The 54468-nt window shown below is 72.9% G+C and carries 57 protein-coding genes and 2 pseudogenes (2 of these 59 cut by a window edge); 30 read left to right on the top strand and 29 right to left on the bottom strand.

What is annotated here, in order from left to right:
* The 4 genes from QP089_RS29295 to QP089_RS29310 all read left to right on the top strand — a co-directional run.
* Positions 1-599, top strand: partial view of an acyl-CoA dehydrogenase family protein gene (locus QP089_RS29295; RefSeq protein ID WP_285915769.1) — the final stretch only. Its footprint begins 1204 nt before the window's first position; only the last 599 of its 1803 coding nucleotides appear in the window; the start codon falls outside the window, past its left edge; it ends in the stop codon at positions 597-599.
* Position 600: 1 nt separating this feature from the next.
* Positions 601-1416 carry a crotonase/enoyl-CoA hydratase family protein gene (locus QP089_RS29300; RefSeq protein WP_285915771.1) on the top strand — a complete coding sequence of 272 codons (816 nt, stop codon included), beginning with the start codon at positions 601-603 and terminating at the stop codon, positions 1414-1416.
* 212 nt (positions 1417-1628) lie between these two features.
* The gene (locus QP089_RS29305) at positions 1629-2876 is read left to right on the top strand and encodes a cytochrome P450 (RefSeq protein ID WP_285915772.1); all 1248 of its coding nucleotides are present in this window, start codon (positions 1629-1631) and stop codon (positions 2874-2876) included.
* An 11-nt stretch (positions 2877-2887) separates the two neighbouring features.
* A complete protein-coding gene (locus tag QP089_RS29310; RefSeq protein ID WP_285915773.1) occupies positions 2888-3982 on the top strand; it encodes an NAD(P)-dependent alcohol dehydrogenase in 1095 nt (364 codons plus the stop codon).
* On the opposite strand, the gene QP089_RS29315 is transcribed toward QP089_RS29310, so the two are convergent.
* The gene (locus tag QP089_RS29315; RefSeq protein ID WP_285915774.1) at positions 3979-4887 is read right to left on the bottom strand and encodes an NAD(P)-dependent oxidoreductase; all 909 of its coding nucleotides are present in this window, start codon (positions 4885-4887) and stop codon (positions 3979-3981) included. The genes QP089_RS29310 and QP089_RS29315 overlap by 4 nt on opposite strands.
* 76 nt (positions 4888-4963) lie before the next feature.
* On the opposite strand from QP089_RS29315, the gene QP089_RS29320 reads away from it, so the two are divergent.
* Complete coding sequence (locus tag QP089_RS29320; RefSeq protein WP_285915776.1) at positions 4964-5359, top strand: hypothetical protein; 396 nt, start codon at positions 4964-4966, stop codon at positions 5357-5359.
* Entirely contained in the window at positions 5356-6366 is a 1011-nt protein-coding gene (locus tag QP089_RS29325) for a nitronate monooxygenase (RefSeq protein ID WP_285915778.1), read from the top strand. Before QP089_RS29320 ends, QP089_RS29325 begins: the two co-directional genes overlap by 4 nt.
* A gap of 25 nt (positions 6367-6391) precedes the next feature.
* Here the strand turns inward: QP089_RS29325 and QP089_RS29330 are convergent, their stop codons facing one another.
* A complete protein-coding gene (locus QP089_RS29330; protein ID WP_285915779.1) occupies positions 6392-7411 on the bottom strand; it encodes a helix-turn-helix domain-containing protein in 1020 nt (339 codons plus the stop codon).
* Positions 7412-7789: 378 nt separating this feature from the next.
* Here QP089_RS29330 and QP089_RS29335 point away from each other — a divergent pair, with 378 nt between their 5' ends.
* Positions 7790-8374 carry an NlpC/P60 family protein gene (locus QP089_RS29335; protein ID WP_285915780.1) on the top strand — a complete coding sequence of 195 codons (585 nt, stop codon included), beginning with the start codon at positions 7790-7792 and terminating at the stop codon, positions 8372-8374.
* A 73-nt stretch (positions 8375-8447) separates the two neighbouring features.
* Here the strand turns inward: QP089_RS29335 and QP089_RS29340 are convergent, their stop codons facing one another.
* Complete coding sequence (locus QP089_RS29340; RefSeq protein WP_285915783.1) at positions 8448-8927, bottom strand: MarR family winged helix-turn-helix transcriptional regulator; 480 nt, start codon at positions 8925-8927, stop codon at positions 8448-8450.
* An 84-nt stretch (positions 8928-9011) separates the two neighbouring features.
* Here QP089_RS29340 and QP089_RS29345 point away from each other — a divergent pair, with 84 nt between their 5' ends.
* The gene (locus QP089_RS29345) at positions 9012-9965 is read left to right on the top strand and encodes a quinone oxidoreductase family protein (protein WP_285915786.1); all 954 of its coding nucleotides are present in this window, start codon (positions 9012-9014) and stop codon (positions 9963-9965) included.
* On the opposite strand, the gene QP089_RS29350 is transcribed toward QP089_RS29345, so the two are convergent.
* Positions 9954-10382, bottom strand: a complete 429-nt coding sequence (locus tag QP089_RS29350; RefSeq protein WP_285915788.1) for a MarR family winged helix-turn-helix transcriptional regulator — start codon at positions 10380-10382, stop codon at positions 9954-9956. The two genes, QP089_RS29345 and QP089_RS29350, sit on opposite strands and share 12 nt — an antisense overlap.
* Before the next feature lie 106 nt (positions 10383-10488).
* Here QP089_RS29350 and QP089_RS29355 point away from each other — a divergent pair, with 106 nt between their 5' ends.
* Together QP089_RS29355 and QP089_RS29360 are read left to right on the top strand one after the other, a co-directional pair.
* Entirely contained in the window at positions 10489-11352 is an 864-nt protein-coding gene (locus tag QP089_RS29355) for an MBL fold metallo-hydrolase (RefSeq protein ID WP_285915790.1), read from the top strand.
* Complete coding sequence (locus tag QP089_RS29360) at positions 11349-12554, top strand: MFS transporter (protein ID WP_285915791.1); 1206 nt, start codon at positions 11349-11351, stop codon at positions 12552-12554. Before QP089_RS29355 ends, QP089_RS29360 begins: the two co-directional genes overlap by 4 nt.
* On the opposite strand, the gene fahA is transcribed toward QP089_RS29360, so the two are convergent.
* The 4 genes from fahA to QP089_RS29380 all read right to left on the bottom strand — a co-directional run bounded on the left by fahA (position 12549) and on the right by QP089_RS29380 (position 16412).
* A complete protein-coding gene (fahA, locus tag QP089_RS29365) occupies positions 12549-13724 on the bottom strand; it encodes a fumarylacetoacetase (RefSeq protein ID WP_285915794.1) in 1176 nt (391 codons plus the stop codon). The genes QP089_RS29360 and fahA overlap by 6 nt on opposite strands.
* Positions 13721-14563 carry a hypothetical protein gene (locus QP089_RS29370; RefSeq protein WP_285915795.1) on the bottom strand — a complete coding sequence of 281 codons (843 nt, stop codon included), beginning with the start codon at positions 14561-14563 and terminating at the stop codon, positions 13721-13723. Before QP089_RS29370 ends, fahA begins: the two co-directional genes overlap by 4 nt.
* Positions 14560-15765: a homogentisate 1,2-dioxygenase gene (locus QP089_RS29375; protein ID WP_285915796.1), complete on the bottom strand. Its 1206-nt coding sequence runs from the start codon at positions 15763-15765 to the stop codon at positions 14560-14562. The genes QP089_RS29370 and QP089_RS29375 overlap by 4 nt, the downstream gene beginning before the upstream one ends.
* A 116-nt stretch (positions 15766-15881) precedes the next feature.
* Positions 15882-16412, bottom strand: coding sequence for a MarR family winged helix-turn-helix transcriptional regulator (locus QP089_RS29380; protein ID WP_285915797.1), 531 nt, complete (start codon positions 16410-16412; stop codon positions 15882-15884).
* A gap of 157 nt (positions 16413-16569) precedes the next feature.
* Here QP089_RS29380 and QP089_RS29385 point away from each other — a divergent pair, with 157 nt between their 5' ends.
* Positions 16570-18306, top strand: coding sequence for a pyruvate dehydrogenase (locus QP089_RS29385; protein ID WP_285915798.1), 1737 nt, complete (start codon positions 16570-16572; stop codon positions 18304-18306).
* 7 nt (positions 18307-18313) lie between these two features.
* Here QP089_RS29385 and QP089_RS29390 read toward each other — a convergent pair whose 3' ends face one another.
* Positions 18314-18823, bottom strand: a complete 510-nt coding sequence (locus tag QP089_RS29390) for a nuclear transport factor 2 family protein (RefSeq protein WP_285915799.1) — start codon at positions 18821-18823, stop codon at positions 18314-18316.
* Between the two features lie 93 nt (positions 18824-18916).
* Positions 18917-19807 (bottom strand): LysR family transcriptional regulator, encoded by an 891-nt coding sequence (locus QP089_RS29395; protein WP_285915801.1) that lies wholly within the window; start codon positions 19805-19807, stop codon positions 18917-18919.
* 92 nt (positions 19808-19899) lie between these two features.
* Here QP089_RS29395 and QP089_RS29400 point away from each other — a divergent pair, with 92 nt between their 5' ends.
* The 3 genes from QP089_RS29400 to QP089_RS29410 are packed head-to-tail and all read left to right on the top strand — an operon-like array spanning position 19900 to position 22185.
* Complete coding sequence (locus QP089_RS29400; protein WP_285915802.1) at positions 19900-21297, top strand: MFS transporter; 1398 nt, start codon at positions 19900-19902, stop codon at positions 21295-21297.
* Between the two features lie 39 nt (positions 21298-21336).
* Entirely contained in the window at positions 21337-21726 is a 390-nt protein-coding gene (locus QP089_RS29405) for a helix-turn-helix domain-containing protein (protein ID WP_353070632.1), read from the top strand.
* Positions 21727-21774: 48 nt separating this feature from the next.
* Positions 21775-22185, top strand: a complete 411-nt coding sequence (locus tag QP089_RS29410) for a VOC family protein (RefSeq protein ID WP_285915803.1) — start codon at positions 21775-21777, stop codon at positions 22183-22185.
* Positions 22186-22265: 80 nt separating this feature from the next.
* On the opposite strand, the gene QP089_RS29415 is transcribed toward QP089_RS29410, so the two are convergent.
* On the bottom strand, positions 22266-22931 hold the full coding sequence (locus QP089_RS29415; RefSeq protein ID WP_285915805.1) for a pentapeptide repeat-containing protein: 666 nt from the start codon (positions 22929-22931) through the stop codon (positions 22266-22268).
* A gap of 22 nt (positions 22932-22953) precedes the next feature.
* A complete protein-coding gene (locus tag QP089_RS29420) occupies positions 22954-23547 on the bottom strand; it encodes a TetR/AcrR family transcriptional regulator (RefSeq protein ID WP_285915807.1) in 594 nt (197 codons plus the stop codon).
* A 125-nt stretch (positions 23548-23672) separates the two neighbouring features.
* Here QP089_RS29420 and QP089_RS29425 point away from each other — a divergent pair, with 125 nt between their 5' ends.
* Positions 23673-25295 carry an MDR family MFS transporter gene (locus QP089_RS29425; protein ID WP_512699686.1) on the top strand — a complete coding sequence of 541 codons (1623 nt, stop codon included), beginning with the start codon at positions 23673-23675 and terminating at the stop codon, positions 25293-25295.
* Between the two features lie 186 nt (positions 25296-25481).
* Positions 25482-27080, top strand: a complete 1599-nt coding sequence (locus QP089_RS29430) for an AMP-binding protein (RefSeq protein WP_285915809.1) — start codon at positions 25482-25484, stop codon at positions 27078-27080.
* 46 nt (positions 27081-27126) lie between these two features.
* On the opposite strand, the gene QP089_RS29435 is transcribed toward QP089_RS29430, so the two are convergent.
* Positions 27127-27501 (bottom strand): ATP-binding protein, encoded by a 375-nt coding sequence (locus tag QP089_RS29435; protein WP_285915908.1) that lies wholly within the window; start codon positions 27499-27501, stop codon positions 27127-27129.
* A gap of 378 nt (positions 27502-27879) precedes the next feature.
* Here QP089_RS29435 and QP089_RS29440 point away from each other — a divergent pair, with 378 nt between their 5' ends.
* Together QP089_RS29440 and QP089_RS29445 are read left to right on the top strand one after the other, a co-directional pair.
* Positions 27880-29091 (top strand): acyl-CoA dehydrogenase family protein, encoded by a 1212-nt coding sequence (locus QP089_RS29440; RefSeq protein WP_285915811.1) that lies wholly within the window; start codon positions 27880-27882, stop codon positions 29089-29091.
* A gap of 195 nt (positions 29092-29286) precedes the next feature.
* Positions 29287-30546 (top strand): hypothetical protein, encoded by a 1260-nt coding sequence (locus QP089_RS29445; RefSeq protein WP_285915812.1) that lies wholly within the window; start codon positions 29287-29289, stop codon positions 30544-30546.
* A 4-nt stretch (positions 30547-30550) separates the two neighbouring features.
* Here QP089_RS29445 and QP089_RS29450 read toward each other — a convergent pair whose 3' ends face one another.
* From QP089_RS29450 to QP089_RS29460, 3 genes are all read right to left on the bottom strand, one after another.
* Entirely contained in the window at positions 30551-31162 is a 612-nt protein-coding gene (locus QP089_RS29450; RefSeq protein ID WP_285915813.1) for a DUF4232 domain-containing protein, read from the bottom strand.
* A 105-nt stretch (positions 31163-31267) separates the two neighbouring features.
* Positions 31268-32536, bottom strand: a complete 1269-nt coding sequence (locus tag QP089_RS29455; RefSeq protein WP_285915814.1) for a PucR family transcriptional regulator — start codon at positions 32534-32536, stop codon at positions 31268-31270.
* Positions 32537-32939: 403 nt separating this feature from the next.
* Entirely contained in the window at positions 32940-34082 is a 1143-nt protein-coding gene (locus QP089_RS29460; protein ID WP_285915815.1) for a serine hydrolase domain-containing protein, read from the bottom strand.
* A 165-nt stretch (positions 34083-34247) separates the two neighbouring features.
* Here QP089_RS29460 and QP089_RS29465 point away from each other — a divergent pair, with 165 nt between their 5' ends.
* Both QP089_RS29465 and QP089_RS29470 read left to right on the top strand, forming a co-directional pair.
* Complete coding sequence (locus tag QP089_RS29465; RefSeq protein WP_285915816.1) at positions 34248-35750, top strand: flavin-containing monooxygenase; 1503 nt, start codon at positions 34248-34250, stop codon at positions 35748-35750.
* A gap of 104 nt (positions 35751-35854) precedes the next feature.
* Positions 35855-36589, top strand: a complete 735-nt coding sequence (locus QP089_RS29470) for a glucose 1-dehydrogenase (protein WP_285915817.1) — start codon at positions 35855-35857, stop codon at positions 36587-36589.
* On the opposite strand, the gene QP089_RS29475 is transcribed toward QP089_RS29470, so the two are convergent.
* The 4 genes from QP089_RS29475 to QP089_RS29490 are packed head-to-tail and all read right to left on the bottom strand — an operon-like array spanning position 36581 to position 39345.
* Positions 36581-37372 (bottom strand): phosphotransferase enzyme family protein, encoded by a 792-nt coding sequence (locus QP089_RS29475; protein ID WP_285915819.1) that lies wholly within the window; start codon positions 37370-37372, stop codon positions 36581-36583. The genes QP089_RS29470 and QP089_RS29475 overlap by 9 nt on opposite strands.
* Positions 37373-37387: 15 nt before the next feature.
* On the bottom strand, positions 37388-38119 hold the full coding sequence (locus QP089_RS29480) for a cupin domain-containing protein (RefSeq protein ID WP_285915820.1): 732 nt from the start codon (positions 38117-38119) through the stop codon (positions 37388-37390).
* Positions 38120-38135: 16 nt separating this feature from the next.
* On the bottom strand, positions 38136-38702 hold the full coding sequence (locus QP089_RS29485) for a TetR/AcrR family transcriptional regulator (protein WP_285915821.1): 567 nt from the start codon (positions 38700-38702) through the stop codon (positions 38136-38138).
* Between the two features lie 37 nt (positions 38703-38739).
* Positions 38740-39345 carry a LysE family translocator gene (locus tag QP089_RS29490; protein ID WP_285915823.1) on the bottom strand — a complete coding sequence of 202 codons (606 nt, stop codon included), beginning with the start codon at positions 39343-39345 and terminating at the stop codon, positions 38740-38742.
* Between the two features lie 23 nt (positions 39346-39368).
* Between QP089_RS29490 and QP089_RS29495 the strand changes: the two genes are divergently transcribed.
* Positions 39369-40235 (top strand): helix-turn-helix domain-containing protein, encoded by an 867-nt coding sequence (locus tag QP089_RS29495; protein ID WP_285915824.1) that lies wholly within the window; start codon positions 39369-39371, stop codon positions 40233-40235.
* Positions 40236-40245: 10 nt separating this feature from the next.
* Here the strand turns inward: QP089_RS29495 and QP089_RS29500 are convergent, their stop codons facing one another.
* Positions 40246-40890 (bottom strand): TetR/AcrR family transcriptional regulator, encoded by a 645-nt coding sequence (locus tag QP089_RS29500; protein ID WP_285915826.1) that lies wholly within the window; start codon positions 40888-40890, stop codon positions 40246-40248.
* Between the two features lie 77 nt (positions 40891-40967).
* On the opposite strand from QP089_RS29500, the gene QP089_RS29505 reads away from it, so the two are divergent.
* On the top strand, positions 40968-41921 hold the full coding sequence (locus QP089_RS29505) for a zinc-dependent alcohol dehydrogenase family protein (protein ID WP_285915827.1): 954 nt from the start codon (positions 40968-40970) through the stop codon (positions 41919-41921).
* Between the two features lie 19 nt (positions 41922-41940).
* Here QP089_RS29505 and QP089_RS29510 read toward each other — a convergent pair.
* The 4 genes and pseudogenes from QP089_RS29510 to QP089_RS29525 all read right to left on the bottom strand — a co-directional run.
* Positions 41941-42030, bottom strand: a pseudogene (locus QP089_RS29510) (hypothetical protein); the annotation flags it as partial.
* A 22-nt stretch (positions 42031-42052) separates the two neighbouring features.
* Positions 42053-42826 (bottom strand): ABC transporter permease, encoded by a 774-nt coding sequence (locus tag QP089_RS29515; protein WP_285915828.1) that lies wholly within the window; start codon positions 42824-42826, stop codon positions 42053-42055.
* On the bottom strand, positions 42823-44400 hold the full coding sequence (locus tag QP089_RS29520) for an ABC transporter permease subunit (protein WP_285915829.1): 1578 nt from the start codon (positions 44398-44400) through the stop codon (positions 42823-42825). The genes QP089_RS29515 and QP089_RS29520 overlap by 4 nt, the downstream gene beginning before the upstream one ends.
* Complete coding sequence (locus QP089_RS29525) at positions 44397-45332, bottom strand: ABC transporter ATP-binding protein (RefSeq protein WP_285915831.1); 936 nt, start codon at positions 45330-45332, stop codon at positions 44397-44399. The genes QP089_RS29520 and QP089_RS29525 overlap by 4 nt, the downstream gene beginning before the upstream one ends.
* Before the next feature lie 187 nt (positions 45333-45519).
* On the opposite strand from QP089_RS29525, the gene QP089_RS29530 reads away from it, so the two are divergent.
* A complete protein-coding gene (locus QP089_RS29530) occupies positions 45520-46182 on the top strand; it encodes a response regulator transcription factor (protein ID WP_285915832.1) in 663 nt (220 codons plus the stop codon).
* A gap of 50 nt (positions 46183-46232) precedes the next feature.
* Positions 46233-47339 carry a sensor histidine kinase gene (locus QP089_RS29535; RefSeq protein WP_285915834.1) on the top strand — a complete coding sequence of 369 codons (1107 nt, stop codon included), beginning with the start codon at positions 46233-46235 and terminating at the stop codon, positions 47337-47339.
* A 23-nt stretch (positions 47340-47362) separates the two neighbouring features.
* On the opposite strand, the pseudogene QP089_RS29540 reads toward QP089_RS29535, so the two are convergent.
* From QP089_RS29540 to QP089_RS29550, 3 genes and pseudogenes are all read right to left on the bottom strand, one after another.
* Positions 47363-47698: pseudogene (locus QP089_RS29540) on the bottom strand (DUF397 domain-containing protein); the annotation flags it as partial.
* A 262-nt stretch (positions 47699-47960) separates the two neighbouring features.
* Positions 47961-48146, bottom strand: a complete 186-nt coding sequence (locus tag QP089_RS29545; RefSeq protein WP_285915836.1) for a DUF397 domain-containing protein — start codon at positions 48144-48146, stop codon at positions 47961-47963.
* On the bottom strand, positions 48143-48955 hold the full coding sequence (locus QP089_RS29550; protein WP_285915838.1) for a helix-turn-helix domain-containing protein: 813 nt from the start codon (positions 48953-48955) through the stop codon (positions 48143-48145). The genes QP089_RS29545 and QP089_RS29550 overlap by 4 nt, the downstream gene beginning before the upstream one ends.
* A gap of 97 nt (positions 48956-49052) precedes the next feature.
* On the opposite strand from QP089_RS29550, the gene QP089_RS29555 reads away from it, so the two are divergent.
* The 4 genes from QP089_RS29555 (at position 49053) to QP089_RS29570 (ending at position 51748) form a co-directional block, all read left to right on the top strand.
* Positions 49053-49481 carry an ATP-binding protein gene (locus QP089_RS29555; RefSeq protein ID WP_353070635.1) on the top strand — a complete coding sequence of 143 codons (429 nt, stop codon included), beginning with the start codon at positions 49053-49055 and terminating at the stop codon, positions 49479-49481.
* Positions 49482-49604: 123 nt separating this feature from the next.
* A complete protein-coding gene (locus tag QP089_RS29560; protein WP_285915842.1) occupies positions 49605-49730 on the top strand; it encodes a YuiA family protein in 126 nt (41 codons plus the stop codon).
* A 53-nt stretch (positions 49731-49783) separates the two neighbouring features.
* Positions 49784-50527 carry a protein-L-isoaspartate O-methyltransferase family protein gene (locus QP089_RS29565; RefSeq protein WP_285915844.1) on the top strand — a complete coding sequence of 248 codons (744 nt, stop codon included), beginning with the start codon at positions 49784-49786 and terminating at the stop codon, positions 50525-50527.
* Positions 50528-50650: 123 nt separating this feature from the next.
* Entirely contained in the window at positions 50651-51748 is a 1098-nt protein-coding gene (locus QP089_RS29570) for a hypothetical protein (protein ID WP_285915846.1), read from the top strand.
* A gap of 12 nt (positions 51749-51760) precedes the next feature.
* On the opposite strand, the gene QP089_RS29575 is transcribed toward QP089_RS29570, so the two are convergent.
* Entirely contained in the window at positions 51761-52024 is a 264-nt protein-coding gene (locus QP089_RS29575) for a DivIVA domain-containing protein (protein ID WP_285915848.1), read from the bottom strand.
* Positions 52025-52362: 338 nt separating this feature from the next.
* On the opposite strand from QP089_RS29575, the gene QP089_RS29580 reads away from it, so the two are divergent.
* Together QP089_RS29580 and QP089_RS29585 are read left to right on the top strand one after the other, a co-directional pair.
* The gene (locus QP089_RS29580; RefSeq protein ID WP_285915850.1) at positions 52363-53955 is read left to right on the top strand and encodes a dolichyl-phosphate-mannose--protein mannosyltransferase; all 1593 of its coding nucleotides are present in this window, start codon (positions 52363-52365) and stop codon (positions 53953-53955) included.
* 45 nt (positions 53956-54000) lie between these two features.
* Positions 54001-54468, top strand: partial view of a DUF6801 domain-containing protein gene (locus QP089_RS29585; protein WP_285915852.1) — the start only. Its footprint extends 924 nt past the window's final position; only the first 468 of its 1392 coding nucleotides appear in the window; its start codon is at positions 54001-54003; the stop codon falls past the right edge of the window.

Below are 54468 nucleotides of genomic sequence, written 5' to 3' on the forward strand. Positions count from 1 at the left end.
TGCGCATCGGCGCCGCGCTCATCAAGCTGCGCGCGGCCCGTCTCGGCGTGACGGCCGCGAGCGACGCCATCGAGATCCACGGCGGCAACGGCTACATCGAGCAGTGGCCGGTCGCGCGCATCCTGCGGGACGCGCAGGTCAACCCCATCTGGGAGGGCGGCGACAACATCCTGTGCCTGGACGTCCGCCGCGCCATCGAGCGGCAGGACGCGCACGAGCCGTTCCTCGACCGGCTCACCGAGGCCGTCCGGAGCGCGCCGGACGGCGACGACGCGACCGCCGACCTGGTGAACGCGCGGATCGGGCACGTCCGCGAGGCGATCGAGAGGTGGCGCGGCCTCGACCGGACGACCGCGGAGGCGCGGCTGTTCCCCCTCGCGCAGTACATGGCGGACGTGTACGCGGCGGCGCTGCTGCTGGAGCAGGCCGGCTGGGAGCGCGCCGACTCGGGCGGCGACCGCAAGGCGCTCGTCGCGCGGCTCTACGCTCGAAGGCACCTCGCCGACGCGGGCCCGCTGCGGGCGATCGACGCGCCGGCCGAGGACCTCGAACGGTTCAAGGACCTGGCGGACGGCGCGTTCGTCCACGTTGGAGAGTGACATGCCGGACCCTGCTCCTTCCGGAGGCCCGACCCCCCGGGAGGCCCCGCGCGTCCGCAGCGAGCGCCGCGGGCCGGTGACGACCGTGATCATGTCCCGTCCGGAGGTGCGGAACGCGGTGGACGGGGCGGCGGCGCGCGAGCTCGCGGCGGCGTTCCGGGCGTTCGACGCCGACCCGGACGCGAGCGTCGCCGTCCTGTGGGGCGAGGGCGGGACGTTCTGCGCGGGCGCCGACCTGAAGTCGATCGGCACGCCGGACAGCCCGCGGGTGGACGCCCCGCCCGCCGACGGCCCGCTCGGCTGCACCCGGATGCGGCTGTCCAAGCCGGTCATCGCGGCGGTCGCCGGGCACGCGGTCGCCGGGGGCCTGGAGCTGGCGCTCTGGTGCGACCTGCGGGTGGCCGAGGAGGACGCGGTGTTCGGCGTGTACTGCCGCAGGTGGGGCGTGCCGCTGGTGGACGGCGGGACGGTCCGGCTGCCCCGGCTGATCGGGACGAGCCGGGCCATGGACCTGATCCTGACCGGCCGTCCCGTCGGCGCGCGCGAGGCGTTCGACATCGGCCTGGCGAACCGGATCGTCCCGCCGGGGACGTCGCGCGAGGCGGCCGAGGAGCTGGCGGCGGAGATCGCCCGCTTCCCGCAGACCTGCATGCGCAACGACCGGATGTCCGTCCTGGAAGCGGAGGGCCTCCCTGAGGAGGAGGCGCTCGCCGCCGAGTACCGCCACGGCCTCGGCTCCCTGGCCGACGCCCTCGAAGGCGCCGGGAGGTTCGCCGCCGGCCACGGCCGCCACGGCACCTTTACTGACCTCGGCTGACGTCGCGGGCCCGCAGTACCACCGGCCCCGTCGAGTAACCCAGCGCTTACGGTCATGGGCGCGGCGCTCTAAGCTCAGGTCCGAGGACCCGGGCGTTGCGATCGCGCAGCGAGCCCCCAGGGCGAGCCGGAGCGATGCAGCGATCGCCGCAATGCCCGTTGAAGGAAGGCCCTCCGGGGCCTGACGCCGAGGGCAGTGCAAAAAGGAGCAGCATGACCTTGACGGTGGAGGAGGCGGGCCGGGCGCTCGCCGATCCGAGGGCGTACGCCGACGACGCGCGCCTGCACGAGGCGCTCGCGCTGCTGCGGCGCGAGTCGCCCGTGCAGTGGGTGGAGGCGCCGGGCTACACCCCCTTCTGGGCGATCACGAAGCACGCGGACGTGCTGGAGATCGAGCGCAACCACGAGATCTTCCTGAACGCGCCCCGCCCGCTGCTCGGCACCGCCGAGTTCGACGAGCTGAACCGGCAGCGGGCCGAGCAGGGCATCGCGCTGCGCACGCTGATCCACATGGACGACCCCGACCACCGGGTCATCCGGGCCATCGGCGCGGACTGGTTCCGGCCGCGCGCGATGCGGGCGCTCGAACCGCGGGTGAGGGAGCTGGCCAAGCGCTACGTCGACCGGATGGTCGAGCTCGGCGGCGAGTGCGACTTCGCGCGGCAGGTCGCGGCGCACTTCCCGCTGTACGTCATCCTGTCGCTGCTCGGCCTGCCCGAGAGCGACTTCGACCGGATGCTCAAGCTGACGCAGGAGCTGTTCGGCGGCGACGACGACGAACTGCAGCGCGGCCAGTCCAACGAGGAGAAGCTGCAGGTCCTGCTGGACTTCTTCGCCTACTTCCAGAGCCTGACCGAGGAGCGCCGCAAGCATCCGACCGACGACCTGGCGTCCGCCATCGCGAACGCACGGATCGACGGCGAGCCGCTCAACGACTTCGACACCGCCTCGTACTACGTCATCATCGCGACGGCCGGGCACGACACCACCAGCGCGACGATCGCGGGCGGCCTCCGGGCCCTCATCGAGCACCCCGACCAGCGCGAACGGCTCACGCGGAACCCGGAGCTGATGCCGCTGGCGGTGGACGAGATGATCCGCTGGGTCACGCCGGTGAAGGAGTTCATGCGGACCGCGACCCGCGACTACGACCTGCGCGGCGTCACGATCCGCAAGGGCGACGCGGTCCTGCTGTCCTACCCGTCGGCGAACCGCGACGAGGACGTGTTCGGCGACCCGTTCGCCTTCGACGTCGGACGCGACCCGAACAAGCACCTGGCGTTCGGGTTCGGCGTGCACTACTGCCTGGGCGCGGCGCTGGCCCGCATCGAGGTCCGCGCGTTCTTCGAGGAGCTGCTGCCGCGGCTCGGCTCGATCGAGTTCGCGGGCCGGGCGGAGAGCATCGCGACCACGTTCGTCGGCGGCCTGAAGCGGCTGCCCGTCCGCTACTCGCTGGCCTGAGAGGACTTCCGGTGCAGATCGACGCCGCGGTGCTGCGCGCCGCAGACGCCCCCTACACGATCGAGCGGGTCGAGCTCGCCGACCCCGGGCCGGGCGAGATCGTCGTCCGGATCGCGGGCGTCGGGATGTGCCACACCGACCTGATCGGGCGGGTGCCGGGCGACCTGGTCGCCAAGCCGGTGATCCTCGGGCACGAGGGGGCCGGGGTGGTCGAGGCGGTCGGGCCGGGCGTCGCCGGCGTCACCGCGGGCGACCACGTGGTCATGTCGTTCGACTCCTGCGGGACCTGCGCCAACTGCCGCGACGCGGTGCCCGGAGCGTGCCCGCAGATGGCGGCGCTCAACATGATCGCGATCCCGCTGGACGGCCGGCTCCGCGTCACCGACGCCGGCGGCAACGCGGTCAACAACCGGTGGTTCGGGCAGTCGTCGTTCGCGTCGCACGCGCTCGGCACCGTGCGGAACGTCGTCCCGGTGACCAGGGACGTGCCGCTGGAGAAGCTGGGGCCGCTCGGCTGCGGCGTGCAGACCGGCGCCGCGTCCGTGCTGATCTCGCTCGGCGTCCGCGCCGGCGACAGCCTCGCGGTGTTCGGCGCGGGCGCGGTCGGGCTCTCCGCGGTGATGGCGGCGAAGGTCGCGGGCGCCACCACGATCGTCGCGGTCGACCTGAACGACGCGCGCCTCGACCTGGCCCGCGAACTCGGCGCCACCCACACGATCAACGGCGCGGACGACGACATCGCCGGGCAGATCCGGGCGCTGTCGGGCGGCGAGGGCGTCCAGTACTCCTTCGACACGACCGCCGTCCCGTCCGTGGTGTCGACCGCGGTCGCGTCGCTGCGCACCACCGGCGTCTGCGGCCTGGTCGGCGTCGGCTCCGAGGACTACCGCCTCGACCCGAACCTGCTGCTCATGGGACGGACGGTCAAGGGCATCATCGAGGGCGACGCCGTCCCGCACACCTTCATCCCGAAGATGATCGACCTGTGGCGGCGCGGCCTGTTCCCGTACGACCGGCTCATCGCGAACTACCCGCTCGACCAGATCAACCAGGCCGAGGCGGACGCCGCGTCCGGCAAGGTCGTCAAGCCCGTCCTCATCCCCTAGACGACACGGTGCAGGAGGTCGCGGCCGGAGGCCAGGCGGCGGCAGTTCTCCGCCGCGACCTCGAAGTACCGGTCCCACGTCTCGCCGGTCAGCCACGCGACGTGCGGCATCACCACGACGCCGTCGAGCGCGAGCAGCGGGTTCTCCGGGCCGGTCGGCTCGCGCTCGAACACGTCCAGCCCGGCGCCGCCGAGATGCCCGGACGCCAGCGCCGCGACCAGCGCCGACTCGTCGACGACCGCGCCGCGCGCGGTGTTCACCACGATCGCGCCGGGCGGCAGCAGCGCGAGCCGCTCGGCGTTCAGCAGGTGGTGCGTCTCCTCGGTCAGCGGGATGTGCACCGACAGCACGTCGCTCGCCCGCAGCAGGTCGTCCAGCTCCCGCCAGGACGGGTCGTCGCGGCGCGGGCGGCGCGAGGTGTACAGGACGCGGGCGCCGATCGCCTCCAGCATCCCGCGCAGCAGCCCGGCGATCTCCCCGCCGCCGAGCAGCCCGACCGTCCGGCCCTTCAGCTCGCCGCCGACCAGCGACCGGTCGGCGGGCCAGCCCGCGCCGCGCCGCGTCCGCGCGTCGAACGCGACGAGCTTGCGCAGCGCGGCGAGCATCAGCAGCAGGCTCGTCTCCGCCACGGCCTGCGCGTTGCGGCCCGGCATGTTCGCGACCGCGATGCCGCGCGCGGCGGCGGCGTCCAGGTCGATGGTGTTCACCCCGGTGCCGAGCTTCTGGATCAGCCGCAGCTTCGGCGCCCGGTCCATGTCGTCGCCGGTCAGCGGCCGCAGCACGTGCCAGATGACCTCCGTCTCGGGCAGCAGCTCGTGCAGGCGGGCGTCGTCCTGCTCCGAGCAGCTGACGATGTCCAGGCCGGGCTCGGCGTGGTCCATGTCGTAGTGCAGCAACACCCGCATCCTGGTCCCTCTCGGTCGTTCACGTTCGCTGAACCCGGCGTCGCCGTCCGGTGCCCCGCGCATTATCTTTCCGATCGTGACGCATACCGCGAGCCCCGGAGGGGCCGCCCCCGACAGCCGGATCGCCTCCGTGCTGCGCTTCCTCGCCGAGATCGTCGCGTGGGTCGCCGCGCCGTGGGCCCTCGCCCCCCATTCGATCCTCCTCGCCGTGCTGGCGGACGTCGTGCTGATCGGCCTGCCGACGGTGTTCTCGACGCCCGGCGACAAGGCCCGCGTGATGGTCCCGGTGCCCGGCGCCGTGACGATCGCGCTGGTGCTGCTGCAGCTCGCCGCCGCGGTCGCCGCGTCGTGGGCGGCCGGGCCGATGCCCGTCGCGGTCGCCGTGACGGTGCTGTGCGCGGCGGTCGTCGTGTGCGAGCAGCCGCGCTGGCGGTGGTTGGTCCGCCGCGTCCCGGATAGGGAACCCGCATGACGGCACCCCGGCTTCCCGGCACGCCCATCGTCCAGGCGCCGATGGCGGGCGGCCCGTCCACGCCCGAACTCGCCGCCGCCGTGTCGGACGCCGGCGGGCTCGGCTTTCTCGCCGCCGGCTACAAGACCGCCGGCGCCATGCGCGCCGAGATCGACCGGACGCGCGAGCTGACGTCCCGGCCGTTCGGCGTCAACGTGTTCATGCCGTCGCTCGACGCCGTCGACCCCGCCGCCGTGGCCGCCTACCGCGACCTGCTCGCGCCGGAGGCGCGGCGGCTCGGCGTCGAGCCGGGCACGCCGTCCGGCCGCGACGACGCCTACGACGCGAAGATCACCGATCTGCTGTCAGACCCGCCCGCGTTCGTCAGCTTCACCTTCGGCTGCCCCGACACCGACGTGATCCGGGCGTTCCAGGAGCGCGGCACCGTCGTGGTCGTCACCGTGACGACCGCCGACGAGGCCCGGCGGTCGGCCGCCGCCGACGCGCTGTGCGTACAGGGCACCGAGGCCGGCGCGCACCGCGGCTCGTTCGCCAACACCCTCGACGGCGCGCTCCCGCTCCGCACCCTGCTGCGCGACGTGCTGGCCGTCACCGACCAGCCGGTCATCGCCGCCGGCGGCCTCGGCACGCCGGACGACGTCGCCGAGATCCTCTCCCTCGGCGCCGCCGCCGCCCAGCTCGGCACGGCCTTCCTGCGCTGCCCCGAGAGCGGCGCGAGCGCCGTGCACAAGGCCGCGCTCGCCGACCCCCGCTTCACCACCACCGCGCTGACCAGGGCTTTCAGTGGACGCCCCGCCCGCGGCCTGGTCAACCGCTTCCTCGCCGAGCACTCCGGCGACGCGCCCGCCGCCTACCCGGACGTCCACTACGTCACCTCGCCGCTCCGCAAGGCCGCCGCCGCCCAGGGCGATCCGGACACCGTCAACCTGTGGGCCGGCACCGCCTTCCGCGCCGCCACCGACGCCCCGGCCGCCGACGTCGTCGGGCACCTGGCGTCCCGCCTCTGACCCGCGCCCGCCCCGCCGGGCCGCGTCAGCCGACCGGGTCGTCCCGCAGGTTGCGCGGATGGCAGGCGACATGGCGCCCGTCGCGGATGAGCGCGGCGCCGCGCTCGAGATGGTCGGTGCCGTAGCCGCGGCGCTGCTGGTACGCCCAGTAGGCGGTGCGGGCCGGGTTCGTCCACCGCTCGAAGATCATGACCTCGCGGGTCTCCGGCCCGCCCGTGGCGTTGACGACGAGGTCACCGGGACCGAGCCGGGCGGGCGGGACGCGGTCGCAGTAGGACGTCAGGAGCGCGGCCGAGTTCGGGCCGGGCGCCGGTAACGCCAGCGCCATGGAGGCGTACCCCGACCCGTCGGCGCGGTAGCCCTGGTAGCTGCTCGCCTGGTCGTACGGCACCCGTCCCGGCGCGTGCGGGTGCCAGCTCTTCGCGCGCTCGACGACCTCATGACGGTAGATCGTGCGGACGGCGGCATGGGTGGCGCGCGCGGCCGAGGCGTGTGTCGGACCGTCCGGGGTCTCCTGCGCGTTGGTGCGCAGCGTCGTCCCGAGCAGCACACCGGCGCCCCCGGAGACGAGCACGCACCCGACCGCGGCGGCGATGAGCACGGCCTGCGGAACGCGCCTCCTCCGCGGCTCCGGGACCTCGGGCGCGGACGGGGTCTCCTCCGCGGTCGGCTCCGCGGGGCCGGTCGCGCCCAATGCGTCCGGTTCACCGTCCGGTGCGTCCGGGGCGCCGTCGGGCGCGGGCGCGGTGTCCGGCGTTCCGGACGCCGCCGCCGTCCGGGCCTGGTCGGCGACGTCCCAGAGGGCCTCCAGGCGGTGCCGGTCCCCGCCGCACAGCTGCGCCAGCGCCGTGACCGCGGTGCGCGGCAGGAAGGTCTCCCCGCCGAGCCACCGGCTCCACGACGACCTGCTGGCGTGCGTCCGGCGCTCCAGGGACCGCAGGTCGTGCCCGGACGCCCGCCGCAGGTCGCGCAGCTCGGTGAGCAGGACGCGCATCGCGTCCGGCAGGTCGTCGGGAAGGGGGGCCGGCGTGCGGCTTCGGCTCATCGGTGCATCTCCCGCAGGTCGGACCGCAGGCCCGGCAGCGGCCGCGGATAACGCCCAGGACTCTCCGTCGCGGCCGCCCATTATGCCCAGTCCGGCGGCCCGAATGGCCGGAACCGCGATCGTCGCCGTGCGTTCGCGAATGCGCACCAAGGGTGATCGGCGACGGCGTCCCGCAGGGGCCCGAATGTCCCGCCCGTGTCCCGTTCAGGGGGATGTCTCGCCTGGTCAGAGGCCTGGACCTGTCTCTTTGTCCCGATCTCGCCGCCGGGTCTGCACAACGGCGGAAAACGTTCCCTAACGTCTGCCGGGTCGATCGACGAACCCCTCACCGCGTCCCTTGCGGACGCAATTCAACGACCATTCACGGAGGTTCACCCAATGGCTTCCCCTCGGGCCGTCCTCATCGGCGCCGGCTCCCTCGCGCTCGCCGCCGGCACCGCCGCCGGGCTGATCGGGCTGACGTCCCCCGCCGAGCACGCCGCCGCGCCGCAGGGCGCGCGGCTGCAGGCCGACTCCGGCCGCACCGTCGCGGTCGCGGCCGTGCCGAAGGTCACCCGCGCCCAGGTCATCGCGCGGGCCAAGACCTGGCACCCGCACACCAGCAGCCGCGTCCCCTACAGCCAGTCCAGGACCCACGGCGGCTACCGCACCGACTGCTCGGGCTACGCGTCCATGGCCCTGCGGCTGCCCAAGCCCGGCCCGAACACGGTGGGCCTCGCGTCCTCGACCTACAGCAAGCGGATCTCGATGTCGCAGCTCAAGACGGGCGACCTGGTGATCGACGCGATCGGCAGCAACACCACCCGGCACGTCGTCATCTTCGAGAAGTGGACGAGCAGCAAGCACACCGCCTACTGGGCGTACGAGCAGCGCGGCCACTACGGCACCGACCACCGCACCCGCACCTACGGCCTGGCCAAGGGCAGCCAGTACAAGGCGTACCGCCCCAAGAACATCACCTGACCGCCGCCCCCCGCAGGCCCGGCCGGATCCGCCTCCGGCCGGGCCTTCCGGCGTCCGAGGCGTTCGCCGCCTGCTAGTGGCGCCGCGCCCAGGCGGCCTGGGACACCGTCCCGTCCAGGAGGACGGTGGCCAGCCGGGTCAACTCGTCGCGTTCGGCGGGGGACAGGCGCTCGGTGAGGCCGGCGACGCGGCGGGCGATCTCGGCGCCGGCGCGCTCGGTGAGCCGCTCGCCGTCCGGCGTGAGCGAGACGAGGACCGCCCGCCCGTCGTGCGGGGACGGGGACCGCTTCACCAGGCCGCGCTTCTCCGCGCGGCCGACGAGCCCGGTCATGGACGACTTGTCGAGCCCGAGATAGGTGGCGAGCTCCACCATGCCGGCCCGCCGGTCGCGCAGGATGCCCAGCAGCCGGATCTGGATGATCGACAGGTCGTGCTCGGAGCCGATGGCGGACAGGACGCCCTGGACCAGGAAGGACAGCTGGACGAGGGCGTCGACCGGGTCGAGGGGGCGGTCACAGGCGGGGTCGGCGGGGTCGGCGGGGTCGGTGGTCATGGTGGGCAGCCTAGTTGACGTAGTACGTGACCCCAACTACTTTGGCAAACTAGTACGTGACACCAACTAGCTCGGGGAGTCGCCATGCACGCCGCAGTCGTCCGATCGTTTGGCGCGCCGCCCCGGTACGAGGAGCTCCCGGCCCCCGTCCCCTCCGGAGAGCGCGAGGTCCTGGTGGACGTGCTGGCCGCCGGCCTGCATCCGCGGGTGCGCTCGTCCGCCGACGGCACCCACTACACCTCCGACGGCGTCCTGCCGATGGTCCCCGGCATCGACGCGGTCGGCCGCACGCCGGACGGCGAACTGCTCTACTTCGTCGCGCCCGACACCGCGCTCGGCACCATGGCCGAGCAGGCCGTCGTCGACCGGCGAAGGGCCGTCGTGCTGCCGGACGGCATCGATCCGGTGGCCGTGGCGGCGGCCATGAACCCGGGCATGTCCTCGTGGGTGGCGCTGCGCCGCCGTGCCCGCTTCGAGCCAGGCGGATCGGTGCTGGTGATGGGCGCGACCGGGAACGCCGGACGGCTCGCCGTCCAGATCGCCAAGCGCCTCGGTTCTGCCCGCGTCGTCGGCGCCGGACGCGACCCCGAGCGCCTCGAACCGCTGGCGAGGCTCGGCGCCGACGAGGCCGTCCGGCTGGGAAGCGAGGAGTTCGCGCGGGCGGCGGCGGACGTCGACGTCGTCATCGACTACCTGTGGGGCGCGCCGACGCAGGAGGCGATGCCCGCGCTGCTGCGGGCCCGCGCCGACCGGTCGAAGCCCCTGGCCTGGGTGCAGGTCGGGTCCGTTGCCGGGCCGGACATCACCTTGCCGTCGTTCCTGCTGCGCGCGGCGAATCTCACCATCATGGGCAGCGGTCAGGGGTCGGTGAGCACCGCGGGAATCGTCGCGGAGCTTCCGTCGCTCGCCGAGGAGATCGCGTCCGGAACCCTCGCCGTGGACGCCGTGCCGACGCCGCTCGACCAGGTCGAACAGGTCTGGAACGCGCCGGTCGTCCCCGGTCGCCGGGTCGTCCTGACGCCGGTGTCAGTGGAGTGAGCGGGCGCGGAGCAGGAGGCCCTGGAGGGTGTCCTGCTCGTCCTGGTTCAGGCCGGCCAGGGGCGAGTCCTTGGTGAGCAGTTCGAGGAGCCGCTCGCGCAGGGCCGTGCCTTCGGGGGTGAGGACGAGCTGCTTGGCGCGGCGGTCCAGCGGATGCGGGCGGCGCTCGACCAGGCCGCGCTTCTCCAGCTTGTCGATGACGAACGTGGCGTTGGACGGCTCGCAGCTCATCCGGTCGGCGAGGTCGCGCATCGTCATCGGCCCGGTCAGCTCGCGCAGCGCGGTGGCCTGGGGGCCGGTGAGCCCGAGCGTCGCGGCGCGCTCGCGGACGTGCTCCTCGATCTGCCGGGACAGCCCGTTCACCAGCCCGCACAGTTGCCGCTCGGCCGCCGCGGCGGCCTCCGCCTCGCTGCTCATGGCCCGAGCTTACATCAAGCTGCAATGGTTGCAGCTTGAATAGTTCTAGTTGTAAGTTTCCCGGTGCGGCGGCCGCAGGGCGCGGCCGTCCCGGAGGGAGACACCCATGCCCGCCACCGCCCGCGACCGCCTCGCCGCCGAGGCCGGCCCCGGCACGATCCGGCTCGGCGACCTGACGATCGGCTACGTGCCGGACGGCGCCGTCGCGCTCAAGCCCCGCGCCTGGCTCCCCGGCTCGACCGCCGAATTCTGGGACGCGCACCCCGAGTACCTCGACGCGTCCGGGAACCTCGTCGCGAGCATCGGCGGGCTGCTGGTCGAGCGCGGCGACCGCGCCCTGCTGATCGACGCCGGCCTCGGCCCCCGCTGCTGGCCCGACGACCCCGCCGAGCCGTTCGGCGCGGCCCACGGCGGCGGGCTGCTCGACGGCCTCGCCGCGCTCGGCCGCGACCCCGCGACCATCGAGGCCGTCGCCGTCACCCACCTGCACAGCGACCACGTCGGCTGGCTCTGGCCCGCGGCCCCCACCTGCCGCCCGCCGTTCGCCGAGGCGCGCGTCCTGCTCACCGAGGCCGAGTGGGAGCACCGGCACCTGTCGGGCACCGGCGCCGACATCCTCGACGGGTTCGCCGACCAGGTCCAGGCGGTCACCGACGGGGAGGAGATCTTCCCCGGCGTCCGGGTCCGGACGACGTACGGTCACACCGCCGGGCACGCCACGTACGAGATCACCTCGGGCGGACGGCGGCTCATCGCGTTCGGCGACGCGCTGCACAGCCCCGTCCAGATCGACCACCCGGAATGGTCCGCCGCGCCCGACCACGACCCGGTGCTGTCCGCCGACGTCCGCCGCCGCCTCGTCGCCGACCTCGCCGAACCCGGCACGATCGGCTTCGGCATCCACTTCGCCGACGTCCAGTTCGGACGCGTCGTCCCGGGCACCCCCGGCTGGCTCCCGGAGCCCCGATGACCGGGCCCGTCCCGCGCAGAGGACCCTGGCCCGCCGTCGTGACCGCCGCGCTCACCGCGACCGCGGCGGTGATGCCCGGGTTCGCGGTCGGCGCGTTCGCCCCGTCCATGCAGGAGACCCTGCACACGACGCGGACGACGCTGGGCCTGGCGATGAGCGCGTTCTACGCCGCGAGCGCGCTCGGCTCGCCCGTCGCGAAGCGGCTGGCCGCGCGGCTGCCCGTCCCGGCCGTCCTGTCGGCGGCGGCGATCGTCGCCGCGCTGGCGATGCTGGCCCTCTCGCGCGCCGGGCACGTAGCGGTGCTGTTCCCGGTGCTGGTCGTCGCGGGGCTCGCCAACGGGCTCGTCCAGCCCGCCGCCGGACGGCTCATCGCCGCCCGCGCCCCCGCCCGCCGCCGCTCCCTCGCCGCCGGGACGGTCGGCGCCGCGCTCGGCGCGGGCACCCTCGTCCCCGGCCTCCTCGTCGCGCTGGTCGTCCACCCCTACGGCTGGCGCGCCGCCATGACGATCGCCGGGCTGCTGGCGCTCGTCCCCGTCGCCCTTTCCCCGCTCACCCGCACGCCACCGGCCGAACGGCGGCGCGCGCCGAACGCGCCGGCGCCCATGCCCCGCGCCGTCCGGCGGACGCTGGTCCTGTGGGCGGCCGCGGCCGCGCTGTCGGCGACCGGCAACAACGCCGTGGCCTCCTACTTCGTGCAGCTCGGCGCGCATTCCGGGGTCCCGGACGCGCTGACCGGCGACCTGCTCGCGATGAGCGCGGTCATCGCGATCGCCGTCCGGCTGGCCGCGGGCGCGCTGGCCGACCGGGCGCCGCGGGGCGACCGCGCGGTCATCGCGGTGATGATGCTGAGCGGCGCCGCCGGCCTCGCGCTGATCGCGGCCGGCTCCCCGGTCACGTTCCTCGCCGGCGCCGTCCTGGCGTTCTCCGCCGGTTGGGGCTGGACGGGCCTGCTGCTGTCGGCGGCGCTGCGCCTCCTGCCGGATCGCGCCGAGAACGCGGGCCACACCGTCCAGGTCGGCGTCTACACCGGCGCGACGATCGCCCCGTTCACGTTCGGCGCCCTGTCGGCGTCGCTCGGCTTCGCCGCGGCGGCGCTGCTCGCGGCGGTGGCAGCGCTCGCCGCCGCATCCCTCATGGCCACGACCACGGGATCGGCCCGCGAACTCGCGGTGGACGGACCGGCCGTGCGGACGTGCTCATGAGGTCGCGGGCAGAACGCGGCCGGTGACCTCGCCGAGACCGATGCGGGCGCGGCCCGGTCCGGGCGCTGTGGCGGAGATCGTGACCGTGTCGCCGTCCTCCAGGAACGTGCGCGGCTCGCCGCCGACCTCGATCGGCTCCTTCCCGCCCCAGGTCAGCTCGATGAACGCGCCGCGCTGGTCCTTCTCCGGGCCCGACACCGTCCCCGACGCGAACAGGTCGCCGGTGCGGGACGCGGCGCCGTTCACCGTCATGTGCGCGAGCATCTGCGCGGGCGACCAGTACATCTCCCGGTACGGCGGGCGCGACACCACCTGCCCGTTCCACTCCACGACCAGCTCCAGATCGAGGCCCCACGGGTCCTTCTCCCGCAGGTAGGGGAGCGGTTCGGGGTCCTGCAGCGGCGTCGGGACGCGGGCGGCCTCCAGCGCGAGCAGCGGCACCACCCATGGCGACACCGACGTCGCGAAGCTCTTGCCGAGGAACGGCCCGAGCGGCACGTACTCCCACGCCTGGATGTCGCGCGCCGACCAGTCGTTGACCAGCACGACCCCGAAGACGCGCTCGGCGAACTCGTCCACGCCCACCGGGGCGCCGAGCGGCGAGCCGGTGCCGACGACGAACCCGACCTCCGCCTCGATGTCCAGGCGGCGGCACTCCCCGAACGTCGGCGCTGCCTCGTCCGGCGCCTTGCGCTGCCCGCTCGGCCGGACGATCCCGGTCCCGGACGGCACGACCGTCCCCGCGCGGCCGTGGTAGCCGACGGGCAGGTGCTTCCAGTTCGGCATCAGCGGCTCGGCGTCCGGCCGGAACAGCCGCCCGAGGTTGGACGCGTGGTGCTCGGAGGCGTAGAAGTCGACGTAGTCGGCGACCTCGAACGGCAGGTGCAGCGTCACCGCGTCCAGCGAGTGGACGGCGTCACCGGGCAGGTCGTCGGTCACGGCGTCCAGGATGTGCTCGCGGACCTCGACCCACCGCTCGTGGCCCTGCTCCATGAACGCGTTGAGCGACGGCCAGGAGAACACGTCGTCGCCGAAGACGGCGGCGAGGTCGACGACCCAGTCCGCCACCCGGACGCCGACGCGCGGCTCGCCCCCCGCCGGCGCGAACACCCCGTACGGCAGGTTGTCGAGCCCGTAAAGCGAACCATCCGGAACCGAAATGCGGGTCATGCAACTTCCTTGAGGAGGGAGGGCGCCAGGAGGCCGAGGGCGGCGAGTTCGGTCAGGGGGTCGGTGATGCTGCACGTGCCGAACGACAGGAAGCGGGAGCGGGCGAACGCCGCGCGGGCCTCGCCCAGGCCGGCGACGCGGGCGGCGATCAGCGCGGCGTCGCGGTCGGCCAGGATCGCGCCGAGCTCGGCGGGCCCGGCGCCGTGCATCGCGGCGTCGGTGGCGAGCAGCAGGTTGAGGAACCCGTGCTGGTGGAAGCCCGTCTCCGGGTCGGTGTTGCGCACCGGGTGGTGCAGCCCGGCGGTCGCCTTGAACGGGACGCCGGCGCGCACGGCGGCGACGACCGCGGCGGCCAGCTCGTCCGGGCCCGGGTACAGGTTCGCGTGCACGCCGCCGGTGCGGAACTTGGCGCGGTGCCCGGTCGCGGCGAGCGCCTCGATGATCGCGGGACGGCGCTCGTCGCGCGGGACCTCGACGAACACCGGGACGTCGAGGAGCTCCAGCCCGTGCACCAGGTCGGCCGCCGTCATCCCGGTGGGCACCGCGACCTCGACGGCGTGCACGTCGACGGGCAGGTCGGCGGCGGCCGCGACGGCCTTGGCGGCCTGCGCCGGGCCGTTCGGCGCGGTGATCGACAGGTCCAGCGGGTCGCTGGTGACCAGCGGGTAGAGCTGGTCCAGCGCGGTCGCGGGCAGCACGAGCGGCCCGACGAGCGCGGCGTAGGGGGCGGCCCGGTGCCGGCGGTGGGCCGGGACGGCGTCGGCGAGCGGCGCGAGTCCGGGCGGGAACACCGCCGCGTCGTCGCACAGGCCGCGCGCGAACGCGGGCAGGTCGCTCATGCGTTCCGCCTCCCCGCCCACGTCCACGCGTACGCGGGATCCTCGCAGGCCAGGCCGCCCTCGCCGAGTTCGAGCGGGCGGAAGGTGTCGACCATGACGGCCAGCTCGTCGAAGAACTCGGCGCCGATGCTGCGCTCGTAGGCGCCGGGCTGCGGGCCGTGCGCGAGGCCGCCGGGGTGGACCGAGACCGAGCCCGGCCCGATGCCGGAGCCCTTGCGCGCCTCGTAGTCGCCGCCGCAGTAGAACATGATCTCGTCGGAGTCGACGTTGGAGTGGTAGTAGGGCACCGGGATCGACAGCGGGTGGTAGTCCACCTTGCGCGGGACGAAGTTGCACACCACGAAGTTGTGGCCCTCGAACACCTGGTGGACGGGCGGCGGCTGGTGGACGCGGCCGGTGATCGGCTCGAAGTCGTGGACGCTGAGGGTGAACGGGTACAGGCAGCCGTCCCAGCCGACCACGTCGAACGGGTGCCGCGCGTAGGTGAAGCGGGTGCCGCCGATGCCGCGCGAGGTGCGGTGCTTCACGAGGACCTCGACGTCGGTGCCCTCGGCGGTGAGGACCTCGCCGGGGCCGTGCAGGTCGCGCTCGCAGTAGGGGGCGTTCTCCAGGAACTGCCCGAACCGCGACAGGTATCGCTTGGGCGGCGCGATGTGCCCGGTGGCCTCGATGACGTAGGCGCGCAGCGGCTCGCCGGTGTCGGAGCCTTCCGGCAGCCAGCGGTGCGTGGTCGAGGTCGGGATCACGACGTAGTCGCCCTGCTTCGCGGCGACCGCCCCGAAGATCGTCTCGACGGTCGCGGCGCCGGACTCGACGTACACGATCTCGTCGCCGGTCGCGTTGCGGTACAGCGGCGACTCCGTGGCGGACACGACGTAGGAGAGCCGCACGTCGTCGTTGCCGAGGATCAGCCGGCGGCCCGTCACGACGTCGGTGTCCGCCCACGCCTCCTTGGGGAACAGCTCGTGCAGCTTGAGGTGGCGCGGCTTGAGCGGGTGGTTGGGCGTGGTGGCGGCGTCCGGGACGTCCCAGACCCGCGAGTCGACGATCGCGGACGGGATCTCCCGGTGGTACAGCAGGGAGGAGTCGGAGGTGAAGCCCTCCTCGCCCATCAGCTCCTCGAAGTAGAGCCGGTCCGACGCGTCCCGGTGCTGGGTGTGCCGCTTCGGCGGCACGTCCCCGACCCGCCGATAGTGGGCCATGGGTCCCTCGCCTCCCTGGGTGATTAATGCGTGTACTACTTTCTTGCGACACTACGTCGCCCGGCGGGGGCTGAAAAGACCCCCGAGCCGCCCGGCGGCGGCCGGGACCGGCCCGGCTAGCTGCGCTCGCGGACGTCGAACCGGTGCCGGCCCGCGATCAGCTTGTCCAGCAGCATGATCAGCATCCGCTGCTCGGTCTCGGTGAGCACCTCCGCCCACTGGCGTTCCCGCTCGTGCTGGCCCGCGAAGATCTCCAGCATCCGGCGGCGGCCGTCGTCGGTCAGCGACAGGATCACCGAGCGGCCGTCCCGCTCGCCCGGCGTGCGCACCATCATCCCGTCCGCGACCAGCGTCTTGGCCAGGTTCGACACGGCGGCGCGGCTCATCCCGGCGAGCGTGGCGGCGCGCCCCGGCTCCAGCGGGCCGGCCAGCCAGGTCACGAACAGCAGCCGGAACCCCGCCCAGGAGTGCCCGCGCGGCCGGTGCACCGTGGACTCCAGGTCGTAGGTGACGATCGCCGACGCCCGGTTCAGCGTCAGCAGCAGCCGGGTCGCGAGCCGGTCGGGGAAGCCGAACTCGTCGGCCAGCCGGCCGCCCGCGAGATCGACGAACGACCAGAAGTCCAGGTCCTCGCGCTCGTCGTCCATGCCCGCCACCCTAATCCCGCGTCCCGGCCCCAAGTAGTTCAACGATTTATCATCTCTCCCCTCCGGCGCTCCGGGCACGCCCGGCCCGTCCGGGCAGGTGTCGCCGCGGCGATCATGGGGAGGCTCCACCAGGACGCGGGGGAGTTTCGGAGGGGACATGGCGACGGTCGCGGACCAGTTCATCCAGGTGCTGCGCCAGGCGGGCGTGCGGCGCATCTACGGCGTGGTGGGCGACAGCCTCAACCCGATCGTGGACGCCGTCCGGCGCACCGGCGGCGACATCGAGTGGGTGCACGTCCGCAACGAGGAGGCGGGCGCGTTCGCCGCCGCGGCCGAGGCGCAGACCACCGGACGGCTCGCCGTCTGCGCGGGCAGCTGCGGGCCCGGCAACACGCACCTGATCCAGGGCCTCTACGACGCGCACCGGTCGGGCGCGCCCGTCCTGGCGCTGGCCTCGCAGATCCCGAGCACCCAGATCGGCAGCGGCTATTTCCAGGAGACCCATCCCGAGCGGCTGTTCACCGAATGCAGCCACTACTGCGAGCTGATCAACGGACCGGGACAGATGCCGCGCATCCTGCGCACCGCGATCCAGCACGCCGTCGGTCTGGGCGGCGTCGCCGTCCTCGCCCTTTCCGGCGACATCGCCAGCAAGGACGCCGAGAACCCCACCGGCGAGCACGACTTCCTCGTCCGGAAGGGCATCGTGAAACCGCCCGCCGACCAGGTGGACGAATTGGCCCGCGCGCTCAACCGCGCCCGCAAGCCGATGCTGTTCTGCGGGTCCGGTGTGCAGAACGCGCATGCCGAGGTCATGCAGCTCGCGCACAAACTGCTCTCGCCCGTCGGGCACGCGCTGCGCGGCAAGGAATGGATCCAGTACGACAACCCGTTCGACGTCGGAATGAGCGGGCTTCTCGGCTACGGCGCCTGCTACGAGGCGATGCAGGAGGCCGACCTCGTGCTCCTGCTCGGCACCGACTTCCCGTACGACCCGTTCCTTCCGGGCCGGCACACGATCCAGGTGGACGACGATCCCGCCAAGCTGGGCCGCCGCACGCCGCTCACGCTCGCCGTCCACGGCGACATCGGCGAAACGCTCCGGCTCGTCATGGACAAGGTGGAGCAGAAACGCGACCAGTCCTACCTGGACGAAATGCTGCACCGGCATGCCCGCTCGCTGGAGAACGTCGTCTCCGCCTATACGCGCGACATCGAGAAGCACACCCCGATCCATCCCGAGTACGTCGCGGACGTTCTGGACGACCTCGCCGCCGACGACGCGATATTCACCGTCGACACCGGAATGTGCAACGTCTGGGTCGCCCGCTACATCACCCCGAACGGCCGCCGCCGCGTGATGGGCTCGTTCGTCCACGGCTCAATGGCGAACGCCCTGCCGCACGCGATCGGCGCCCAGTACGGCGCGCCCGGCCGCCAGGTCATCTCCGTCTCCGGTGACGGCGGCCTCGGCATGCTGCTCGGCGAGATCCTGACCGTGAAACTGCACCGTATCCCGGTCAAGATAATCCTCTTCAACAACGCGTCGCTCGGCATGGTGCGCCTCGAAATGATGGTGGACGGCCTGCCGTCCTACGAGACCGACCACGAGGCCGTCGACTACGCCGCCATCGCCCAGGCCGCCGGGATCGAGGCCGCGCGCGTGGAACGGCCCGCCGACGTCCGCGACGCGATGGCGACCGCCCTCGCCGCGCCCGGGCCCTACCTCCTGGACGTCGTCACCGACCCCAACGCCCTGTCGATACCGCCGCACATCACGCCGGCGCAGGTCAAGGGCTTCGCGCTCGCCGCCGGCAAGACCGTCCTCACCGGCGGCGTCGGCAAGATGCTCGACCTGGCCCGCAGCAACCTCCGCAACATCCCGCGGCCCTGACCGCCGGTCACGGCCATCCGAGCTGGTTCACGTCGGTGCCCTCGGGCAGCGGGCGCCGGATCGTCCACAGCGGCCGGACGTGCGACTTCGCCATCTTCCACCGCCCGTCCTCGAGGACGTACGCGTCGTCGTACTCGGCGGTCATGAGCAGTTCGGTTCCGTCGACCCGGTTCACCTGACGAAAACGCAGCGTCCAGACTCCGGATGCCGATACATCGTCGATCAGCGTGATGACGGGATGGAAGCCGTGGTGCATGTCGAGCACCGCGTACCGGCCGTCCACCTTGCTCAGCGCGATCTCGGCGAACACCCGCGCCAGCTCGTCGGCGTCCTCGAACGTGCCGAGCGAGCCGTAGTCGATCGACGCGGGCCCGGAAACGAAGCAGTCCCGGAACGCGGCCGGATCCTTGCCGTCGCACGCGCGCCAGTACCGGTACTTGAGGGCCTTGATCGCCTCGACCCGCTCCAGGTCGGCCGTCCGCTGCTCCAGGGAGCGTTCCGCCGCGACCTCCGCCATGCCGAGCCCCTCTCCGAGTGGATCACCGAACGCTAGCCGCGCGGCGCGACCGGCGCGGCGGACGCTCCCGCCCACCGGGAACCCGGCCGCCGATCACTCCGCGACCATGCCGCGGGCGTGGGCGACGAACCGGCGGAGCGCGGGGTTGCGGTCGTCGCGGTGCCAGGCCAGGGCGATCGGGACGGTCGGGACGGGATCGGCGAAGCGCCGGACGACGACGCCCGGGACCGACAGCGTGCCCGCCTTGCCCTCGGTGATGAAGGTGATGCCGTGCCCCTGCGCCACCGCGTGCAGCATCCGCTCCTCCTCGGGCTCCCAGTGCGCGACGGGCGGCCGGACCCCGTCGCCGAAGACCTGGTCGAGCATCCGGTCCCACATGCCGGGGCCGTGCTCGCGCGGCCACCAGACCAGCGGGCGCCCGGTCACGTCGGCGGTGCGGAGCCGCCGCCTGCGGGCCAGCGGGTCGTCGCCGCGGACCGCCGCCACGATCGCCTCGGTGCCGATCTCCAGGACGGCCAGGTCGTCGCCCCGGTCGATGGGCGGCCGGACGAACGCCGCATCGATCGCCCGCTCCCGCAGCCGCTGCTCGTGCAGGGCGGTGAAGCCGCTGGTGAGCTGGAGGTCGACGGCGGGGTTCGCGGCCCGGAAGCCGTCGACGAGATCGGTGACGGCGCCGCCGGGCGCCGAGCGGGTGAGGCTGACGGTGAGCCGCCCCGCCTCGCCGCTCGCGTGCCGCCGCACCAGCTCGGCGGCGGCGTCGGCGCGGGCCAGGACGTCGCGGGCGGCGGGCAGCAGCGCGGCCCCGGCCTCGGTCAGCGCGACGCCGCGCCGGTTGCGGGCGAACAGCTCCGCGCCGAGCTCGCGCTCGAACGCCTTGATCTGCTGGCTCAGCCCGGGCTGGGCGACGTGCAGCCGCTGCGCGGCCCGGCCGTAGTGCAGCTCCTCGGCGACCGCCACGAAATACCGCAGATGCCGCAGCTCCATGCCACCGACGATAGCCGGTGATAACTCCGGCTTCTCACAGACGAAGAACCAGGACTTGGACGCCGCCGCCGGACGCGTGGCGGAATGGCCGCATGGTCACCGCAACGACAAGCCCGCGCGCCGCCGGGACGGCCGGCGCCCGGCAGTGGATCGCCCTCGGATCGGTACTGCTCGCGACGTTCATGGGACTGCTGGACGCGAGCATCGTGACGGTCGCCGTCCCGTCCATCCAGCACGGGCTTGGCGCCTCGTTCGGCGAGGTGCAGTTCGTCGCCGCCGGATACACGCTGGCGTACGCGGTCGGCCTGGTGACCGGCGGGCGCCTCGGCGACCTGTACGGGCGGCGGCGCAGCTTCCTGGCCGGGGTGCTGCTGTTCCTCGTCACCTCGATGCTGTGCGCGGCGGCGCCGTCCGCCCCGTTGCTGATCGGCGCCCGCGTGCTGCAGGGACTGGCCGCCGCGGTGATGCTGCCGCAGGTCCTGTCGATCATCCAGGCGTCCTTCACCGGCTCCGCGCGGGCGAGCGCCCTCGGCCTGTACGGGGCGACGATCGGGCTGGCCTCGATCTCCGGGCAGATCGTCGGCGGCGCGCTGCTCGCCTGGAACCCGCTCGGGCTCGGCTGGCGCTCGACGTTCCTGGTCAACGTCCCGATCGGGCTGGCCGCCCTGCTCGTCGCGGGCGCGACCGTCGCCGAGGGACGCGGCGCGCGCTCCCGCCTCGACCTCGGCGGGGCCGGGATCCTCGGGCTCGCCCTGGTCGGCCTGCTGCTCCCGGCGGCGCTCGGCGGGCCGGTGTGGAGCCTGCCGATCCCGCCGGCGGGGGCGGCGCTGCTGGTCGCCTTCGGGTTCTTCGAGCGGCGGCAGGCGAACCCGCTGGTGCCGATGCGGCTGCTCGCCCAGCGGCGGATGGTGCGCGGCCTGGTCACGGTCCTGGCCTTCTACGCGGGCAACGCCGGGCTGTTCCTGCTGCTGGCCTACCACCTGCAGTCGGGGCTCGGGCAGAGCCCGCTGCGGAGCGGGATGATCTTCGCGCCGCTCGGGGTCGGGTTCGCGGTCGCCAGCGTCACCGGCCGCAGCCGCGCGGCGCTGGTGCCGGGCGCGGCGCTGATGGCGGTGAGCCTCGCCGCGATGCTGCTGATCGTCGGCACCGTCCACGGCCACGCGCAGATCGGCTGGCTGCTGCCCGCGCTGGCGGTCTCCGGGATCGGCGAGGGACTGGTCGCGGCGCCCCTGATCGGCAAGATCCTCGCCGGTGTCGACCCGGCGGACGGCGGCGCGGCCAGCGGCGTGCTGCTCACCGCGACGCAGGTCGCGAACGCGGCGGGGGTCGCGCTGATCGGCGGCCTGTTCGCGGGCGCGCTCGGCGCGACCCCCGGCACTCCGGGGACGCCGCCGTCCGCCTACGACCACGCGACCATGATCACGATCGCCGTCGTGCTGGCCCTGGCCGCCGTCACCGGCCTGCTGGCCCGCACCCTCTCCGACCGCTGAGCGCCCCCCCGGTCCCGCCGGACGTGGTGGGATGGGGGCGTGACCGTGGAGGAGAGCAACCGCCGGATGCTGCGGGCGCGGGACGCCATGGACCGCGCCTACGCGCAGCCGCTGGACGTCCCGGCGCTGGCCCGGATCGCCCACGTGTCGCCGACCCACTTCACGCGGACGTTCCGGGCGACGTTCGGCGAGACGCCGCACCGCTACCTGCAGCGCCGCCGCGTGGAGCGGGCCATGTTCCTGCTGCGGGAGACCGACCGCAGCGTCACCGACATCTGCTTCGCGGTCGGCTTCGGCAGCCTCGGCACGTTCAGCCGCACCTTCCGCGGCATCGTCGGCCGGTCGCCGCGGCAGTACCGCCGGGAGTCGGTGCCCGCGGACGTGCCGACCTGCTTCACGATGGCCTGGACGAGGCCGAGCGGCGGCTGAGTCGTTTCGGATAAGTTTTTCCGGCCCGCGCTCACTAGCGTGAGGTGCATGTTCAACGCGATCACGCATTCCCAGATCTACGTCCTCGACCAGGACGCGGCCCTCGACTTCTACGTCGGCAAGCTCGGCCTGGAGGTCAGCGCCGACGTCGACATGGGCTTCATGCGCTGGCTCACGATCAGCGTCCCCGGCGACCCCGAGCGCAACATCCTGCTGGAGAAGCCGGGGCCGCCGTCGCTGTCGGAGGAGACGGCCGCGCAGGTCCGCGAGCTGCTGACCAAGGGCGCGGTGGGCGGCCATCTCATCTTCGGCACCGACGACTGCCGCAAGACCTACGAGACGCTGCGGAGCCGGGGCGTGGAGTTCACCGAGGAGCCCACCGAACGCCCGTACGGGATCGACGCCGCCCTGCGCGACCCGTTCGGCAACAGCATCCGCTTCACCCAGCGCACCCCCTGACCCAGCGCACCCCTGACCCCAGCGCACGCCGCTACCTTCGGTGACGGGGCGCGTCCCTTACAGAGTGGTGACGGGCGCCGCTAGGGCTCGATGGTGATGTTCATGGCGGCGGCCAGTGCGAAGAGGAGGCCCTGGGCGTCGGTGGCGGGGACGATCGCGCCGGCGAAGCTCTGGACGCCCCTGACCCCGTAGAGGTCGCAGCCAGACAGGCGGGTGCCCTTCATCGTGGCGTTGCTGAACTGGGCGCCGGCCAGCTTGCACCGTTCGAAGCGGACGCCGGACAGGTCGGCCTCCTGGAAGTTGGCGTCACCGAGGTTGCAGTCGCGGAAGACGACGTTCTTGAACCGGCTGAAGCGGTAGGACGACAGGTCGGCGCGGCAGTCGCGGAACAGGACGTCCCGCAGCGTCGAGCCGGTCATCGCGGTGCCGGTGAGGCGGCTGCCCTCGATCAGCGTGCGGTGCAGGCGCGCGTCGGTGAGGCGGAGGTTCGCCAGGTCGCAGCCGGTGAACTCGGCGTCGGTGAACTCGGCCCGGCGCATGGCGGTGCCGGCCAGGCGCGTCTCGCGGAAGCGGCAGCGGTCGAACTCGACGTCCTCCGCGTCGCGGGCGGACAGGTCGAGCGGCCCGTACTCCGCGGACAGGTACACGCCGTCGTCGGCGAGGCCGTCGTCCGCGGGCGCGAGGGTGCCGGGGAGCTTGGGGGATGCGGGTTCCTTGGGACGCGTCGCGCGCGTGTTGGCCGGCATCCGCCCGACCTTATCGCCGGGGTCAGACGAACCGGGCGGCCATCGCGGTGAGGGTCTCGTCGGTCACCTCGGCCATGGGGCGGGGCGGGTCCTGCTCGGTCCAGGCGAGGGCGCCGACGCGCAGGGCCGTCATGAAGGCGGCGGCCATGACGAGGGCGCGGGTGGAGCCGGGCGGCAGGCCGTCGCGGTCGGCGATGAGGTCGGCGAGGGCGCGCTCGAACGTGGTGTAGTGCGCGAGCTGGCGGGCCAGGACGGACGGGTGGGCGCGGGCGAGCCGGGTCTGGGCGGCCCAGCGCGGGTCGGGTTCGCCGATCTCGCCGGCGAGGTCGTGGAACGCGCCGCGCAGCGCGGCCCAGGACGGCTCGCCGGGCGGCCGGGCGGCGAAGCGGTCGAGCAGGCCGCGCATGCGCTGCTCGTCGCCGTACAGGAGGGCGTCCTCCTTGCCGTCGAAGTAGTTGGAGAACGTGCGGCGGGACACGCCGGCGGCGTCGGCGATGGCCTCGACCGTGACGGCGTCCAGCCCGTGCTCGACGGCGAGGCGCATCGCGGCCTCGTGCAGGGCCGTGCGCGTCGCCTCCTTCTTGCGCTCGCGCAGCCCGCCGGCCGTGGTCTCCATGGTGTCCTCCAGCCTAGCCGGACGAGAATCTTTCTCGATGCGAAAACTTGCCCACTGGGAATAATGCGGGTCGCCGGCGCCTTGTAGAGGGCGTTCCCACTCACCACCGGAGGCGTCCCTTGACCGTGTCCGCCGACCAGCCGGCCCCGCCGGCGCCGTCCGCGACGATGTCGCGCAGATCGATCTTCGAGGCGCTCAGCGGCCTGATGCTGGTGCTCTTCGTCGCGATGCTGAGCGAGACCGTCGTGTCCACCGCCCTGCCGCAGATCATCGGCGCGCTCGAGGGCAGCCAGTCGCAGTACACCTGGGTCGTCACCGCGACCCTGCTGGTGGCGACGGCCAGCACGCCGATCTGGGGCAAGCTCGCCGACCTGTACGACAAGAAGAGGCTGCTGCAGGTCTCCATCGTCATCTTCGTCGTCGCGTCCGTCGCGTCGGGGTTCGCGCAGAACGGCGCGCAGCTGATCGTGGCGCGCGCCGTGCAGGGGCTCGGCGTCGGCGCGCTGCAGATCCTCGTCCAGATCGTCATGGCGGCGATGATCAGCCCGCGCGACCGGGGCCGGTACTACGGCTACATCGGCGCGGTCATGGCCGTCGCCACCGTCGGCGGCCCGCTGCTCGGCGGGCTGATCGTCGACACGTCCTGGCTCGGCTGGCGCTGGTGCTTCCTGATCGGCGTGCCGTTCTCCGTCGTGTCGTTCGCGCTGCTGCAGAGGACGCTGAAGCTGCCGGTCGTCCGGCGCGACGGCGTGAAGATCGACTACTGGGGCGCGACGCTGCTGGCCGGCGGCGTCAGCCTGCTGCTGATCTGGGTGACCTTCGTCGGCGACAAGTTCGCCTGGCTGTCCTGGCAGACCGGCGCGATGGTCGGCGCGGGGCTGCTGGTCCTCGCCGCCGCGGTGTGGGTCGAGTCGCGGGTCGCCGAGCCGATCGTCCCGCTCGGGATCGTCGCCCGCCGCAACACCGCGCTCGCCATCCTGGCCAGCCTCGCGGTCGGCATGGCGATGTTCGGCGGCGCGGTCTTCCTCGGCCAGTACTTCCAGATCGGCCGCGGCTACAGCCCGACCGAGGCGGGCCTGCTCACGATCCCGATGATGGTCGGCGTGCTCGGCTCGTCCACGATCGTCGGACGGCTCACCACCCGGACCGGCAAGGTCAAGTCCTACATCGTCACGGGCGCGGTCGTGCTGACCGCCGGGTTCGCGGCCCTCGCCACCATCGACCAGCACACCTCGCTGGTCTTCGTCGGGGCCGGGATGCTCCTGGTCGGCGCCGGGGTCGGGATGGCGATGCAGAACCTCGTCCTGGTCGTGCAGAACTCGGTGCACCTGAACGAGATCGGCGCGGCCAGCGGCACCGTCACGTTCTTCCGCTCGCTCGGCGGGACGATCGGGGTCTCGGTGCTCGGCGCCGTCCTGGCCAACCGGGTCTCGGACAACATCGCCCACGGGCTGTCGCGCATCGGCGTGAACCCGTCCGCGGGCGGCGGTGACGCCGGGAACCTGGACGTCGGCGCGCTGCCCGGCCCGATCCGGGAGATCGTGCGGGCCGCCTACGGCGACGCGACCGGGCACATCTTCCTGTTCTCCGCGCTGATCGCGGTGGTCGGGATCGTCGCGGCGGCGTTCCTCAAGCCGGTGACGCTGCGCGACAGCCTCGACCTGCCGGACGACGCCGCGCCCGCCGAGGTCCCGGCCGCGATGCCGGTGGCGGCCGGCAGCGAGACGGGGAGTCCGGCGATCCGGTAACCACCCTCCGAGTCAAGGGCCGACGGGCCGCCGCGGTGTACGCGGCGGCCCGTCGCCGTGACGCGTTGTCACGAGCCTGACAAGCCCCCGCCCGAACACCTGGGTTGAGTCGCAAGAGTCGCGCGGCCCGCCGTCCGTACGGTCGAAGCCCCACTGGACCACGCGTCGGACGACCGGGAGCGGCAGATGAGCGGACGATCGGAGTTCGGGCGGCGCACGGCGTCGGCCGCGCGGACGGGCGAGATGTTCGTCCGCAGCGGGCTGTGGCGCCCCGGGCCGCCGCTCCGGGTCGCCCGGCAGCTCGGCGCGCTGCGCCGCTGGGGCACCCTGCTCGGCGGGACCGTCGCGTCCGCCGCCGCCCGCGACCCCGACGCGGTCGCGATCGTCGACGACCACGGCGAGCTGACCTACGGGCAGGTCGACGCCCGCACCGACCGGCTCGCCGCCGCGCTCTCCCGGATCAACGCGGCGCCGCGCGTCGCGGTGCTGTGCCGCAACCACCGCGGCATGGTCGAGACGCTCGCCGCGTGCGGCAAGGCCGGCGCCGACCTCGTCATGCTGAACACCGGGATGAGCGCCGAGCAGCTCGCGGCGGTCGTCCGGCAGCAGGAGGCCGACGTGGTCATCGCCGACGCCGAGTTCTCCGGGTTCCTGTCCGCGCTGCCGAAGACGGTCCGCGCCGTCACCGCCGGGTCCCCGGACGCGGAGCTGGAGACGCTCATCGCCACCGCGCCCGCCGGGCCGGTCGGGCCGCCCGCCCGCACCGGCCGGACGATCGTCCTCAGCTCCGGCACGACCGGCCGCCCGAAGGGCGCCGACCGGCGCTCGCGCCCCGGCCTGCAACCGCTGACGTCGATCCTGTCCCGCATCCCGTACCGGGTGCACGAGCGGATGTTCATCGAGGCGCCGCTGTTCCACACCTGGGGCTACGCGATGCTCCAGGTCGCCGTGTCGCTGCGCGCGACGATCGTGCTGCGCGCCCGGTTCGACCCGGAGCTGACGCTGCGGACCGCCGCGGCGACCGGCGCGACGGCGCTCGTCGCCGTCCCCGTCATGCTGCAGCGGATCATGGAGCTGCCGGACGCCGTCCGCGCCGGGCACGACACGTCCGCGCTGCGGATCGCGGCCGTCAGCGGCTCGGCGCTGCCCCCCGCGCTCGCGACCGCGTTCATGGACGCCTTCGGCGACGTCCTCTACAACCTGTACGGGTCGACGGAGGCGTCCTGGGTCACCATCGCCACCCCCGCCGACCTGCGCGCCCACCCCGACACCGCCGGCACGCCGCCGCCCGGCACCAGGGTCGCGATCTTCGACGACGACGGCCGGCCCGTCCCGCCCGGCACCACCGGGCGCATCTTCGCCGCCAACGAGCTGCTCTTCGCCGGCTACACCAGCGGCGACACCAAGGAGATGCGCGACGGCCTGATGAGCCTCGGCGACCTCGGCCGCCTCGACGCCGACGGCCGGCTGTTCGTGCACGGCCGCGACGACGACATGATCGTCTCCGGCGGCGAGAACGTCTTCCCCAGCGCGATCGAGGAGGTCGTCGCGACGCTGCCGCAGGTCCGCGAGGTGGCGGTGACCGGCGTCCCGGACGAGGAGTTCGGGCAGCGCGCCGCCGCCTACGTCGTGCTGCGCGAGGGCGCGACCCTGGACGCCGACACCGTCCGCGCGACCGTCCGCGACCGCCTGGCCCGCTTCGCCGTGCCCCGCGACGTCCACTTCCTCGACGCCCTGCCCCGCAACGCCACCGGCAAGGTCGTCCGCCGCCACCTGGGGCATTGACGGCGTCGCCCTTGGCGTCAGGCGTCAGGCGCCAGGGCGCCTTCCTTTAGCAGTCCACCTCGAACCAGAGGCGGGTGCGGTGGGGGGTCTGGTCGAGGCCCCACTCGTCGGCGAGGGCGTCGATGACGGTGAGGCCGCGGCCGTGGTCGATGCGGCGGCGGCCGTGCAGGTCGTCCTGGACCGGGCCCTCGTCGGCGACCTCGACGCGCAGCCGGCGCCCGTCGGTCTCGACGGTGACGGTGATCGCGCCGCTGCCGTGCAGGACGGCGTTGGCGATCGCCTCGGCGGCCATCAGCTCGACGTCGTCGAGCGGCTCGTCCCGCGCGACGACCTTTGCGGCCAACTCGCGCACGGTCCGCCGCGCACGCCGGCCCGCCGCCGGGTCGCCGACGAACCCGAACGGTTCGCCGAGCCGTTCCATCGCAGTCACCGCATCACCACATCGAGTCGGAAGCGCACTGCAATCATTCACCTGCGGTGCGTGATCGGGCAATGCGCCGGACGGGCCGATCTCGGCCTTTTCCGGGACGCGGCCGCCGGACCGGACGCCGCGCACCGCGCCGGGGCGCGCGCGAGCCCGGCCGGGACCGCTCCAAAGCCCGGCGCTCGACCCTTCGGCGGGAGCCTACGGTATGGATCACCGCGCCATCGCCGCCTTGCGAAAATGGTGAACGGGCGCCGCCGCACCACTCACCCGTCCGCACACCGGGGCGGCGAAGTGATCGTCCGAACGCAGGGCGCGCACCGGCGGCCGCCCTCTAGCGTCGGCGCAGGCGACGGATGGCGAAGGGGCCGGGCTATGACGTTCTCACTGGAACTCGACGAGGAACTCCTCCAGATCCGCGAGTGGGTGCACGGGTTCGCGGAGGACGTGATCCGGCCCGCGGCGGCCGAGTGGGACGAGCGGGAGGAGACGCCCTGGCCGATCCTGGAGGAGGCCGCGCGCATCGGGCTGTACTCGCTGGACTTCTTCGCCTCGCAGTCGCTGTCGCCGAGCGGCCTCGGCATCCCCGTCGCGTTCGAGGAGCTGTTCTGGGGCGACGGCGGCATCGGCGAGGCCATCGCGGGCACCGGGCTGGCCGCCGCGGCGGTCGCCACCAGCGGGACGCCCGAGCAGGTCGAGGAGTGGCTGCCGGCGATGTTCGGCACCCCGGACGACGTCGCGGTGGCGGCGTTCTGCTCGTCGGAGCCGGGCGCGGGCAGCGACGTGTCGGCGATCCGCACCACCGCCGTGTACGACGAGGCGACGGACGAGTGGGTGCTGAACGGCACCAAGACGTGGGCGACGAACGGCGGCATCGCGGGCGTCCACGTCGTCGTCGCGTCGGTCGACCGGGAGCTCGGGTCGCGCGGACAGGCGAGCTTTGTCGTGCCGCCGGGCACGCCGGGGCTGGAGCAGGGGCAGAAGTTCCGCAAGCACGGCATCCGCGCGTCGCACACCGCCGAGGTGGTGCTCCAGGACGTCCGGGTCCCGGGCCGGTGCCTCGTCGGCGGCAAGGACCGGCTGGACGAGCGGCTCGCGCGCGCACGCGAGGGGCGGCGGGGGCGCGGGCAGGTGTCGATGAAGACGTTCGAGGCGACCCGTCCGGCGGTCGGCGCGTCGGCGGTCGGGATCGCCCGCGCCGCCTACGAGTACGCGCTGGACTACGCGCGCGAGCGCGAGCAGTTCGGCCGCAAGATCGGCGACTTCCAGGCCATCGCGTTCAAGCTGGCCGACTGCAAGACCGCGATCGACGCGTCCCGGCTGCTGGTGTGGCGGGCCGCCTGGATGGCCGCGCGGGGGATGCCGTTCGACAACGCCGAGGGGTCGATGGCCAAGCTGGTGGCGAGCGAGACGGCGGTGCGGGTGACCGACGAGGCGATCCAGATCCTCGGCGGCAACGGCTACACCCGCGACTACCCGGTCGAGCGGATGCACCGCGACGCCAAGATCTTCACGATCTTCGAGGGGACCAGCGAGATCCAGCGCCTCGTCATCGGCCGCGCCGTCACCGGACTGCCCGTCCGCTGAGCCCGCCCGGCGGTACTCACCTGGGCGCACAAAAGCGCCGGATTCTCCGTGTTCCGGGTCCAATCGCCGGACGCCTTCGCCGTGTCACCATCCGTTCCAACCGTGTTTATCGCCCGGTGAGCGGCTGCATAGGGGGTACCGCCCGCCGGGGCCGCCTCTGGCTCCGGTTCGGGGCCCACCCCCGGAGGTGCACCCGTGAACACCAGTGAGCTCGTCTGGGCCGCCGTCCTCGCCTGCACCGCGCAGGCCGTCTACTTCATCGCCTTCGTCCTGTTCAAGACGGCCGTCGGGCGGATCGGGCCGATCGGCGGCCGGCGCCCGCTGCACGCCGCCGGGCTGCTGCTGCGCAGCCCCCGCTGGGTCGCCGGGGTGCTGGTCGTCCTCGCCGGCTTCGCGCTGTTCGCCGGCGGGCTGATCAGCCTGCCGGTGGTCGCCGCCCTGCCCGCCTACGCGCTGAGCCTCGCGCTGCTGCTGGTCGTCGGGATGAGCGGGTTCGGCGAGCGGCCCACGTCCCGCGAGTGGCTGGCCGTCATCATCGTCGTCGCGGCGATGGCCACCGCCGCGCTGTCGGTGCTGCCCGCGCAGGGCGAGTCGCTCGCCGACGCCCTGCACCGGCCGGACGGCGCCGGCGCCGCGCAGGCGCTGCCGCTGTGGAAGGCCGGGCTCGTCTTCGTCCCCTCGCTCGGCCTGCCGCTGTGGATGTTCTTCCTGCGGGACCGTCCCGTCGCCGGACGGCACGCCCGGCCGATCACCGGCATCGCCTACGGTCTCGGCGCGGGCGTCCTCCTCGGCGCCACCGAGGTCTTCGGCCAGGGCATGGCGATGATGCTCGCCGGGCACCGCGGGACGGCCGTGCTGTCGTCCCCGCACCCGTACCTGTTCGTGCTCGCGGGCGTCCTCGGCCTCGGGCTGCTGTCCCTGGGACTGCAGCGCTGCCGGCTCACCATCATCGTCACCGTCGTGACCGTGACAGCGAAGACGCACCTGCTGCTGTCGGCGACCCTGCTGTACGGGGAGCCGTGGCCGCACGCGCCCGCGATGTTCCTGCTGCGGGTCGCGGGCGTCCTGCTGGCCGTGCTGGCGCTGCTGGCCTTCCCGCGCCACGAACGCCGCTCCACGCCGCGCCCATCTCGCCCCGCACCCGCCGCCCTCGCCGCACCAACGCCCGCGCGGCCTGCACCCGCGCCCACCGCGCCTGCGCCGCCCGCGCCTGCCGTGTCCGCGCCTGCCGTGTCCGTGCCTGCCGCGCTCGAGCGGCCTGCGCCTGCGTCCGCGCCGGTGGTTCGGGCGGCGCCGCGGCCGGTCGGGCGGTACGCCAGGACGGCCACCCGGTTCCCGGACGCCCCGTCCGCCTACCCGGAGTCGCCGCTGGAGAGCCCGCCGCCCGCCGGGTGGCCGGTCGTGCGGCCGGTGCGGCCGCCGGACAGTCCCGCGCGCTTCCCCGCGGGCGGGTGAGCCGTCACCGCCGGACGGCCGTCCAGGCGGTGGTCTCCAGGCGGCCGGTGTTGCCCAGGTCGAGCGGGCCGTTGGACGGGAGGACGACGACGGGCCGCCCCGGCGCCGGCCGGACCTCCAGGTAGCTGCCGTTGACGGCCACGGTGGTCGACTCGGTGACCAGGTTGCGCCAGACGATCACGATGCGGGCGGACGCGCCCGGCGCGACCGTCAGCGGCTTCGGCCCTGGGTCCTTGACCTCGCGCGTTCCATTGACGGGCCGCACGTCGAACGGCTGCCGGTCCTTGTCGAGGATGCGCAGCGCCGGGTAGCCGTTCAGCCTGTACGGCCGCGTCCCGCAGTTGTGCAGGTCGACGGCGGCCGCGCGCAGGCCCATCGCCGCGTCGGGGACGTCCATCGAGAGGCTGACGCCGTCCGCCGAGCAGGGCGTTCGCGGCGCGGGCGTGGGCGACCGCACGCTCGGAAGGGGAGACGGCCGGCTCGTCGCGGTACCGGGTACGGGCGGGACGCCGGACGCGCCGCCGGCCTCCGAACCGCAGGCCGCGGCGCCCAGCACGGCGGCCAGCGCTCCCGCCGCCACGGCAAGCCGCCACAGACCCCCCGAAGTACCGTCCATCCGCCGATCATTCCAGACGGACGCCGCGAAACGCCCTCCATGGGCGCATCGGCACACCATCGACACATCCGGCGGGGGCGCCGGCCCGGCGCCCCCGCCGGGCGGTCACTTGAGGCGGCGCAGCTGCGACGGCGGGTGGGAGACGGGCGTGGGGCGGCGCGGCCCGGCCGCCCCGGGGCGGCGGGAGCGCAGGAACGCGGCGCGCAGCGCCACCTCGATGCCGAACCGGGCCTCGGGGTCGTCGAGCTCCGCGCCGAAGGTCTGCTCGATCTTGCGCATCCGGTACCGGACGGTCTGCGGGTGGATGTGCAGCTGCTCGGCGATCTCGGCGGCGGTGCCGCGGGTGACCAGCCAGGTCCGCAGGGTCTCGGTGAGCCGGTCCTGCTGGCCGGGCGTCATGCCCTCCAGGATGCCGAGGCGGCGGCGGGTGAGCTGCTCGACGAGCGCCGGGTCCGACAGCAGCCAGAGCGTGACGAGGTTCTCCTCGCAGAGCACGATCGGCTCGTCGTCGAAGACGCCGTCGAGGGCCAGGGCGAGGGCCTGGCGGGCCCAGCGCAGCGAGTCGGCGGCCTGCGCGGGCGGCACGGTGAGGCCGACCGCGGCGCGGCGGCCCGGGACCGCGGCGCCCAGCATCGCGCGGCGCGCCTCGGTGAACGGGCCGGGCATCAGCAGGTGGGGCGCGTCGCACTCCAGGTCGGCGAGGACGTCCTCGTCCAGCGCCGTCCAGACGCAGCGGGCGTCGGGCTCGACGGCGACCAGGGTGACCTCGGCCGGAACGGTCCAGCCCGCGGTCTCGGCCGCCTCGGCGACGTCGCAGCCCGGCTCGTCCACGAGGCGGTGCAGGAGCCGGCGGCGCCGGTCGTCCATCGCGGGGATGGGTCGGGCCCTGGCCTCCAGGTAGCCCTCCAGCGAGAACGCGGCGAGCTCGTCGAGGTAGACGAACAGGGCGTCGGCGAGGCGGGACATGACGGCGGAGGAGATGTCGTGGCGGGGCGCGACCTTCATGACGCGCCGCCACGCGACCTGCCCGCCGATCCGGTAGGCGGCCTGGAGGCTGTCCATGCTGCGGCCCTCGTGCGCCTCGTACTGGCCGAGCATGCGGGCCGTGCCGGCGCAGCCGTCGCTGACGGGCGGCGCGCCGGGCGGCGCGGCCACGCGGTCGGCGAACGCCGACAGGCTGTGCTCCACGCTGATCCGCAGCACGTGCCCGTACGGCCCGTCGATCGGGCGGGCGTACTCGGGGATGGCGCGGCGGATCTCGGCGACGATCTCCTCGGCGAGGCTGGGCAGTTCGGGACGCATGATCCGGGCGAGCCGCGGCGGGAGCGGGGCCGAGCGCTCGGCGAGACCTCCATGGTCGAGGGTTCTGGTCATCGGGCACCTCCGTCACCGCGTTGCGCGGGGCCGGGGAGCGGGGGGTCGGGGCGGGGTCGCCCCTCCCGGCCCGGCCGGCGCGGGCGGCGGTAGTTCGAGACGGCGGACGGGGGTGGGACGCGCCGAGCGGGGACCCCGCGCGCCGTCCGTCCGCGGTCCAGGACGGTTCGACGGTACGCAGGGGGACCGGGGGCGTTCTGTAGAGGAAAGGAACAAATCCCGGTACGCGCTGCTCACCTGCTTATAACCGGGCGCCGGGAGCCGATGTGAGGCGCTGACCTGCCCGTCGTCGATAAAGTGCCGAATGACAGGTCATATCCCGATTATTTATCGCCGGGTGTTAGAAAATAATTCGGATTCGCCCCGCTCCGGCTCGGCCGGGGCGGGGCGGATCGCGCGGCGGTCAGGCGCAGAAGGCGGTGTCGGCGGCCTTGGCGAGGTCGGCGCGGAACGTCTCGTCGTCCTCGTACTTCGTCTCGTTGTAGGTGATGATCGCCTGCCGGCGGCCGTCGGCGCTGGTGTAGGTCCAGGTCCGGTAGCCGGGGAAGCCGCCGTCGTGGCCCCACCCGTATCCGCAGGAGAACGCGATGCGGGCGGCGCCGAGGCCGTAGTCCTCCACGACGCCGTCGTCGTTGACGGGGCGGACCGTCCGCAGCTCGCGCATCTGCTTCGCCGGCAGCAGCTTCCCGGTGAACAGGGCGCGGTGGAAGCGGGCCACGTCGTCGACGGTGCTGACGATGCCGCCGGCCGTGCGGGCGCTCGACGGGTTGATCAGCGTGCTGACGTCGCCGTAGTCGGCGTAGTAGCCGTGCACGTACGGGCCGGGGAACGCCGGGTCCGTCGTGGGGTAGTAGGTGTGCCGCAGCCGCAGCGGCGTGAAGATCCGCCGCTGGAACTCGTCCCCGACCCGGTGCCCGGTCGCCTTCTCGATGATCATTCCGGCGAGCATGTAGTTGGTGTTGGAGTAGTTCCAGGCCGTGCCCGGCGCGTACAGCGGCGGCTTCTCCATCGCGATCGCGACCAGCTCCTCGGGCGTCCAGGTGCGGGACGGGTCGGTCATCACGCGCGGGTCGGACGTGTAGTCGTTCAGCCCGCTGGTCTGCGCGAGCAGCTGCCGGACGGTGATCTTCGAGCCGTCGTTGCCGTTGGCCCGCACCAGGCCCGGCAGCCAGTGCTCGACGGTGTCGTCCAGGGACAGCCGGTGCTCGGCGGCGAGCTGGAGCACGACCGTCGAGGTGAACGTCTTGGTGACGCTGGCGACGCGGAACAGCAGCCGGGCGTCCATCGGCGCGCCGGTCGCCTTGTCGGACACGCCGGAGGTGACGTGCGCGACGCGTCCGCCGCGCCGCGTCAGGACGATCACGCCGGGCGCGCCGTCCGCGACCAGCTTGTCCGCGCGCTGCTGCACCTTCGCGTCCAGCCCCCGGCCGTGCGAGCCGGGCCGGGCGGCGGGCCCGGCGGCGGCGTTCGCGGCGGGCACGGCCGCGGCGGTGAGCGCGGCGCCGGCCAGCGCGGTGGACAGGACGCGGACCATCATGCGTGCCATGGGGTTCTCCTCGGCGGCTCGGAAGCTGATGTGTCAACACTCCCGGCGCGGCGGCCGCGCCGCATTGGCCCTGGGCCCCGTCTCGGGGGTGTACCTGCCGACACCTCCCCGGCCGCCCGCCCACGGGTTATATTCGACGAACTATCCAATAGCGGGAGGTGCGTCGTGCCGGACACCGAGATCGCGATCATCGGGGCCGGGCTGAGCGGGATCGGGATGGGGATCGCCCTGCGGCGCGCGGGCATCGACGACTTCGTCGTCCTCGAACGCGCCGGCGACATCGGCGGGACGTGGCGCGACAACGTCTACCCGGGCGTCGGCGTGGACGTGCCCGCGCAGGCGTACCAGTTCAGCTTCGCGCTCAACCCGCGCTGGAGCCGGGTGTTCGCGCCCGGCGCCGAGGTCAAGGAGTACCTCGACGCGCTCGCCGACCGGTACGGGCTGCGCCGCCGCATCCGCCTGCACACCGAGGTCACCGAGCGCGTCTGGGACGAGGACGGCCGGTTCTGGCGGCTCCGGACGCCCGCCGGCGAGATCACCGCGCGGTTCGTGGTCAGCGCGATCGGCGCGTTCGTCGATCCGAGACCGGCCGACATCCCCGGCATCGACGACTTCACGGGCACGGTGCTGCGCTCGTCCTGCTGGGACCGCGGCCACGACCTCGCCGGCAGGCGGGTCGCGGTCATCGGGACGGGGGCCAGCGCCGTCCAGATCGTCCCGGAGATCGCGCGCCGCACCGCGCGGCTCGACGTCTACCAGCGCACCCCGATCTGGGTCGGCCCGAAGCTGGACGCGCCCATCCCGCGCCCGCTGCGGCGCCTGTTCCGCCGCGCGCCCCGCGTCCAGGAGGCGGTGCGGCGGGTCGCGACCCGGAGCGTCGAGATGGTGCTGATCGACCTGGTCGTCGGGCACGGCAGAGCGCCGTGGGTCGCGCACGGCGGCGCGCGGCTGGCGCGATCGGTCTGGTACCGGACGCAGGTCAAGGACCCGGACACCCGCCGGAGGCTCACCCCCGGCTACGGCCTCGGCTGCAAGCGCCCGTCCGTCTCCAACACCTACCTCAGGACGTTCAACCGCCCGGACGTCGCGCTGGTCACCGACCCCATCGACCGCGTCACGCCGACCGGCGTCCGCACGGCGGACGGCCGGGTGCGGGAGGTGGACGCGATCGTCCTCGCGACCGGGTTCCGCCTGGCCAGCGACCCGGAGGTGTTCCGCCGGACGCCGGTGCGCGGCCGCGGCGGCTTCGACCTCGCGACGTTCTACACCGAGCACCGGCTCGCGTCCTACGAGGGGATCAGCATCCCCGGGCTGCCGAACCACTTCATGATGTTCGGGCCGTACGGCTGGGTCGGCGGCACCTGGCACCAGCTCGTCGAGACCACCTCGACCCACGTCGTGCGCGTGATCCAGGAGGCGCGCCGCCGGGGCGCGACCGCGGTCGAGGTGCGGCCCGAGCCGACCGAGCGCTGGACGCGGCGCATGCGCGAGCGCCTCGCCGGATCGCTGTGGGCGACCAACGGCTGCGCCACCGCCAACAGCTACTACTTCGACCACCACGGCGACACGCCCTACCTGAGGCCGACGAGCGCCGCGCAGGCCGCCCGCGCCGCCCGCACCTTCCCCCTGGACGACTACACCTACACGACACCGGCTTCGCCCGCGTAGAGGCACGGCGGCCGCCCGGTCAGGGGATCCTCGGCCCTCGGGCCGAGCCGCCGCTTCCCGGGCCAAGCTAAGGTCGCGGACGAACGACGACCGGGAGGCGGATCATGGCAGTCCTGGAGAACAAGGCCGCCGTCGTGACGGGCGGCTCGCGCGGCATCGGCCGGGCGATCGTGGAGCGGCTCGCGCGGGACGGCGCACGGGTGGTGTTCAACTACGCCCGCAGCGACGAGGCCGCCGCCGAGCTGGTGCGGGAGGCGGGCGGCGACGTCCGCGCGGTCCGTCTCGACCTGGCCGAACGGGGCGCCGCGCAGCGGCTGATGGAGACGGCCGAGGAGCACCTGGGCGCGCTGGACATCCTGGTGAACAACGCCGCGTTGAGCTTCTCGCCCACCCCGCTCGCCGACACCGACGAAGAGCTGTTCCACCAGGTCATGGCCGTCAACCTGACGTCGGTCTTCCTCACGATCCGGCACGCCGCCCGGCACATGCGCGACGGCGGGCGCATCGTCAACCTCTCCACGGTCAACACGGTGCGTCCCGTCCCCGGCATCGCGCTCTACGCCGCGAGCAAGGGCGCCGTCGAGCAGCTGACGGCCGTGGCCGCACAGGAGCTCGGGCCGCGCGGCATCACCGTTAACACCGTGTCCCCGGGCGCGACCGACACCGACCTGCTCCGCGACACCAACCCCGCGGACGCGCTGGAGACGGCCGCCGCCCTCACCCCGCTCCGCCGCCTCGGCCGCCCGTCCGACATCGCCGACGTCGTCGCCTTCCTCACCGGCCCGGAGGGCCGCTGGATCACCGCCCAGAACATCCGAGCCACCGGCGGCCTAGCCTGACCCACCCCCACCGAGCAAGGCCCGCGCCCACAGCTCCTGCCGGTCCTCGATGTACTCGGCGTTGCCACGCCACGTATCCCCGTGCCCCTGCCCCCAGAGCGTCACCCATGGCTGGCGTCCAGCGGCGGCCTGCGCTCGCAGGAAGTCATGCATGGCCCGGGCACGCCGCCCGAGCAGCGGCACCAACTCGCGCCGCTGCCGTTCGTCCAGCCCGTAAGCATCGGCGAAGACGCCCAGCCGGACGGCTGCATCGGCTCGCCGCCACGCCGGATCGGCGGACAGCGGTATGAAGCTCTGGCAGGCGTAGGCGAGGTCCCACAGACGAGAACCGGGTGCGGCGGTGTCCCAGTCGATGAAGGCCCAAGCGCCATCGTCACCGGCGACGAGATTCCACGGCGCCAGGTCGTGATGGGCGATGATCTCGCAGGCATCGGGAGGAATCAGCACCTGCCAGCGAGCGTCCGGCGGTGGCGTGAAGCCCTGCACGGCGTCATGGAAGTCGCGGACGAGCCGGGCAACACGCTCGACGCTGTCCAGCCCGTCCATCAGGGCGAAATGGTCTGGCCACACCGTCGTGCCGGGAACGTAGGTCAGCACCTCGCGGCCTTGCTCGTCGATGCCCAGGGGGCGCGGCGCCGCGCGGAAACCGGCGTCGTGCAGGTGGGAGAGCAGTGCGTGGACGGCTGGGGTCCAGGGGCCTGCGGGGCGGCGGACGGTGTCGCCGATCCGCACCACTCCGGCGCTGACGTTGCCGCCGGTCAGCGGTTGCTCGTCCTCGATCATGCGGACACCCGGTCGTCAGTGGTCGGGGACGGTTAGTTCGGGGGATTCGCCGGGGGCGAGGGGGAAGTAGCCGAGGAACGTCACGCCGTCGTCTTGGGCGTCGAAGCGGGCGATGCGGGTGTTCTCGGGCTCGTAGAAGACGTCGCCGGGGCCGAGCACGGACGCGGGTTCGCCGTCGATCTGGTAGATCGCCGAGCCGGTCTCGATGCTGCCGAAGACCGGGCCGTTGTGGACGTGGAGCCCGGCCGCGTGTCCGGGCGCGATGGTGATGCGGCGGACCTCGACCCGCTGCGTGCTCCGCGGCGCAGGGAGGTGCTGGTCGAGCACCACTGAGCGGGTGATCGGCGGGACGTCCTCGTCGTCGCGGCGGTACTCGTCGTCGGTGACGGGGGCGCCGGGCTCGGACGCGGCGCCGTCGGCGGAGACCGGCTCGATGGCCAGGTGGGTCATGGGAGCGGTGGGGGCGGCGCCGTGCCAGTGCCATTCACCTGGGGCGATGCGCACGGTGTCGCCTGCCCGGATCGTCTCGACGGGCCCGCCGCGGCGCTGCACGCGTCCGGTGCCCTCGGTGACGACGAGCACCTGCCCGAGCGGGTGGCGGTGCCAGACGGTGCGTCCGCCGGGTGCGAAGCGGACGCTGTCGATCCGCGCGCCCGCCTCGGGCTCGGCGACGGGCTCGATCCAGGCGTCGCCGGTGATCCATTGCGACGGCGCGGCGGCACGGGTGGGCCTGCGGGTGATGTCCATGGTGGCCTTCCTAGGGTCAGTGGACGGTGCGTGCGCCGAGGAGCGCGAGGATGCCGGTGATCGCCTGGTCGAAGGGGTCGGCGGTGCCCGCGGCGCGGGCGAGGACGTATCCGCCCTGGAGGGCGGCGACGATCGCTGCCGCGGTGGACGCGGGGTCCACGGCGGCGTCCAGCTCTCCGCAGTCGAGGCCCTCCTGGACCACCGCCGCCAGGCGCGCCCGCAGCCAGGTGAAGGTCTCCTCGACGGGTGCGCGGAGGGCGGGGACGGCCATGACGTCGGGGTCCTGGGTGAGCCGGCCGATGGGGCATCCCCGCAGGACGTCCCGTTCCCGGCGCAGGTACGCGGTGATCCGCTCGACCGCCGTGCCGGGGCCGGACAGCTGCGCGTCGACGGCGGCGCGCAGCTCGTCGGCGGTCCGGCGGATGGCCGCCTGCGCGAGGTCCTCTTTGCCGGTGAAGTGGTGGTACATGCTGCCCTGGCCCGCGCCGGCCCGCTGCTGGATGGTCTTCGGGCTGGTGCCGACGTAGCCGCGTTCCCACAGCAGCGCCCGCGTGCTCTCGACGAGCCGTTCCCTGGTGCTCACGCAAGCAGTGTACATACCAGTAGGTACAGCCGTCCGTTCAGCCGTGCGGCACGACGAAGAGGACGACCGACGCCGCCAGCAGGCCGGCCATCGCGCAGCGGAAGACGAGCCAGGTCCGCGGGGTGCGGAGGAAGCGCTGGAGCGCGGCGCCGAACGCCAGCCAGGGCAGGCAACTGGGCAGCGCGGCCAGCAGGAACAGGACCGCGAACCCGACCGCTTGGCCCAGAGCGCCGCCGTGCCGGTCGAGGAACGTGGCGTCGGCCGCGGCGGCGATCAGCCACCCTTTGGGATTGGCCCACTGGAAGGCGGCCATGCCGAGGAACCCGGTGGGCGCTTCCGCAGCCCCTTCGATGTGTTTTGCGGTCGCGATTCCCCAGGCCATCCAGCACAGCAGCGCGGCGCCACCCCATTTCAGAATTTCGAGCGTCCAGGCGTGGTCGAGGAGGAGGCCGCCGAGTCCGAGGGTGACGGCGAACAGCATCGCGGTCATCCCGATCACCTGCCCGAGCAGGCTCTTCATTCCTCGCCGCACGCCGACCCTGGCGCCGACGGCGGCCAGCATCACATTGCCAGGGCCGGGGGTTCCGGCGGCCACCGCGGCGAACGCCATGAACGCCATTACCCGGCCGGAAGAGGATTCCATGGGTTTCTCCGTAGACTCCGCTTATGGCACGCAGCGTGGCCGATGCCCTCGGCGGCGGTCTTGAACGTTCGTGCCGTCCGGGCGAGTGGGTGGAGGCCGGCGGGCCGGTGGACGGCGTGGAGCTGTTCCGCGCCCGCCTGCGCGGCCGCCCGTTCGGCCGTCATCGGCACGACGTGTACGCGGTCGGCGTCACCGAGGTGGGGGTCCAGGCGTTCGACTACCGGGGCACGGTCGAGCGCAGCCTCCCCGGACAGGTCTTCGTGCTGCATCCGGACGAGCCGCATGACGGCCGGGCCGACGGGCCGAGCCTGTTCGGCTATCAGCAGATCTATGTCGCCCCGGCCCGGATCGCCGACGCCCTGCCCGCCCTCACCGGACGTCCGACGCCGCTGCCCTTCGCCGCCCCGGTGACCGACGACCCGGCGCTGGCGCACGCGGTGCGGACGGCGTTCGCGGGGGCGACCGAGCCGCTGGCGCTGGACGCCCTGGTCCTCCGGCTCGCGGATGGCCTGCTCCGGTGCGGCACGGGCGGCCGCCGCGTCCGCGCCGTGCCCTGCCGCGTCGACCTGCCCGCCATCGAGCGCGGCCGGGAGTTCCTGGAGAGCCGGCTGGCGGTCGTGCGGTCGAGCGAGGTGGAGGCGATCACGGGCCTCGACCGTTTCCAATTCGCGCGCCAGTTCCGCTCTGTGCACGGGACCAGCCCTTACCGGTACTCGGTAATGCGCCGCCTCGACATCGCCCGCAAACTGTTGCGCGAGGGAAACCCCCTGGCGGAGACGGCCGTCGCGACGGGCTTCGCCGACCAGGCCCACTTCACCCGCACATTCAAGGCCGCGTTCGGTATGCCTCCCGGCCGCTACGCGACCCTCGCCAGAACCCGAGTCCCGTGACGAGCCCGACTCACGGCCTGCTGGGCGAGTGCGTGAGCTTCAGGCGTGGTGCTGGTGGCAGCGGCGTGGACGCTTCCGTCTCCGGCGCGGCGCGGAACGCCTCGATCACGTAGGCGGCGAAGCGGCGGGACGCCGCGACCCGGGCGGCGAGCGGCGTGTCTTGGAGGCCCCGGTGGGCCATGAGCATGAGGACCAGGTCGTCGACGACGAAGCCGGGACGCAGCCGTCCGGTCCGCTGGGCTCTGCGGGCCAGTTCGCCGACGGCGCGCAGGGTCTGCTCCCGGTCGGCGGCGAAGTCCATGGCCTCGGGGAAGGCCGTCATGAACGCGTCGGCGAATCCCCGGCTGTGCGCGTGGAGTTCGCAGATCCGCTCGATCAGGGTCTGGAATCCGTGCCATGCGTCCGCGTCCGCAAGGGCGTCGCGGACGGCGGCCTGGCAGGCCCGCCGCTGCTCGGCGAAGGTCTCGGCGATCAGTGCCTGCTTGGTCGGGAAGTGCCGGTACAGCGTGGCGGGGCCGACGCCCGCATGCCGGGCGACCTCGCGCATGGGCGCGCTCAGGCCCTCGTCGCCGAACACCGCGCGGGCGGCGTCCAGGATGCGGGCGCGGTTGTCGCGGGCGTCGGAGCGCACGGCCTGAGGCAAATGGTCGGTCATCGTTTCTCACTTTAGCCAAACGGACGGGGGCGTCCGTTACGGTCCGAAACGGTGCTACCCCGTCGCTAGGAGCAGAGATGAAAGCCGTTGTGATCAGGACGTTCGGAGACCCCGACGGCCTGGAGGTCGTCGACCTGCCGGTGCCCGTTCCCGACCCCGGCCAGGTGCAGATCGCCACGGAGGCGATCGGGGTGGGCGGCGTGGACGCCGTGATCCGCCGGGGGGCGCTTGCCGCCCACGGCTTCCGGGAGGGCCATCTCCTCGGCAGCGAGGTAGCGGGCCGGGTCACCGCAATAGGGCAGGGCGTGGACGCCTCGTGGATCGGACGGCGCGTGTGGGCGTTCACCGGCCTGTCCGGTGGATATGCCGAGCAGGCCGTCGTTGCGGTCGAGGACGTCCTCGCGCTGCCCGACGGCCTGACCGGCGCCGACGCGGTGACTCTCGGCGGCTCCGGCGTGGTCGCCCACTTCGCCCTGGACCGGGCCCGTTTCACCCCCGGCGAGACGGTGCTCGTGCGCGGCGCGGCGGGCAGCATCGGGATCACGGCGGTCCAGCTCGCGGCCCGGAACGGCGCGGGCGCGGTGGCGGTCACCACCTCGTCACCGGAGCGCGGCGCCCGCCTGCGGGACCTGGGCGCGACCCACGTCCTCGACCGCTCCGGCCAGGGCGGCCCGGACGGTTTCGATGTGGTGATCGACGTCGTCGCAGGACCCGAGCTCCCTCTTTTCCTGGACAAGCTGAACCCCAACGGGCGCTACGTCGCGGTCGGTGTGGTCGGCGGGCCGCCGCCCGCGGATTTCGGCATGCGCCTGATGGACGCCTTCCGCAAGTCGCTGTCGTTCGCCACTTTCAGCTCCGACACCGTCCCCGGCCCCGACCGCCAAGCCGTGCGGTCGTCCCAGTTCACCGACGCCGCCCGCGGAGCCCTGCGCACGGTCGTCCACGACGTGCTGCCACTGGCCAATGCGGCGCAGGCCCACCAGGAAATGGACGCCGGCAAGGTCTTCGGCCGAATCGTGCTGACCCCCTGACCCGACCAACCCGCGGCGGCAGCAGTCGCAGCCGTTTCCCCCGCGCGCCTGTCTCCTCCACCACCGCGTCCACCAACGCGAAGTCCACGATTTGGGTCAACTCGCCCAGATGCCGGGGGCGCTGATGGTGGTCACGCGTCGCGCAGTCGCAGTAGGAGTGCGGCGATCAGAAGCGATGCGGCTGCCCATGCGGTGAGGACGCAGAGGCCGGCCCAGGGGGCGATGGGTTGGGAGTGGGGGTTGGTGGTGGCTTGGATGGCAAGTCCGGCGGTCATGGGGGCGACCTGCTCGATGTGCCGCCGCAGTGGGTCGGTGAAGGCTTGGGCGAGGAGTGGGGGCAGGTAGAGCAGGCCGAGCACGACGGCGATTGATGGGGCGGTGTCGCGGATGGCGGTGGCGACACCGAAGGCAAGCAGGGAGATCAGGACGAGGTAGCAGACGCTGCCGGAGGCGGCGCGCAGGGTCGGGCTGTGGCTGAGTGAGATGAGTGGGTAGCCGTGGGCCGGGTCGAGGCCGGCGGCCGGGAGTATGAGGCGGCCGACGAGCAGGCAGCCGGTGACGGCGAGGATGCCGGCGGCGAGAGCGAGTGCCGTCGTGGTGGCGGCTTTGGCGGTGAGGAGGACAAGGCGGCGCGGCATGGCGGCGAGGCTGACGCGGATCATGCCGGTGCTGTATTCCTCGGAGATGGTCAGGACGGCGAATACCACGACGACCGCTTGGCCGAGGTAGATGCCGGCCAGGGCGAGCTTGGTGGGATCCTGCTGGCCGCCTTGTGTGGACACGTGGGTGGCGGCGGCGGTGCCGGCGCTGACCGCGATGGTCACGGCGACGGCACCGGTGAGCAGCCAGGCGGTGCCGCCTGCGGTGCGCGTCTTCGTCCATTCCGCTCGTAGTGCTTCGATCATGCGTCTCTCCGGCGCAGCAGAACGGCGGCGATGCCGAAAGCGAGCGCTGCCCATGCGGTGAGGACGCCGAGGCCGGCCCAAGGGGCGAGCGGGTAGTAGCCGTTGGCGAAGGTGTAGGGGTAGTCGACTTGCGCCGATCGGGGCAGGGCTTGCAGCACCGACAGGCCGGCGGACGGGGTGAGGCGATACAGCCACTGCACGGCGCCACCGGAGCTGATTGAGCCAATGATCGAGGGCAGGACGAACACCACGATGCCTCCGGCGACCGCGGCGGCGCTCTTGCGTGTGATGGTGCCGACGGCGAGCACGGCGACGGCGGTGACGGCGGCCAGGGCCGCGGTGCCGGCGATGATGCGCAGTACGGTGAGGGCGCCGGCCGGGAAGACGTAGGCGCCGTTCGCGTGCAGGATGTGCTCGCCGAGAGGGATGGCGGCCGCCGCGGCCACGGCTGCGACCACGAAGGCGACCGCGCCGATGACGACGGCCTTGGCCGCGAGCACGCGGCGCCGACTGGGGACGGCCGCGAAGGTGATGCGGATCAAGCCGCGGCGGTATTCGGCGGTGATGAACATGGTCGCCACCACGATGAGCACGATCAGCGCGACGGTGAGCCCGAAGGGCAGGCTGCTGGAAGCCGTGTCCGCGCCGAGGAGCCCTTGGACGACGGCGGGGGCGATGTCTCCGGAGCCGCTGACGACGAGGGAACCGCCGGCGCGGTGATAGCTGCCGGCTCGCAGCGTCGGGTAGAAGTCCCGCCGGCCGGCTCCGACGCTCTGACCGTGCCAGGCGCTGGGCGCGGCGTGGCCGTCGATCATGGTGTGGTCGAAGGTGGCGGTGGCGAGGGTGCGTGAGCCGCTCGCCGATGTCCGGAAGGAGACCGGCGAGGTGACGAACAGCCCTACGTGGACGGTGACCGGTAGCCCGGGCAGGTGCGTGACACCGATCCGGGTCCACGTCGTGCCGTTGGTCGAGTCGTAGCCGGTGAGGGTGTCGCCGGTGCGGGTCAGGCGCAGCCAGCGGGACGAGCCGATGGAGACCGGTCCGGGCCGGCCGGCGTTGTCGTGGCTGTAGTTGTATTGGAAGCGGTCGCCGTGGCCGCCGGTGGCCATCACCGCGGCGTAGGCCGACCCTTGCCGGGTGCTCGGCCGCAGCAGGATCCCGGCCTTGGCCCAGGCCGGGATTCCGAGGCGGGTTCGCTGCGCCTGGGTGGGGGCGACGTTGGTCGGGGCGGTCGAGGTGACGCCGGTCAGCGAGGTGAGCCGGGTGGTGATGGTACCGTCGCCGGTCAGCTGCCGGCCGACGGTGTAGTAGCTGTCGGCGACCGCTTGGCCGTTCGGCCCGGTCGGCACGAAGGCATGGCCGGCCTTGCAGTCGCCGGCGCCGGTGCAGAAGTCGGTGTGGGTGCCGTTGGCGACCAGGATCGTGAAAATGATGCACAGCACGGCGGCCATGATCGGGGCGATCACCCAGCCGCGGACCGTGCGAAACTTGGTCCACTCCGCTCGCAGCACGGCCGTGAAGCGTGCCCGCTCGGGCGTGCCGGCCAGGAGCGGCGGCTCGCTGGTCGCGGTCACCGCTGTGTCCCCTGCCCCGCGTCGGCCCGGAACTCCGCCTCGCCGCTGGTGAGGTGGAAGTAGACGTCCTCCAGCGTCGCCCGCTGGGTGGTGACCTCGGAAAAGGCCACGCCCGACTGCCCGAGAGCCTCCACGACCTGGCGGGCGGCGAGCCCGGAGACGCTCAGGGTGTCGTCGTCGAGGAGCGTCGTGGCGCCCCCGGCGCGCTGCAGCACCCGGGCCGCCTCGGTCGGCGCCGGCATCTTCAGCAGGACCTGTTCACCGCCGGCGCGCGTGAGCAGCTCATCGATACCGGCATCGGCGAGGACCCTGCCGCGGCCGATCACCACAATGTGGTCGGCGATGCCCTGCACCTCGCTCATCAGGTGGCTGGAGACGAGCAGGGCCCGGCCCTCGGCGGCGAGGGTGCGCAGCAGCTTGCGCATCCAGACGATCCCCTCCGGGTCCATGCCGTTGAACGGCTCGTCCAAGATGAGGACCGGCGGGTCGCCGAGCATCGCCGCCGCGATGCCGAGGCGTTGGCGCATGCCCAGCGAGAAGCCGCCCGCCTTGCGGCGGGCCGCCGCGGCGAGGCCGACCAGCTCGGTCACGGCGTCGACCCGGCTAGCCTCCAGGGTCTGGGAGCGGGCCAGCCACAGCAGGTGGTTGCGAGCGGTGCGGCTGGGTTGGACGGCGGCGGCGTCGACCAGCGCCCCGACGTGGCGCAGTGGGTTCCGCAAATCCTGATAGGGGTGTCCGCCGACCCGGGCGCGGCCCTCGTCGGGAGCGTCGAGACCGAGGATCACCCGGATGGTGGTGGACTTCCCCGCCCCGTTCGGGCCGATGAAGCCGGTCACCTTGCCGGGCGGGGCGGTGAAGGTCACGCCGTCGAGGGCGAGCGTGGACCCGAACCGTTTGCGTAGACCGGTGACTTCGATGATCGCGTTGTTCACGTGCTCGTCCGTCCTTGTCTGGCGATGGCACTCGACGTAGATCTACGACACGCCCGGTGTCAGCACCGTGTCAGCCGCCGACACCGCGCTGACACCGGGGCCCTGGCATCGTTGCGGTGATGGCACCCCACCCCGGATCCGAAGCGGGCGTGGCCGCCACCTTCCGGCAGCGGAACGGAGAACGTTCGTGAGAGTGCTAGTCGTCGAGGATTTCGAGATCCTGGCCCGCTCGATCGGCACCGGCCTTCGCCGCGAGGGCATGGCGGTGGACGTGGTCCTCGACGGCGACGACGCGCTGGAGCATCTGGCGATCACACGCTACGACGTCGTGATCTTGGACCGGGACCTGCCCGGAGTCCACGGCGACGAGGTGTGCAAGAGGATCGTGACCGAGCGCTCCGGCAGCCGCGTACTGATGCTCACCGCGGCGAGCACCGTCAAAGACCGCGTCGACGGCCTCGGGCTGGGCGCCGACGACTACCTGCCCAAGCCGTTCGACTTCTCCGAGCTCGTCGCCCGCGTCCGCGCCCTGGGCCGCCGCTCCACGCCGGCAACGCCACCCACATTGAGCGCAGCGGACCTCACGCTGGATCCGAGCCGCCGGGTCGCCTTCCGCGCCGGGCGGCGCCTGGAGCTCAGCCCGAAGGAGTTCTCCGTCCTCGAATGCCTCCTCGCCTCCGGCGACCGGGTGGTCTCCGCCGAAGAGCTCCTCGAACGGGTGTGGGACGAAGAGGCCGACCCCTTCACCACCGCGGTCAAGACGACGATCCGCCGGCTGCGCGCGAAGCTTGGCGACCCACCGGTCATCCACACCGTCCGCGAAGGCGGCTACCGCATCGGAGACGTGTGATGCGCCCGCGTGGCAAGGTCATCTCCCTACTCCGCCGCAGGCGGCGGCCCATGCTCCGGGCACAGCTCACCTTGCTGTACTCGGGATTCTTCCTCGGCCTGCTCGCTGCCGTACTCCTCGCCACCAACCTGCTGTATGGCCACACGGCGGCGCGGGCCCCCGCAAACGCCACTCCCGGCGCCGACCAGGTCGGCGGAAGCCACCAGTTCGACTTCGGTCCAGCCGCCATTGGCTTGGGCGCCGCGATCGTCGCGCTCATCGGAGCCTGGTGGCTGGCCGGACGATTCCTGCGCCCCCTGCGCGCCATCAACACCACCGCCAAGGAGATCTCCGCCACGAACCTCAACCGCCGGCTCGATCTCGACGGCCTAGGCGACGAACTCACCGACCTCGGCAAGACCCTCAACGATCTCTTCGCGCGACTCGAGACCTCCTTCGAGGCCCAACGCCACTTCGTGGCCAACGCCTCACACGAACTGCGCACCCCGCTCGCAGGACAACGAACCCTCCTGCAAGTCGCCCTCGCCGACCCCGAGGCCGGCACCGAAGCCCTGCGGACGGCCTGCGAACAGGCGCTACAACTCGGCGATCAACAAGAACGCCTCATCGAGGCGCTGCTCACCCTGGCGACCAGCGAACACGGCGTCGAACAGTGGGAGCCGGTCGATCTCGACCAGATCACCGAAACCGTCATCGCCGGCCGCAGACAACAAGCCGAACGCCGTGGCATCACCATCGGTACCGCACTCGGCCGGGCACCGGCCACCGGCGACCCCAGACTCATCGAGCGGCTGGTGGCAAACCTCGTCGACAACGCACTGCGCCACAACACACCCGGAGGGCAAGTCGAGATCACCACGAACTTGGTCCGAGACAAGGCCTACATCGCAGTCAGCAACACCGGCCCGGCGATCCCTCCCGCCGAGGTCGAGCGGCTCTTCCAGCCATTCCAACAGATCAGCAGCCAACGCATCCGCCACGCCGACGGCCACGGACTCGGCCTCACCATCGTGCGCGCCATCGCCCAAGCCCACGGCGCCACGCTGACCGCACGCCCCAGCCTCGAAGGAGGCCTCCACGTCGAAGTGGCCTTCCACGGTCCCACTGCCGCGCGCCGAACCCTCTCGAGGACCACAGCACCGCACGGCCGCGCATAGCGTCCCGTCCGGGCCCCCGGTGCCTTGCTGTCCCGGATACCTCGTCCATCGCTGAGAGCAGCGACCTCTACGCACTCATTGCCAGATGCGTTGCTCCTGTTGGACCTGCGCCAAGCGGGCTTGCTCAACGCAAGGTTGAGCAGGACGCGGGGATGAGGCGCCCTCGCGTCGGCCGCCCGAGGCCCGGTGCCTGGGCGGCGCGTCAGGTGGACCGAGGAAACGCCGGACGCGGCGCGGCCGGAAGCCGTGCCGGATGCTGATGACCGCCCGCGACGACGACCGGACCGCCGACGCGCCGCGCTCGACGCCCTCCTCCGCGCCCCGGAGGACTCCGGCGCCCTGACCGCCGGGAAGATCACCCGCGCCTATCCCGACCCGAATGACGTTGACTTGCGGCGGCTCACCGCTCCTGAGGGGGCGGGTTCGCCCTTGTCACCGGGTGATGTGGACCGTCTTGCGCGCCATCGGGCTGTTCCGGCGCGGGCCTGCCCTGGTCGCGTCCGTTCCGAATCGCCAGGGGGATCCCGGCGGCTTCCACGGCCTTCTCCGGGACGGGCCTCGCCTTCATCCGTCCGTTGTCACGGTAGGTCGAAGGCGAGGCGGCGCGCGTGGTCGTGAGGGTTAGAGATTCAGGTCGCCGCGCTTCAGGCGGGCGATGAGCTGGGAGAAGTCTGCGGGAGTGAGGGTGAGGTGCCCGGCCTCGGCTGCCTTGCTGTCCCTGATGCCTCGGCCGTCGGTGAGAGCAGCAACCTCTACGCACTCGTTGCCAGATGCGTTGCTCCGGCTGGCCTTCCGCCATTCGATCACTGCATGGCCTCCATAATCCGTGCGATGTGACTTCGCGAGGTAGACGCGGACGAAGCTTCCGCGCCTATCAGGTCGAAACGCCTGGCGAAGTCATCGAGCATCGTGGGGTCATGCGTCAGTCTGCCACCCGTGTTGGCTTCCATGTAGGCCGCAGACCATTTCCGTCCGGTCAGAAGGGTGAAGGAGCCATCCAGGCCGATGTGCGCACCCACGGCACGTGGCACCGTCCGAAGGATGACGTTGCGTTTGTGGCTCAGGGTCACCAGGTGCGCGAGCTGCCTCCGCATGACCTGCGCTCCGCCCACGGGCTGATCGAGTGCTGCCTCGTTGATCAGGACGCGTAGTTCTGGTGGTCTCTCTCGCTCAAGGATCTCTTGCCTGGCCATGCGGGCGTGAACGGCTGCCTCGACGTCCTCGATGATCTGTCCTTCGTCGAGCAGCGCGCGGGCGTAGTCCTCGGTCTGGAGCAGGCCGGGAATGATCGCTAGGGCCCAGTAACTCACGCAGGACGCTTTTGCCTCGAGCGGCGTGTACTGGGACCACCAGCCCGGATCGTGCGTTCTCTCCGCCAGCCGTCTGAGTCGGGCAAAGTGGCCGCGAGTGCGCCAAATGCGGTCCAGAGTTTCGGCGTGTTTGACGGGCAGGTTTTCGCGGGCCGATTCCCAGTTCGAAACATGAGATTTCGTCACGCCGAGGAGTTCGCCCAGAGCGGTCTGCGTGAGGTTCCGTTCGAGACGCCATACACGCAGGTCAGCGGCCAGCCAGTGCCAGTGGTCGTTGTCCGGGTCGAGTCTTTTCGCGGCCGTCATTCATGATCCTTAAAGTACGGATCGATTGGTTGAACGGTTCCGAAGGTACAGCGGGCGGCACTCTAATTCCAGAGTTCGGCCGTGAGAGGTGGGTGTGATGGACGGGATTCCGGGCAATCTGGGCAATTCGTATTCGAAGGCGCGTGATGAGTTCTCGCTTCGGTGGCACGCCTATCCGGAGAGCGTGTATCTGACGCGCTCGCTCGTCACGCAGGCGTGCGAGGAATGGGGGCTCGCGCAGCACGACTACGTCGGGCGGACGATCATGTCCGAGCTGGCGGCCAACGCCGTGGTGCACGCCGTCGAGGGGCACGAGGTCCAGGCGTGGGTGACGCGGCTGGCCGACGCCATCGAGTTCCGGGTGTGGGACCCGTCGCACGCGCCGCCCGTCGTCCCGGAACCGGACTTCGAAGCCGAGGACGGGCGCGGCCTGACGATGGTCCAGTTCCTCGCGTCGGGCGGCTGCGGCTACCGGTACATGGTCGGGGGCCTGGGAAAAGTCGTCTGGGCGCGGCTGGCCTTGTAGACACCCCGCCCGTCCGGCGAGCCGGCGCCGCCCGCTTCCCCCAGCGGCGGCGGCAGCTCGTTCCCCCACACCGCCGGACGGGCGGGGCCATTCCGAGAGAACGGCAACGAAAGGAACCGATAGATGGGAAAGCATGGAAGCGCCCAGGCCTGCGGGACCTGTGGTGGCAGGGGCTGGGTCAAGGTGAGCCTGGACGGCAAGGAAAAGACGATCACCTGCGGGTCGTGCAACGGGACGGGGAAGGCGTGAAGGGGTTCTCCGGGCTTCCGCCCGTCGATCGGCGTCTGTTCATTCCGGAAACGGTGTGGGTCCTCCGTGACGGGCGGCTGAGGCCGCTGTCGCGCGAGGCCGAGCCGGAGGAGTGGGAGCGGCTCGTGGGGGCGGACGAGCCGATCATCACAAAGGTGAAGGACGGGGCGTGGCCCATGTCGTCGTCGACGGGGCCGTCGATGATGGCGCAGATGATCGCCGCGCTGCGTCTCGGGGCCGACATGCGCGTGCTGGAGATCGGCACCGGGACCGGGTACAACGCCGCGTGCCTGGCGGAGTTGGGGGCCGAGGTGGTGACGGTCGAGGTCGATCCCGAGGTCGCCGCGCACGCGGAGGAGGCTCTGCGGGGCGCCGGGTGCTCGGACGTGGTCGTCATCGCGGGCGACGGGGAGGACGGCGCGCCCGCGTACGCGCCGTTCGATCGGGTGGTCGCGACCGCGGCGGCTCATACCGTCCCGTATGCGTGGATCGAGCAGACCAAGCCGGGCGGGCTGATCGTGGTTCCGTGGGCGGCGACGTTCCATCCCGACGGCCCGCTGGCCGTGCTCACGGTGGGGACGGACGGCACCGCCGAGGGACGGTTCACCGAACCGTCCTGGTTCATGCCGCTGCACGGTCAGCGCCTGCCGCAGGCCGTCCTGGACGAGACCAGGGAGCGGTGGAAGGCGGCCGGTGAGCCGCAGGCGTCCCGGTACGGGATCACGGTGACGCCGGACGGGCAGGACGTCTGGCTCGACGAGCCCGGTGCGGTCATCGGGTGGCCCCCAGGGTTTTAGCGCTTTCTTATAAAAAGCGGTGGCGATTCCGTCGTGCAGGCGATTTCAGGGGCGGGTCCCTTGTGAGAACGCTGTGTTAAGACGCACACTGGCCGAATATCGGCCCCACCCTAAGGAGCGGCCATGGGGGCGCTTGCTCTTGCCACCGCGGCACCGGTCGCCTATGTCGCGGGTTTCACCGTCTTCAAGCTCAGCGGGCGCCGGATGCCCCGGCTCACCGGGTCCCGGCTCTTCCACACGACCGGGACGCTGGCGACCAGTCCCGCCTGGCTCTTCGGCCTGGCGCTGCTGATCGGCGGAATGGTCGTGCAGAGCATCGTGCTGACGCGGGTGCCGGTGAGCGTGGTCGTGCCGATGTACGGGCCGGTCATGGTCGTCCTGCTGCTGATCGCGGTGACGAACTTCCGGGAGCGGGTCACTCCGGGCGAGCTGGGCGCGCTGTCGGTGCTGGTCCTGGCGCTGCTGGCGTTCGCCGCGGCCGGCGGGCTGCTGTCGGGGTCGATCCCCGCGGGACCGGCCGGGCCGTGGCGTCCCGACGCGCCGCTCTGGAAGATCGCGCTGCTCATCGGGCCGTCCCTGGTGTTCCCGCTGTGGCTGTTCGTCGTGCGCGACAGCCCGGTGGACGGCCGGCACGCCAAGCGCGTGACGGGCGTCGCGTTCGGCCTCGGCGCGGGCGTGCTCGTCGGCTGCGCGGAGAGCTCCGGCGCGGCCATCGCGCGGCTCATGCGGCACGACCCGTCCGGCTGGGGGCACGTGCTGGGCACGCCGCACCCCTACATCGTGGTCGTCACCGGGCTGCTCGGCGCGGGGCTCGCGCACATCGGCCTGCAGCGCTGCCGCCTGTCGGTGGTGATCATCATGCTGGCCGTCGGTTCGAAGGCGTCGCTGTGGCTCGGCGGGATCCTCGTGTACGGGCAGCCGTGGCCGCAGACGCCGGTCAAGTTCGCGCTGTCGGCCGTCGGGCTCGTCCTGGCGGCGGCGTCGGTGTTCACGATCCCGCGCCACGAGCGCGAGGCCCCGGTGACCGAGGAGGCCGTCGCCCCCGCGCAGGCGCCGCTCGCCCCGCCGCGGCCGGCCCCCCGGCCCGACTGGGCGCCGATGCTGTCCGCGCCGGTGATGGAGCCGCGCCCGGCGGTGCCGCGCAGCGCGGCGGCGATGCGGTACGAGGCGATGCAGTACGAGGCGATGCGGGACGAGGCCGCCCGGCGGCGTCCCGGGTGACGGCGGCCCGCGTCAGGGGGACGGGTCCTCGCACGCCGGCCGGCGGGCGGCGGCCCGCGCCTCGTCGCGCTCCCTGATCAGCCGCGCCAGCTCGTTGGTCACCAGGTCGAGGAACGCGTCGACCTCGTGCACCGCGTAGCCCTGGGTGAGGCGGGTCGTCGCGAACTTGCGGTTCCGGACGGCCTCGGGAGTGATCCGCAGGTCGCGGTCCGGCTCGTCCGGGCCCTTCACGAGGTCGGTCAGCCGGGTCTGCCACGCCGGTCGCTTCATGCCCATGCGCACCACCTAACACAGGGTGTCCGCGGCGGTCGACGCGTTTCCTCGAAGACGTTGCGAGGGTGCGGATTCCGAACCGCTTTCTTGAAGCGCGGTGAGTATTTCCCGGAAGCACGAATGGAACGTGTTATCCGGATCCGAGGGAAAAGAATTGTCACCCGGTGACAAGTTCCGGCGGCCCTGCGGAAACGGACGCGGCGGGTCTCACTCAACTGAGCGGACGCCCCCGGCTTTTTCGTCGGAAAGTTGATTCAGCCGCGTCCGGCCGTTCAATACGTTCGTTGGTCCGAGCCGCGGCGACCGCGTTCCCGGCCGCACCGTAGCGAAGGGTGGAGCATGTGACCGCCTCGGTAGCGGTGGAAGAGCCCCCGGCCCTCGACCAGAGGCGCCGGCTCGGCGCGCTGCCGTGGGGCTGGATCGGGCCGCTCGCCGTTTCCGCGCTCGCCGGTCTGCTGGTCTTCCACCGGCTCGGGTCCCCGCACGCGATCGTGTGGGACGAGACGTACTACGCCAAGGACGCCTGGTCGTACCTGCACTACGGCGTCGAGCACAACTGGCACATCGGCCGCGACGGCAACCCGGCCAACACCTACTTCCTCGCGGGGCATCCGGTCGCGGGGCTCGCGGGCGGCGGCGAGTGGGCCGCGCATCCGCCGCTCGGCAAATGGCTCATCGCGGCGGGCATGGCGGTCTTCGGGACGGGTCCGTTCGGGTACCGGTTCGCGGCCGGAGTCGCGGGCGTCCTGGCCGTGCTGATCCTGGCGCGGACGGCGCGGCGGATGACCGGCTCGACGTTGCTCGGGTGCGCGGCGGGCCTGCTGATGGCGCTGGACGGGTCGTGGCTGGTGTCCAGCCGCATGTCCATGCTGGACGTGTTTCTGCTGCTGTGGGTCGTCGCCGGGTTCGGCTGCCTGGTGGTCGACCGCGACCGGACGCGCGCCGCGCTCGCCGCCGGCATCGGAGACGCACCGCGGAACGGTCCGTTCGTCCGGCACGGTTGGCGGATCGGCGCGGGCGTGTGCTTCGGGCTCGCCTGCGGGACGAAATGGTCCGGCCTGTACGTGATGGCCTTCTTCTGGGTCCTCGCGTTGCTGTGGGACCGGAACGCCCGCAAGAGCGCCGGAGCCGAACGTCCCTGGCGCGGCATGCTCAAGCTCGACCTGCTGCCGTCGCTGCTCTGGTTCTGGGTCCTCGCGGGCGCCGTGTACGTGGCGAGCTGGTGGGGCTGGTTCGTCTCCGGGACGGGCCTGCAGAAGACGCTGTTCGGGCAGGTCGTCCCCGGCTACCAGCGGAACTGGGCGGAGCGGCATCCCAGCGGCATCTGGCCCTCGTTCCTCGATCCGATCCGGTCGCTGTGGCACTACCACGCGATCACCCTGGACTTCCACGACGGCGTGACGCAGGCCAACCCCGCGCAGTCGTGGCCGTGGCAGTGGCCCTACCTCGGGCATCCCGCCGTCATGTACCGCGCGTCCGCCGAGAACGGGCAGGACGGATGCCACGCGACGAGATGCGTCGCCGAGGTCGCCCACCTCGGGACGCCCGCCATCTGGTGGTTCTCCATCGCCGCACTGATCGCGATGGCGCTGTACGCGGTGTCCTTCCGCGACTGGCGGGCCGTCGCTGCGGTCGGCGGCTACCTCGCGAGTTGGCTGCCGTGGTTCCCGGCCGCGTTCGCCCACCGGACGATGTACTCCACCTACACGCTGCCGATGCTGCCGTTCGCCGTCCTCGCGATCGTCCTGCTCTTCGACGGGATCGCCACGCCGTACCGCGGTCGGCGCGTGTGGCGGGCGCTGATCTGGACGTGCGGCGGCGCCTACCTCGCCGCCGTCGCGGTGAACCTGGCCTACCTCTACCCGATCCTCACGGCGCAGGCCGTCCCGGAGTCCGCGTGGCACGACCGGCTCTGGCTGCCCGGTTGGGGCTGACGCCGTGAGCACCCACATCGCACGTTCCAGGAGAGGTGACCGTATATGAGGATCCGTGCCCGCTGGGCGCTCGGCGCGGCCGCGGCGATCGGGCTCGGGGCGGCCGTCGCCGGGCCCCTGCCCGGCGGCGCGGCGCCCGCGCGAGCGCAGGAGGCCGACACCGCCCTCGACTACACGTGCACGTCACCCGCCGGGACGGCGGAGAAGGTGGCCGTCCGCGTCCAGGGGACGTTCCCGGCGGACGGCACGGTCGGCAAGCCCGTCCGGCCGGGCCGGGTGACGGCGACCGTGACGATCCCGAAGGCGTCCCTCGGCGACGTGACCGCGCTCGGCGGCGCGTCGGTGGTCGGGACCGCGCGCCTCACCGCGTCGGTGACGCAGAACGGCAAGGCCACCGAGGCGTCCTGGCCCGGGCTGGTGACTCCGGCCACCCCGGTCGCCGACGACGCCGACCTTGTGCTCCCCGCGTCCGGCGACGTCCCGCCGGTGACCCCGTCCGGCACCGGCGACCTG

It is taken from the genome of Actinomadura opuntiae (assembly GCF_030283205.1).
In the GTDB taxonomy this organism is placed as follows: domain Bacteria; phylum Actinomycetota; class Actinomycetes; order Streptosporangiales; family Streptosporangiaceae; genus Spirillospora.

Excerpts from the sequence above, each read along its gene's own strand:
- QP089_RS29400 (WP_285915802.1), top strand. The coding sequence starts at position 19,900 with ATGGTCACCGCAACGACAAGCCCGCGCGCCGCCGGGACGGCCGGCGCC.
- QP089_RS29555 (WP_353070635.1), top strand. The coding sequence starts at position 49,053 with ATGGACGGGATTCCGGGCAATCTGGGCAATTCGTATTCGAAGGCGCGT.
- QP089_RS29350 (WP_285915788.1), bottom strand. The coding sequence starts at position 10,382 with ATGAGCAGCGAGGCGGAGGCCGCCGCGGCGGCCGAGCGGCAACTGTGC.
- QP089_RS29335 (WP_285915780.1), top strand. The coding sequence starts at position 7,790 with ATGGCTTCCCCTCGGGCCGTCCTCATCGGCGCCGGCTCCCTCGCGCTC.
- QP089_RS29390 (WP_285915799.1), bottom strand. The coding sequence starts at position 18,823 with ATGGCGGAGGTCGCGGCGGAACGCTCCCTGGAGCAGCGGACGGCCGAC.
- QP089_RS29475 (WP_285915819.1), bottom strand. The coding sequence starts at position 37,372 with ATGATCGAGGACGAGCAACCGCTGACCGGCGGCAACGTCAGCGCCGGA.
- QP089_RS29360 (WP_285915791.1), top strand. The coding sequence starts at position 11,349 with ATGACCGGGCCCGTCCCGCGCAGAGGACCCTGGCCCGCCGTCGTGACC.
- QP089_RS29315 (WP_285915774.1), bottom strand. The coding sequence starts at position 4,887 with ATGCGGGTGTTGCTGCACTACGACATGGACCACGCCGAGCCCGGCCTG.
- QP089_RS29375 (WP_285915796.1), bottom strand. The coding sequence starts at position 15,765 with ATGGCCCACTATCGGCGGGTCGGGGACGTGCCGCCGAAGCGGCACACC.
- QP089_RS29305 (WP_285915772.1), top strand. The coding sequence starts at position 1,629 with ATGACCTTGACGGTGGAGGAGGCGGGCCGGGCGCTCGCCGATCCGAGG.
- QP089_RS29410 (WP_285915803.1), top strand. The coding sequence starts at position 21,775 with ATGTTCAACGCGATCACGCATTCCCAGATCTACGTCCTCGACCAGGAC.
- QP089_RS29490 (WP_285915823.1), bottom strand. The coding sequence starts at position 39,345 with ATGGAATCCTCTTCCGGCCGGGTAATGGCGTTCATGGCGTTCGCCGCG.
- QP089_RS29440 (WP_285915811.1), top strand. The coding sequence starts at position 27,880 with ATGACGTTCTCACTGGAACTCGACGAGGAACTCCTCCAGATCCGCGAG.
- QP089_RS29560 (WP_285915842.1), top strand. The coding sequence starts at position 49,605 with ATGGGAAAGCATGGAAGCGCCCAGGCCTGCGGGACCTGTGGTGGCAGG.
- QP089_RS29420 (WP_285915807.1), bottom strand. The coding sequence starts at position 23,547 with ATGGAGACCACGGCCGGCGGGCTGCGCGAGCGCAAGAAGGAGGCGACG.
- QP089_RS29385 (WP_285915798.1), top strand. The coding sequence starts at position 16,570 with ATGGCGACGGTCGCGGACCAGTTCATCCAGGTGCTGCGCCAGGCGGGC.
- QP089_RS29460 (WP_285915815.1), bottom strand. The coding sequence starts at position 34,082 with ATGGCACGCATGATGGTCCGCGTCCTGTCCACCGCGCTGGCCGGCGCC.
- QP089_RS29300 (WP_285915771.1), top strand. The coding sequence starts at position 601 with ATGCCGGACCCTGCTCCTTCCGGAGGCCCGACCCCCCGGGAGGCCCCG.
- fahA (WP_285915794.1), bottom strand. The coding sequence starts at position 13,724 with ATGACCCGCATTTCGGTTCCGGATGGTTCGCTTTACGGGCTCGACAAC.
- QP089_RS29505 (WP_285915827.1), top strand. The coding sequence starts at position 40,968 with ATGAAAGCCGTTGTGATCAGGACGTTCGGAGACCCCGACGGCCTGGAG.
- QP089_RS29535 (WP_285915834.1), top strand. The coding sequence starts at position 46,233 with ATGCTCCGGGCACAGCTCACCTTGCTGTACTCGGGATTCTTCCTCGGC.
- QP089_RS29455 (WP_285915814.1), bottom strand. The coding sequence starts at position 32,536 with ATGACCAGAACCCTCGACCATGGAGGTCTCGCCGAGCGCTCGGCCCCG.
- QP089_RS29550 (WP_285915838.1), bottom strand. The coding sequence starts at position 48,955 with ATGACGGCCGCGAAAAGACTCGACCCGGACAACGACCACTGGCACTGG.
- QP089_RS29495 (WP_285915824.1), top strand. The coding sequence starts at position 39,369 with ATGGCACGCAGCGTGGCCGATGCCCTCGGCGGCGGTCTTGAACGTTCG.
- QP089_RS29450 (WP_285915813.1), bottom strand. The coding sequence starts at position 31,162 with ATGGACGGTACTTCGGGGGGTCTGTGGCGGCTTGCCGTGGCGGCGGGA.
- QP089_RS29370 (WP_285915795.1), bottom strand. The coding sequence starts at position 14,563 with ATGAGCGACCTGCCCGCGTTCGCGCGCGGCCTGTGCGACGACGCGGCG.
- QP089_RS29515 (WP_285915828.1), bottom strand. The coding sequence starts at position 42,826 with ATGATCGAAGCACTACGAGCGGAATGGACGAAGACGCGCACCGCAGGC.
- QP089_RS29330 (WP_285915779.1), bottom strand. The coding sequence starts at position 7,411 with ATGAGCCGAAGCCGCACGCCGGCCCCCCTTCCCGACGACCTGCCGGAC.
- QP089_RS29395 (WP_285915801.1), bottom strand. The coding sequence starts at position 19,807 with ATGGAGCTGCGGCATCTGCGGTATTTCGTGGCGGTCGCCGAGGAGCTG.
- QP089_RS29470 (WP_285915817.1), top strand. The coding sequence starts at position 35,855 with ATGGCAGTCCTGGAGAACAAGGCCGCCGTCGTGACGGGCGGCTCGCGC.
- QP089_RS29430 (WP_285915809.1), top strand. The coding sequence starts at position 25,482 with ATGAGCGGACGATCGGAGTTCGGGCGGCGCACGGCGTCGGCCGCGCGG.
- QP089_RS29575 (WP_285915848.1), bottom strand. The coding sequence starts at position 52,024 with ATGGGCATGAAGCGACCGGCGTGGCAGACCCGGCTGACCGACCTCGTG.
- QP089_RS29480 (WP_285915820.1), bottom strand. The coding sequence starts at position 38,119 with ATGGACATCACCCGCAGGCCCACCCGTGCCGCCGCGCCGTCGCAATGG.
- QP089_RS29340 (WP_285915783.1), bottom strand. The coding sequence starts at position 8,927 with ATGACCACCGACCCCGCCGACCCCGCCGACCCCGCCTGTGACCGCCCC.
- QP089_RS29415 (WP_285915805.1), bottom strand. The coding sequence starts at position 22,931 with ATGCCGGCCAACACGCGCGCGACGCGTCCCAAGGAACCCGCATCCCCC.
- QP089_RS29380 (WP_285915797.1), bottom strand. The coding sequence starts at position 16,412 with ATGGACGACGAGCGCGAGGACCTGGACTTCTGGTCGTTCGTCGATCTC.
- QP089_RS29500 (WP_285915826.1), bottom strand. The coding sequence starts at position 40,890 with ATGACCGACCATTTGCCTCAGGCCGTGCGCTCCGACGCCCGCGACAAC.
- QP089_RS29435 (WP_285915908.1), bottom strand. The coding sequence starts at position 27,501 with ATGGAACGGCTCGGCGAACCGTTCGGGTTCGTCGGCGACCCGGCGGCG.
- QP089_RS29570 (WP_285915846.1), top strand. The coding sequence starts at position 50,651 with ATGGGGGCGCTTGCTCTTGCCACCGCGGCACCGGTCGCCTATGTCGCG.
- QP089_RS29325 (WP_285915778.1), top strand. The coding sequence starts at position 5,356 with ATGACGGCACCCCGGCTTCCCGGCACGCCCATCGTCCAGGCGCCGATG.
- QP089_RS29345 (WP_285915786.1), top strand. The coding sequence starts at position 9,012 with ATGCACGCCGCAGTCGTCCGATCGTTTGGCGCGCCGCCCCGGTACGAG.
- QP089_RS29355 (WP_285915790.1), top strand. The coding sequence starts at position 10,489 with ATGCCCGCCACCGCCCGCGACCGCCTCGCCGCCGAGGCCGGCCCCGGC.